Raw genomic sequence first — 56,255 nt, 5'->3', positions numbered from 1 at the left:
AAAGATTGCGATCCTATATGGTGCAGATGCAGTATATATTGGAGGAAAACAGTTTTCATTGCGTTCACGTGCATCTAATTTCTCTCTTGAGGAAATCAAAGAGTTAGTTGATTTTGCCAATGAACATGGTTCTCATGTGCATGTCACAGTCAATATGCTGCCACATGAAAACGATACAGATGGACTACGAGAATATTTATTAGATCTTGATCATGCGGGTGTTCATGCGATCATTGTGGCAAGTCCAGCTATCATGACTTTGGCAAAGGAATTAAACTGTTCTTTTGAGGTTCATGTGTCTACGCAACATTCTTCTACGAATTCCAGTGCTGTACGATTCTGGAAGTCTAAAGGAATGGATCGCGTTGTTTTAGCACGAGAATGTCAATTGGACGAGATACGACAGATTTGTAAACAAGATATATTACCAATCGAAGTTTTTATTCATGGAGGAATGTGTATTTCTTATTCAGGGCGTTGTGTCTTAAGCAATCATATGACTTTGCGTGATGCCAATCGAGGCGGATGTGCACAAAGCTGTCGTTGGAAATACCATTTAATGGATAAAAATGAAGAGATCTCAGATCCTTCCAATCTTTTCTCCATGTCATCAAAAGATCTACAGGCAGTTGATTATATTGAAGATTTCATCAACATGGGAGTAGCTTCCTTAAAAATAGAAGGACGCATGAAGAGTGCATATTATTTGGCAACTGTTGTTTCAAGTTATCGTTATTTGATCGATAAGATTTATGAGAATGGTCATGCGACACAAAATGATATTGATTATGTAAAAAAAGAGATTGCCAAAGCAGAGAATCGACCAACTGGTCCGGGGTTCTATCAAGGGCTTCCGAATTATAAAGTGCAATTATACCAAGATCATGATGAAACAGTTACACAGGAATATGTAGCAATTGTACTGGATTATGATGATAAGTCATCTATTGCGACATTACAGGTGAAAAACAATTTTATGCCGAATCAGATTATGGAAATTTTTGGGCCAACAATTCCTTCTACAAAAGTTATGATCAAGGATGTTTATGATGAAGATGAAAATCTTTGTGAAGTATGTAATAAACCAATGCAAATTGTTCATACAAAATGGACGGGTCCGATTGAAAAACACGCAATGATTCGCAAAATTCGTGTTGTATAAAAACACAGTATATGAGAGAATATACGAGTTGAAAAGAGGGACAATATGAAATTAAGTAAGAGTTTCTTTTATACATTAAGAGAAAATGCAAAAGATGAAGATAGTGTTTCCAGCAATTTACTAGTTCGTGCTGGAATGATCAAAAAAAGCTCAAATGGTATGTATATGATCATGCCTATGGGCAAAAAAGTATTAGCCAAGATTGAAAATATCGTTCGTGAAGAAATGGATGCAAAAGACGCTCAGGAATTATTGATGCCTGCTTTGATTCCGGAAGAAGTTTATATTAAATCTGGTAGACGTGAAGTGTTTGGTTCAAATATGTTTACAATGAATGATCGCTATATGAAACGTTATGTATTAGGACCTACACATGAGGAATTATTTGCTGTTGCGGCAAGTATGGATGGCAAGAGCTATAAAGATTTCCCTTATAACTTGTATCAGATCCAAACTAAATTTAGAGATGAAACACGACCACGTTATGGTTTGATTCGTGTACGCGAATTTATAATGAAAGATGCTTATACTTTTGATATCGATGAGGCTGGCTTGGATGAAGCCTACGCAAAGATGTATGATGCATATTGTCGTATTTTTGATCGAATGGAATTAGAATATAAGATCGTAAAAGCAGATACAGGGGCTATGGGTGGTCTTTTAAGTGAAGAATATCAGGCTATTTCAGGTATTGGAGAAGATATCGTTGTTGGATGTGAAGGTTGTGATTTCTCCAGCAATTTGGAAATTACAGAAGTTGTTGATACCTTACAGGATTCTCAGGAAGAAGAACTTGAGATTCAGTTAGTTGAAACACCAAATGCGAAGACTATTGAAGAAGTGGCTGCTTTCTTTGGCAAAGAGCCTAAGGATTTTGTTAAAACGCTTCTTTATAATGTAGATGGTAAAATTGTAGCTTTCTGTATTCCAGGAGATCGTGAACTAAATGAAACGAAAGCTTTAAAACTATTGAAAGCTAACGAGATGGAATTAGCATCTTTTGAAGATGTTGAAAAAATAACGCATGCGCGTGTTGGTTTCGCCGGGCCTGTTGGTTTGGATTGCCCAGTATATATGGATCGTATGATCAAACATATGAAGAATTTTATCATTGGGGCAAATAAAAGCGATCATCATTATGTAAACGTGAATCTATCTGATTTTACACCAGAACTTGTAGCTGATCTATGTCAAGTAAAAGAAGGGGATATTTGTCCTGTATGTGGTAAACCATTAACATTCCAGCATGGAATCGAAGTTGGTAACTTGTTTAAACTGGGTACAAAATATGCCCAATCAATGAATCTATACTACACAGATGCAAACAACCAGTTACAGCCAGTATGGATGGGAAGCTACGGTATTGGATTGGAAAGATGTATGGCGGCAATCGTTGAACAACACCATGATGATAAAGGTATTATCTGGCCAAAAGAAGTAGCGCCATTTATCTTATCAATTGTACCTATTTCTTTAAAAGATGAAAAACAGATGGAAATTGCCAATGATCTATATAACTATTGTACAAAGAATAAATACTCTGTATTACTAGACGATCGTAATGAAAGACCAGGAGTTAAATTCAAGGATATGGAACTTATTGGTATCCCATACCGCATAACAGTAGGACGTAAAGTACAAGAGGGCATTCTTGAATTCTCTAACCGTTATACAGGAGAAAAAGAAGAAGTTTCAATTGATTCAATCAAATCTATGATTGATGAATTATATAAGGCCTAAACGGCCTTTTCTTTTAAAAAAGTTGAAAACGCTTACTGTATCATTATTGTTTACATTTGTTCATAAATCGTGTATCATTCGCATATAAGGAGGAAATATATAAAATGGATAAAAAAATATATCTAACAAATAATCAAGTAGTATTGAATTACAATAAAGCATACCCTAAATCAAGAGAGGTATTGTTGAAATCGAATACATTCAGAGTGTATCTACAGCACTTTATCAAAACACAAGAAACTCTGTATCCTGAGTTATATAACTATTTAACACAGAATGGAAAATATGATTCAAAAGAAGCCGCAAATAAATTCAGCAAATGTTTGAGAATGCTGTCTATTTTTAATATGGATGAAATCGAATCTGAATATTTAGAAGATAAAAAGAGTCTATTAACTGTTGTACGTGAAATCTATAAAACATGGAGACATTTACAACGTTTTGCGTTTATCAAGAGCGATAGTTCAGATGACTTTGGAATCAATACTTTAGTACGTAGAGATTCTGAAATGAATGATTTGATCTTACGTACATATCGTTTATTTGAAGAAAGAATCATGGATCGTCCAAACTTGGTGTATCGTCAGATTCAGGCAGGTACAAATGCTTGTTTTTCTATTCATAACAGGGATAGTATCTGGTCAGAGCATTACAGTGCGTTAAAGGATATTCCAATTATTGACCATGTTATGTTGCGTACACCAATGATTCTTCACCCAAAATCAAGTAAACGTACAGGAACATTTACAGAAACAAAAGTTGATCCAATGACTTATTTTGAGGGTGATTCAGAGTCTTTCTTCTGTTTCCCATGTAAAGTCGGTAAATTACTGTGTTTTGTATATTTTAATTCTAAATATACTGCCAGTGCTTTAAGTATGGCTAACTTATTTGAGCTTGCGACAAAAGAAGAAGCGAATCAAAAACCAGATTTGATTTTATTATTTGGTAATCCAGATGGTAAAAATGCAACTGAATTCTATTATGATGAAACTGAAAACATTTGGCTTGGTTGTATTAGTGATGATCCAAGAATTGAATATTTTGGTTATTTAAAGAAAATGTGTTTAACATTGCACAATCTTGCCGCTATGCAACAAGGATGGTTGCCTATTCATGGAGCATTTGTTAATATTACATTAAATGATGGTCGTAAAAAAGGAATTATGTTGATGGGAGATTCAGGTGCTGGAAAATCTGAATCAATTGAAGCCTTGAAGAGTGTAGGAAAAGATGTTATTAAAGATATTGAAGTAGTATTTGACGATATGGGAACAATTCATATTGAAGATGGTATTCCTTATGGACAGGGGACAGAAATTGGTGCCTTTATTCGTCTAGATGACCTTGATCCAGGAACTCCTTATCGTGACATGGATCGTTCTGTGTTCATGGCTCCGGAAAATCCAAACTCTCGTATGGTTACACCTGCTGCATCTTATGATGTTATCACTACTAACCACAAAATTGATTTATTTGCTTATGCAAATAATTATACAAATGAATTTGGTCTTAAGAAGTTAACGGTAGAAGAAGTAAAAGATACTTGTGTCATGGGTAAACGTATGGCATTAGGTACTACACAAGAAGTTGGAATTAGTACTACTTACTTTGCAAATCCATTTGGTCCAATGCAGAAACAGGAACTTTGTGAACCATTGATTACTAAAGTATTCAGTTCATTAGAAGAAAATGGAACTTTTGTTGGAGAAATTTATACACATCTAGGATTTGATAAGACTAATCGTCACGGCCTTGATATTGCGGCACATCAATTATTAGAATTTATTACAAAATAGAAGGTGATATCATGTTTGAAAATACGTATTATCCACAAGAAACTTTGCGTAAAGCATTAACAACTTCGTTCGTGTGGATGGCTTTAGGTCTTTTAGTTACAGCTGCTACATCTTATCTATGTTATTCAACTGGCTGGTATTTATGGATGCTGACATCTATGCCTATGATTGGATTGCTGTTGTTTATTGTGCAGATTGGACTTGTATTTGCGTTTCAATCAGCTATGCAAAGATCTACAGCAACAGGAATTAAAGTATTGTTCATGGTGTATGCCGTAACATTTGGCATTTCTTTAACTAGTTTGTTTTATACGAATAGTCAAGCTCAATTAACTGCTGCATTCTTAATTAGTGCTGTATATTTTATCTGTCTTGCTTTTATTGGATTAACGACAAAGAAAAATCTGAACAGCATAGGAATGATATGTGTTATTGGTTTAACTGTTTTGATTATCTCACAAGCTGTAATGCTTTTATTTGGCGTTTCTTTTGATACACGAATGATTTCTATTGTTGGATTGTTATTGTTTACGGGAATTACAGCCTGGGATATACAACGTATGAACAAGATCTTGTATCTCAGCAATGGGGATGTAGTGAGTCAAGAAAAAATTGCTATTTACATGGCTTTGGAGTTATATCTTGATTTCTTAAATATTTTCTTATATATCTTGCGTTTATTGGGATATAACAGAGATTAAAAGATTTGAGGAGTGTTTACTCCTCTCTTTTCTTTCCAGGAGGTTTTATGAAATTTTGTTTTGATTGTGATGACACACTTTACGATTTATCATATCCATTTAAAAAAGCATGCAATGAACTCTTAAATATAGATGAAACACATGATTTAGAGTCCATGTATACAATATATCGCAGCTGTGGAGATGAAATCTTTGATAAGATTCAGGATGGATCTATTTCCATTGATGAATCAGGAATTTATCGAATTCGTCAAATGTGCAAAATCTACCATATTGATGTTGAAGAAGACTTATACCGTGAATTTCAAAGAGTGTATAAAACACTTCAAAAAGAAATATTTATGAGTAATGTTTTTCATGATTTTTTTAGATCGACTATATCAGAACTTGCGATACTGACAAATGGACAGGATGAACATCAAAGAATGAAACTTAAGGCATTAGATGTTTTTAAATATTTTAAAGAAGAAAATGTCTATACTAGTGGTCAATTAGGATTTGCCAAGCCTGATCCGAGGTCGTTTAAAACGATGTTTTCGAATATGAAAGAGAACATTTCAGATTGGTATTATATAGGGGATAATTATACAAACGATATGGAAGGAGCTAAAAAAGTTGGAATGAAAACCATACACTTTAATCGTCATCATGGCTTAGAGGGAACAAGCAGTGACCATGTTGTTTATAGTGAAAATGAATTGGTAAATCTGTTAAGAAAACTAGAAAAATAAAGATTTAGATTTTAATGAAATTATAAAATTTTTATTTGCAAGCTGTGTTATAATAGGAATAACTAAAAGGGGATCAGAATGGATAGAATTATTCTAGAATTAAAAAAGTATAAGAATATCATAATTGGTATCGTTGTTGTTTGTGTTGTTATTGTTACGCTTTTTTTGTTATGGCCAAAGCATTCAACAAATGGTGTAGATTACATTAAAGAGTCTGAATCTAAGGATCCTTCAGCACTTTCTGAACAGTTAAGCGAAAGAAGGCTTGAAGAAAGAAAACGGGCTATTCAAGATGGGAAACTGGATGTATTTGGCTTGTTTGATGATTATTTGATTTTAGGAGATTCAAGGGCAACAGGTTTTTACTTGTACGGGTATTTGTTGGAAAGTCGTGTTTATGCTTATAATGGAGCTACGATCTTAAATATTGATGAGTGGATCGATTCGATTCAACAGCTACAGCCACAGAATATCTATATTGCTTTTGGCATGAATGACATAAAGAATAATTTAAACAATACCTCAAATGGCAGTTATTCACAATTATTGTCCGAACAAATCAAAAAGATTTTAAATGTATGTCCACAGGCAAATATATATGTGAATTCGATTATCCCTGCCAGTCAAAGTGTTACACAATCAAATAGTGATCTTTGGTCTCAAATTGATGTCTATAATGCACAGATCCAACAAGCTTGTCAAGATAATGGATGGACTTATATTGATAATTCTTCGTTGGCACAAGATCAAAGTGAACCTATCTATGAATCAGATGGTATTCACTTTGTGTCCTCTTTCTACGAAAAATGGGCACGTAATATCATGGGGGTTCTAGAATGAAAAAAAAATTAAATGGAAAATTGGATATTCTTAATATCTTAAAAGGTTTGATCATTGGATTAATGTGTATATTTTTATATTTTACTTTTTCAACACCACAGGCATCGACAAAAGATTTTACAAGTGTTCAAAACGGAATGTTGAATAATATTGATCTTAGTACGATGGAATTAAAAGACAATATCTCAATCAAGAGATTTTTGGATTTGGAACCAGAGATGTTTGAAAATATTATTTATTATAAAAGTCAAGATGCATTAAATGCAGATGAAATTGTGCTGGTGCAATTCAAATCATCCAATGATGCTAAAACATTTGAAGATAAGATGAAGGCTAGGATTGATGAACAGACTAATATTTTTTCCGGATATGCACCTGAGCAGGCGGATAAATTAAACAATTCGGTCATTGATATTCAAGTTAATTATGCATGTATGATCGTAAGTCAAGATGCTAAGACGATCCACGATCAATTTTTACGAAGTTTATAAATAAGGGGGAAAGAGATATGATTTTTAATAGTTTAATTTTTATATTCTTTTTTTTTCCTGTTTCATTAATTCTTTATTATTTAACGCCTTCTACCTATTTTAAAAACATCGTTCTTTTGATAATCAGTTTGTTATTCTATTCATGGAATGATCCAGTCACATTGATCTTGTTGGTTTTATCAATCTTATGGAACTATATAAGCGGGATACAGATAGCAAAAGAAACTAAGCATAGAAAGTTAATCATTGTTACTTCTATTGCTTTCAATGTCCTGATTTTGTGTATATACAAATATATCGATATGGTCGTTCCTTTTGAAATTGATACTTCTCATGTACCAATTGGATTATCTTTTTTTACTTTTAGTGCAATTTCTTATTTAGGTGATGTTATCACTAAGAAAGTGGAACCACAAAGAGACATCGTTTTATTTTCCCTTTATATTTGTTTCTTTGGCAAAATATCTAGTGGTCCAATTGTAACTTATAGCCAGATGCAGTCTCAACTTAAGTCTCGTATAATGAATCGTGCAAAATTTAATGCAGGTATGGTTTTATTTATAAAAGGATTAATAAAGAAAATTATCTTTGCTGATCAGTTTGCTCTTGTTTTTCAAGCTTTATCTGATAATGATACTGTATTAGGCACCTGGTTATATGCGATTTCTTATGCTTTACAGCTTTATTTTGATTTTTCTGGCTATAGTGATATGGCTATTGGTATTTCAAAGATGTTTGGTTTTGATTTTGACATCAACTTTGATCATCCTTATATGTCCAAAACAATTCAAGAATTTTTTAGACGGTGGCATATTTCATTGGGTAATTGGTTCAAAAACTATGTTTATTTTCCATTAGGAGGAAGTCGTGTCAATAATACTTTATATGTACGTAATATTTTGATAGTTTGGTTTTTAACAGGTATTTGGCATGGGGCTAATATCACTTATATTATATGGGGTTTGTATTTAGGATTGTTTGTGTTGATGGAAAAGTTCTTTCTTAAAAAAGCATTAAAAAAGCTTCCAAAGTTTATCAGCCACATTTATACACTTCTCGTTGTATTGATTGGTTGGGTATTTTTCTTTAGTCCATCTTTACTAAGTGCATTTGATACACTTTTAAGAATGTTTGGTGTTGGGGCTTCATCTTTTATGAATTCAGACTTTTTGTTTGTATTTACTAGTTATTTAGTTTTGATTGTCTTTGGGATTTTCTTTACCACAACAATCTATGATAAGCTTCAGATTTTTTCTTACAATCATCTCAAAAATAAAGGTGTCATCATTACATCAGTTGTTTATGTTGTCTTTTTCGTCGTTTGTATTTCTATGATGGTTGGTAGTACATATCAATCATTCTTATATTCTGCATTTTAGGGAGGTGAGATCATGAAACAAAAACGTTCTGAGATTGCTGCTCGCTATATTGCACGAATTGTTTTTGGTCTGATGTGTGTTGTTCTTATGATTAATATACTAGCTCCTGATAAGGCTACTTCACAGGCGGAAAATCGAAGCTTACAGACTTTTCCAAAATTTGATTCTGAAGATGTATTGAGTGGTCAATTTTCTCAAGAATTAAACAATTATGTCTCGGATCAATTTGTTGGAAGAGATAGCTTGATTCACATACGTTATCTATTGAATAAATTGACCGGAGTCAAAAAAATTAATGATGTATATCTTGGAAATGGTACCTTGATTCAAGAAAATTCAGCAATCAATGAAGAACAAATGAATCGTAATATAAATGCAATCAATAATTTCTGTATCAATCATCAAGTTCGTTCAGGTTTTTTATTGGCACCAAATGCCGCAAATATTCAATCAGATAATCTTCCTGCTTATTCAAATACTATAGATCAGGATGCACAAATGGACCAAATCTTTAGTATGTTGGATACTTCTATCACACAAATTGATGTACGAGATACATTGGATAAACATAAAGATGAATATTTGTATTATCATACAGATCATCACTGGACTTCTTTAGCGACTTTTTATGCGTTTCAACAACTTGCTTCTAGTTTTGAACTGGGGGAAGTAAAAAAATCAGACTATACTGTATATCAAGTCAGTGATAATTTTAAAGGAACTTTGGCAAAAAAGGTAGGTAGTGTAGGAATCCATGATGATATTGAAATCTATGTTTCTGATAATATAAAGGACTATGTCATGATGGATGAAAGCAATGGAACAAGAACTTGTTCGATTTATAATTCAAAAGGCTTGGAATCATCTAATCCGTATGATGTTTTTTTAGGGGGGAATACAGGACTTGTGCAGATTGAAAATTTAAATGACTCGGATCGTCATTTATTATTGATCAAAGATTCTTATGCCAATAGCATGGTTCAATTTTTATTGCCGTATTATCGTACGATCACGATTGTTGACCCACGCTATTTCTACGAAGATATTGAACGAATTTTTAATCTAAACTTAATAACAGATGTTTTGTTTTTGTATAATACAAACACCTTTGTACAAGACACATCGATTACCGATGTTCTAGAATAAAAAAACCTCGAATTTTTCGAGGTTAGAAATTTTCGATTTCTTTGATTAATCTCTCAACGATTTTATCTTGAGGGATTTTTTCTATGATCTGACCTTTTTTGATTAATAATCCTTCATTGCGTCCTCCAGCAATGGCTATATCTGCATGTTTTGCTTCACCAGGGCCATTCACTGCACATCCCATGATAGCAACGGTGATATTTTTATTGACAGTTTGAAGATATTGTTCCATTTCATTAACAACTGGTTCCATGTTCCATTGAGTACGTCCACATGTTGGACAGGCAATTAAGTTTGGTACGTTGTTAATAAGTTTACATGATTTCAAGAGCTCTTTGACAATTGGGATCTCTTTTTCAGGACTTCCATTCACACTAATACGAATCGTATTTCCTATTCCTTCCAACAACAATGTTCCTAAGGCAAGGGAGCTTTTAATAGCACTGGTCATTGTCGTTCCAGCTTCAGTTACTCCTAGATGAAGAGGATAATCAAATGTTTTAGCGGCTAAACGATAAGCTTCGATGCATAATAAAGGATCACTGGATTTAAATGATAGAACAGTATCATAGAAATCAAGTTCTTCTAAGATTTCAATATGTCGTTTTGCACTTTCAATCATACCTTCTGCAGTGGGTTTACCATATTTTTCGTGAATGTCTTTTTCAAGTGAGCCACTATTGATTCCAATACGAATTGGAATATTGTGTTGTTTACACGCCTGGACAACAACTTTTACATTCTCTTTTGAACCGATATTTCCTGGGTTTAAACGAATCTTATCAGCACCGGCTTCAATGCAGGCAAGTGCCAATTTATAATCAAAATGAATGTCTGCAACTAGAGGTATATGAATATTTTTCTTGATTGTTTCAATCGCTTTAGCATCTTCCATATCCATACAGCTGACACGTATAATCTCACAGCCCATTTTTTCCAAATTTAAGATTTGTTCGATAACTTTCTGAGCTTGTTTTGTTGGAATATTGCACATAGATTGAATATAAACATGATTATTGTGACCAAGCACAAGATCTTTTATCTTTACTTCTCTAGTCTCTGTTCTTTTCATAAGAATACCTCGCTTCTAAAAAGAGTATACTATAAGTTTTTTTAAATTGCTCGTTTTTCGTGTATAATAAGTAGTAAATTCAAGGGGGATGACGAATGGCTTTATTTAAACGTAGGTCCATGCGTAAAGTTAAAAATAAATCAAAAAAACCAACTATAGTGCTTGATAAGACCATTGACCACCGAGTTATGTTACTGGCAGGAGCAATTGTTATTTGTTTTTTGATCTTGTTTATTCGTTTGTTGTATATACAAGTTTTCTCGTACGAAGACTATACGGCTAAAAAAGATGACTATACATCAATCAAACAATATGTTAGTGCACCACGTGGGGAAATATATGATTGTAAAGGGCGCGTTTTGGCTAAAACAGTCATTTCGCATAACATTGTATATACTTCACCTAATAACATGACTATCGATGATTATAAATTATATGCAGAACGTGTTGTATCTGTTTTTGATATCGATGTTGATTCATTTACAGAACGGGATAAAAAAGAAGCCTATATGACATATTTATCTTTAAATGACGATCCCAATGCATTATTGACAGATAAAGAACAGGAAGAATATGAATCTGGTGCCTGGGGAAGTGATAGCGAGAGTATTCGTTATGGCTTGATGTATGATCGTATTGGGGATGATGAGCTAGAAGAGATGGACGAAGATACATTAAAAATGTGTATTGTTTATCAACGAATGACTACAAATTATTCTACCGGACAGGAAAATGTTATTTTGGAAGATGTGAGCGATAGCGATGTAGCGTATTTAGTAGAACATAAGACAGAATTTCCTGGATTTGATGTAGATTTCGGTGGATGGAAAAGAGAATATCCATATGGTGAAACATTGTCTGATGTTTTAGGTACAGTTACAACAAGTACAGAAGGCCTTCCTGAGGAATATTCTGATTACTATCTTCAAAAAGGATATCAATATAATGCTCCTGTAGGGAGATCTGGTCTTGAATACCAATATAATGATGTTTTAGCAGGTATAGCCGAAGAATCAAGAATCACTTATGATTCCAACGGTTTGGCAAAAAAAGAAGTAATTCGCCAGGCTCGTAAAGGGAATGATATTTATTTATCGATTGATATAGATCTTCAACAATCTCTCGATACAACACTTAAAGCTGTTCTGCAGGAAAATGGGGGAACCGAAAGACGTGAAAATTTCTATAGCTTATTCATGTGTATGATGGATCCATATACAGGAGAAGTTATCGCTTTATCTAGTTATCAAATGGATCCAGATACTCGACAAATGACCTATTTTGCCAGTGGAAATTATATGAGTCTTGTCAATCCTGGTTCCAGCATCAAAGGAGCTACAGTTTATATGGGACTAAGTGAAGGAGTGATTCAGCCTGGGGAAGTAATCAATGATGAAGTCATGAATATTGCTGGGCAGGAATTTGGATCATATCAAGATCATGGTCCGGTCAATGATATCCAGGCACTATCCGTCTCAAGTAACGTCTATATGTTTAATATAGCGATTCGATTAGGGGGAGGAACTTATCAAGAAGGCGAACCTCTGAATATTAGCAATGTCTCAGGAACATTTGACAAGATGCGAAGTTATTATTCAATGTTTGGATTAGGAAATATAACAGGTCTTGATGTACCAGGAGAAGTCACTGGATATATGGGGGTTGGACGAGAGCCAGGTATGTTGTTGAACTACTCAATTGGTCAGTTCGATATGTATACACCAATTCAGTTATTGGAATATGTTTCAACGATTGCAACCAATGGTTTGATTTATCAGCCTAAATTGATGAGTTATGTGATGGAAGTAAATAGTGAAGAAATCGTTTCCGTAAATGAATCTGTATTAAAGAATACTTTACCAGAAGAAAATAGTGAGTATTTATCACGCGTTCAACAAGGTTTTAGAGCATGTGTTGCGGATGGAAATTGTGGTGTCTTACAGGATTTCTCAGTTCCAGTTGCAGGAAAGACAGGAACTGCGGAAGTTAATGAATGGACAACAGCGGCCTTTGTTGGCTGGGCTCCATATGAAGATGCTGACGTCAGTTTTGCATGTGTGGCTCCAACTTCAAGTATCAACGATCAAAGCGTAGCCCCTAATATTTGTACGACCGAAGTTGTACCACAGGTACTTCAAAGATATTTCGAATTATACCCACAATAAAACAAAAAACGAACTTGTCAATGAATAGCGGAATATGTTATACTCAATCAGTAAATGTGAGGAGGACAGACCATGAGAGATCGTATTACATTTAAATGTTCTGTTTGTGGAGAAGAAAATTACATTGGTACAAGAAATAAAAAGAAACATCCTGAACGTATGACTATAAAGAAATATTGTCCAAAATGTAATCAGAAAACGGATCATAAGGAGAAAAAATAAAAAAGACCGATTATGGTCTTTTTTATGTATTGTTTATGAAGATCATCACAAGAGCATTGGGACCGGTTCAAGCTAATTGTTACCTATTGATTCAGGATGGTCATGCGTTAGTCATCGATCCAGGTGCTGAGTTTAAAGATTTAGATCGTTTATTAGAAATAGAACATGCTAATTTAGATGCAATTCTATTGACGCATGCCCACTTTGACCATATTGGCGGAATTGATTCCATATTAAAAAATCATGATGTGGATGTCTATGTCAATCCACATGAAGTACAATTTTTAATCAATCCAGATCTAAATGGATCAAATACATTTTTTACCCATGTTGTCTGTCATGCAAAGCCTAGAACTTTCAAAGAAGGCTTGATGACAATTGGCGCTTTTGATGTAGAGGTGTTTTTCTTTCCGGGTCATTCTATTGGTTCAACTGTCTTTAAGATCGATGACAAACTATTTACTGGAGACTTTATTTTCCAAGGATCTATTGGAAGGATGGATCTGGAAACTGGTAGTGAGTATGCGATGTTTCAGTCTTTAAAGAAATTTATACAGTTTGATCAAAATTATCCTATCTACCCTGGACATGGCCCATCGACAACTTTGGATTTGGAAAGACGCTGGAATCCATATCTGCAAAATTAATCGACGAAAGTCGATTTTTTTTGTCTTTTTAGAAGTTTCGATTGTATTAGATAATAGGAGGAAGTGAAATGGAAGAACTCTTATACAGTTTGATACAGCTTGCTATTGAGCATAAAGCTAGTGATATCCACTTTATCGTCAAACAAGATCATATGGATATCCAGTTTCGAAATGATTTGGGCATGGAAAAGATCGAACAAGATATTTGGGATAAGGGTGTTTTTGAATATATGAAATTCATTGCCGGTTTTGATTTAACCAATCCTTTATGTCCTCAAAGTGGACAATTTTCTGTGCAGTTAGATGCAAAAGAAATCTTTTGTCGCTTTAGTGTTATTGTGAATCAATCGATTCAAACAGGAGTCTTGCGCTTATTGAGGACTAATCCATCAATGGCTATAGATCAGCTTACGCAAGATTCCAAAAGTATTTCGTTTTTAAAAAGTTTAACAAATTGCAGGCAAGGTCTGGTTATTTTTTCTGGCCCAACGAATTCAGGCAAGACGACCACGTTGCATGCAATATTACATGAAATTGCCTGCAAGGACCAATATAATGTCATAAGCCTTGAAGATCCAATTGAAATTGAGGATGAATTGTATTTGCAGCTGCAGATCAATGAAGCTATGGGTTTTACATACGAAAAAGGAATTGAGGAATTATTAAGACATGATCCGGATGTGATTTTGATTGGTGAAACAAGAAATGCCTATACTGCCAGGATGGTCATACGAGCCGCTTTAACAGGTCACATGGTCTTTACTACTTTACATGCCAAGAATGCTTTGGAAAGCCTTCACCGTTTATTGGATTTTGGTTTAAGTGAGTATGATCTAAAAAATACTTTAACAGCTGTGATTTCCCAACGTCTTTATAAGACAAAGGATATTTTTAGAAAGGAGTGTGTATATGAAATTCTCGATGCCCAAGCACTTGATCATGCGATCGAAAAACACGAATATCCAAAGGAACACAGAAAATTGGAGGATGAGATTCAAAACGCTGTTGAACAAGGATATATCTTTGATCCGCAAGCCCAGTTCGACATTAAAGATTTCCAAAGATGAACTCGTAAAGATGAAGCTTTTATTAGATCAAGGATTAGACACCAAGACTGTCATCCAGCTCTGTTTTAAAGAAAAGGATAAAATCATAACCAGATTAAAAAATGGAGAAGTTTTGATTGATATTTTATGTGATGGTCAAATTTTAAAACTCTTTAAGATCCTTCATGTTTTGGCTAAGCACATGTCTTTTAAACAGGCTTTAACGTGTGCAGAACGAATTGATAACAGTTCAAATACGATTTCTTATCATTTTTTCACAAAGATTGCCTATCCAATCTTCATCTTTTGTTTTGCCTATTTCATGATCCTATTCTTTTCTAGATCAATCATTCCTTCCATGATGGTGTATTCAAATGGTGAGAATAGTTTTCTACTATTGGATCTTTTGGAAATCTTGTTTACTTTGTTGCTTATCTGTATGGTCGTCTTGCTGGTATTGATGTTTATGTATGTAAAAGTTCCTGTTTTTAAAGAAAAAATCATTCCGTATCTATTAAAAAACAAGATATATCAACTGTATGTTACTATTCAATTTTCAATTGTGCTTGAGTCTTTATTGGCATCGAATCTTACATCAAAAGATTGTTTTCAAATATTATCGGAAATGAATTACTTTAAAGAAGTTCATTATTTTGGAAACCGAATCTATCTGGAACTTTTAGAAGGGAAGCGATTGGAAACGATCATAAACACAATTCCTTTTGATAAAACATTCCTTGTTTTCTTTAAGATTGGGATGAAGAGTGCAGATCTAGTTACAATTTTAAAAGTGTACTATGAACAGGCCATTGAATCTTTTAAAACGATCGTTAATAAGCTGATCGTTACGATGCAGGTGTTTTCGTATAGCTGTGTAGGTATTTTAGTATTAGTTGTATATCAGATCATGTTGTTGCCGCTGAATATGTTAAATACGATTTAGAAAGGAATAATAAAAATGCAGAATAAAAAGAATGGATTTACTGTCTTAGAAATGATGATCGTTATGTTAGTAATTGCCTTATTGTTATTGATCACATTACCCAATATTCAACAAAAAGAAACAATCATACGTGATAAAGGGTGTCAGGCTCTATTAGATATTGTTGATTCACAAATTATCTTATATGAAATAGAAAATCTAACGACACCTACAAGTGTACAGGAATTGATTAATGAAGGATATTTAAAAGAAGGACAAGATCGATGCCCAAATGGCGAAACGGTAGTGATTGTAGATGGACAGGCAAGTACACAGTAATGGTTTTACAATGATAGAAAGCTTGATCGTACTTTTGATCGTATGTGTATTATCCATAGGAATATCACAGAATCAAAATCAATCGAACTTAACTATCTTTATGGAAAAGTTAATGTCGTATTGTGTTTTGATGCAGGAGAAAGCATTCATAGAAAAAAGAGAGACCCGTGTTGAGATTTATGAAGATCATGCCTTATTTGATGGAGAATATTATGAATTTGATGAATCCATTGCGTGTGAAACTTTACGTTTTCACTATAATGCTAAAGGAAATATCTCAAAGGCAAATACTTTAGAGTGTCATGATCAAAAAGGTACAAAAAAATTGATCTTTCAATTAGGAAGTGGGCGAGTACGAATTGATTAAGAAAAATGGTTTTATTTTAACAGATGCGTTGTTTGGATTATTTGTTATGATCTTATGTGCAGGAGTATTATTCAGTGTTTTTAAGATCGTAGAAGATGATTTTGGTTATTATGTGGATAAAGAAATCAATACCCAATGGTTTTACCATGATTGAAGCTTTGATTGCGTTATTTATCAGTTTGATCGTATCTTTTTGTGCGGTAATCTATTTAAGAACATGTGTCCTTTTTATCAACTATCGTCCAAATCATCAAGATCAGTTTGCCATCTTGCAGTTACGTCAGATTGCAGCGGTATCCAAAGATAGAGAGGTAAAAGAAAGGACTTTATATATGATATATGAACATGAAGAGATACGAATCGAATTTGATCGCAATCGCCTAGTTAAACGAGATGGATATGAGATCTTGATGGAGAATATAGAATATGCAGAATTTTTTGAAGAAGATGAAAAAATTTATTTGCGATATCAAAAAGACAAGAAAACATTCTCGGTTCAAATCACATAATGGATATGCTTCCTGGTTAGCTTTAATTTGTTTTGCGCTATTGTTGCAGATCATATCATTAATGTCTATCTATGTTTTAAACTCAGCATACCTAATCCAGGCAAATCGTCAATCGATTGTTGATCTATCGTGTATTTCGCATGCAAAGATGATGATAGAAAACAACAACCTAGTTCGTCGATGTAATTATGCAGATGATCAATTGATCTTAAAGAAGATAGAAGAAATCAATGGACATACCGTGATTTTCATAGATGAAAATACGTATATTTCGTGTCAATATGAAGATTTGGAATTAAAGGTATTCTATGATGAAAAAGGAATCAGTGGCATTGACTATTTAACTAAAATCTGATAAATTCTTATCAGATGATTTTGAACCAGAGTAGTAAAAGATTCTTTGAATTTTAGAGAGCTGATGTTTGGTGGAAATCAGTATTCAATTCCTTTGAACTTGCTGGGGAGTCGATAAGTAATGTTATCCGTATTTCTTGCGTTAAAAGAAGAAAAGGGCATAGAGAAATCTATGAACTAAGGTGGTACCGCGTTAATAACGTCCTTAGATGAGGACGTTTTTTTATTTAGGAGGAAGAGAAAATGAGCTTTGACCACAAAGAAATCGAAAAGAAATGGCAAAATTACTGGGATGAAAATCAAACTTTCTATACAGATGTACATGATTTTTCTAAGCCAAAATACTATGCATTAGATATGTTCCCATATCCTTCTGGAGTGGGTCTTCATGCCGGACATCCTGAGGGTTATACTGCAACCGATATCGTATGTCGAATGAAAAGAATGCAAGGATATAATGTATTGCATCCAATGGGCTTTGATAGCTTTGGTTTGCCAGCTGAACAATATGCGATCCAGACAGGAAATCATCCAGATGGATTTACAAAACATAATATTGAAGTCTTTACTAAACAATTAAAAATGTTAGGTTTTAGCTATGACTGGACCAAAGAAGTATCTACTTGTGATCCGGATTTCTATAAATGGACTCAGTGGATCTTTAAACAGCTATTTGAAGATGGTTTAGCTAAATGTGTAGAAATGCCAGTTAACTGGTGTGAGGAACTTGGAACCGTATTAGCTAATGATGAAGTAGTTGATGGAAAAAGTGAGCGTGGAGGCTATCCTGTCGTTCGCAAAAACATGCGTCAATGGGTCATCGATATTGTAAAATATGCTGATCGTTTGTTGGAAGGCTTAGATGAGATTGACTGGCCTGAATCCACAAAGGAAATGCAGCGTAACTGGATTGGAAAATCAATTGGAGCTCATGTTGATTTCAAAGTTGCTGGTCATGAGGAAAGCTTTACTGTCTTTACGACACGTTGTGATACTTTGTTTGGCGCTACATATTGTGTTTTAGCACCAGAACATCGTTTGATCGATATGATAACAACAGAGGATAAAAAAGCAGAAGTAGAAGCGTATAAAGCAGCTTGTGCGACTAAATCTGAATTGGAAAGAACACAGTTAAATAAAGATAAAACGGGTGTATTCACTGGGGCTTATGCAATCAATCCTGTAAATGGAAAAGAAATTCCAATTTGGATTTCCGATTATGTATTGGCATCTTATGGTACAGGGGCTATCATGGCTGTTCCTGCACATGATACACGAGACTATGAATTTGCCAAGAAATTTGGTATTGAGATCATTCCTGTATTAGAAGGTGGAAATATTGAAGAAGAAGCATGGACACAGGATGGTGTTCATATCAATTCCGGATTCTTGGATGGATTAAATAAAGAAGATGCGATCAATGCGATGATCGATTGGTTAGAAGAACACAACTGTGGAAAGAAACATGTGAACTATCGTTTACGTGAATGGATCTTTGCCCGTCAGCGTTACTGGGGAGAACCAATTCCTATCGTACATATGGAAGATGGGGATATGATTGCCTTAAGTGATGATCAACTACCTTTGATCCTTCCTGAACTTGAAGATTATTCTCCTAGCAAAACAGGAGCTAGTCCACTTGAAAAAGCGGATTCCTGGGTCAATGTGGAAATTGATGGTAAAAAGGGAAAACGCGAAACAAGTACTATGCCAGGCAGTGCGGGAAGCAGCTGGTATTTCTTGCGATATATCGATCCACATAATGACAAAGAATTCGCCGATTATGAATTATTGAAACACTGGATGCCAGTCGATTTATATATTGGCGGTCCAGAACATGCGGTTGGTCACTTGTTGTATTCAAGAATGTGGACAAACTACTTATATGATAAAGGATTGGTACCTGTTAAAGAACCTTTTAAAAAGCTTGTTCATCAGGGATATATTTTGGGCGCAAACGGCATCAAAATGGGAAAACGTTTCCCTGAATTTGTCGTGAATCCAAATGATGTTGTTGAAAAATATGGTGCGGATACCCTTCGTTTATATGAGATGTTCATGGGACCATTGGAAGCCAGCAAACCTTGGAGCGAACAGGGTGTTGAAGGTTCACGTAAATGGTTGGAACGAGTATATCGCTTGATCGTTGAAAGTGGTAAAGTAACTGAAGAAAACGATCATGAATTGGATAAAGTGTATAATGCGACCGTTAAGAAAGTTTCGAATGATATTGAAACACTTAGTTTAAACACAGCCATTGCGCAGATGATGATCTTTATTAATGACGCTTATAAGGCAAAAACACTTTATAAAGGATATGCCGAAGGATTCGTTAAACTATTGTCTTGTTATGCACCGCATTTAGGTGAAGAAATGTGGCAAAAATTAGGACATGATCAATCTATTGCTTATGAACCATGGCCTACATATGATGAATCCGTTCTAGTGGAAGAAAATGTAACCATTGTGGTACAGGTAAACGGAAAAGTTCGTGGTAAATTTGATGTTCCAGTTGGAACACAGGAAGACGAATTAAAAGAAAAGGCATTGGAACTTGAAACAGTAAAACGTCAAATTGAAGGAAAAACAATTCGCAAAGTTATTGTTGTTAAAGGGAAGGTCATTAATATCGTCGCAAACTAGTATAAAATTAGAACCTCAATGTGAGGTTCTTTTTTATCTTATGATATTAAAATGATTCAATTTTCTATATTGCCTTTTAAAATTAATCATGTATAATAAGCATATCGCAACGAAGAGAAATAGTACATAGGAGTTCGTGTGTAGAGAAGGACTGGCTGGTGAAAAGTCTTGATTGAGCCTATGGAATACACCTTGGAGCTTCATTATATGACGTATACCTGCGTTAAAGGTTTGAGTGCATGTGAACATACATGAAGTAAGGTGGTACCGCGTTTATAACGTCCTTATTAAGGGCGTTTTTTTATTAGGAGGAATGAATATGAACCTGTTTGAAGAATTAGAATGGCGAGGCCTTGTAGATAATATTACAAGTCCAGAAGTAAAAGATGCGATCAATAATGAAAAACTGACATTTTATATTGGGACCGATCCAACAGCGGATAGTTTGCACATTGGACATTACTCTTCTTTGTTAATGGCAAAACGTCTTGAAAAACACGGACATCATCCAATTATGTTGGTTGGTGGAGCTACTGGATTTATTGGAGATCCAAAGGCAACTGGCGAAAGAAATATGTTGACCCAGGAAACCCTTAAGGCTAATTATGATGCCTTGCATGCACAAATTTCAAAGCTTTGGGGATTTGAGATGGTTAATAACCTGGACTGGACCAAAGATATTTCTGTGATTGATTTCTTAAGAGATTATGGAAAGTTTTTTAATGTTAATTACATGATCAATAAAGAAACTGTTAAAAAACGTCTTGATACAGGTATCAGTTATACAGAATTTTCTTATATGATCCTTCAGTCTTTAGACTTTTTACATTTATATCAGGAAAAGAATTGTACTTTGCAGATTGGTGGACAGGATCAATGGGGAAATATTACTTCAGGACTTGAATTGATTCGTAAAAAATGTGGAGCGGATGTTAAATGTTATGGTTTAACAATGCCTTTGATTACAAAAGCGGACGGAACGAAATTTGGTAAGAGTGAATCTGGAACAGTATGGTTGGATGCAAGTAAAACATCTCCTTATGAATTGTATCAATTCTTATTTAATACTGATGATCGTAAAGTCATCGAATACTTGAAGAAATTGACTTTCCTTACAAGAGAACAAATTGAAGAATTGGAAGTTTCTTTGCAGAATGAGCCACATAAACGCTTAGCACAGAAAACACTTGCCAGCGAAGTTGTACGAGATCTTCATGGTCAGGAAGGCTTGGATTGTGCATTAAAGATTACTGAAGCATTATTCAAAGGTAAGATTCAAGAGTTAACGGATGATCAAAAATTAGATGCGATCCGCAACATGGAAAAACTTCATTGTGAACAGGGAAAAACACTGTTAGAAACATTGGTGGAAAGTGGAATTGCGTCAAGTCGTCGTGAGGCAAGAGAATGGATCAAAGGAAATTCAATCATGGTTAATGGTACGAAGATCACAGATCCAGATTATATGATGACTTCAGATAATCATTGTGTATGTGTAAAAAATTACTCTATTATTCGTAGAGGAAAGAAAAACTATTATTGTCTTGAACTAAAATAGGATCGTCATTGCGATCCTATTTTTTGTAATATTTTCCCTGCCAGGTATTTCGTCTTACCATCTCTTTATCAATTTCATTTAATACGATGGTTTTTTTGATCGTCCATTGCGGTTCGATCAAATCATTTGCCATACCATCTCCGGTGAGCCTTTCAATGATCAGATCCGGTGGTAAAACTTCCAATTGTCGAATTACGATATCCACATAGTCTTCAATTGATAAAAGGGAAAATTTTTCATTAAAAAACTGTAATGCCATCTGTGTACCCTGTAGTATATGCAACATATGTATTTTGATCGCATCCGGCTTGCAGTTGGCAATCCAGCGTGCAGTTTCTAACATCATTTCTTTGGTTTCATATGGCAATGAATTCATGATATGAACACAGGATTTGATCGAGGTTTGTTTTAATTTATTAACAGTATCTTCAACGATTTGAGTAGAATGTTGCCGATTGCACATTTGCATCGTTTTTTCATGAATGCTTTGAAGACCCAGCTCAATCCAAACTTCTTTATGTTTGGCTAGAGAATCAAAATAAGCAAGCTTTTCATCATCAAGACAGTCAGCACGAGTCGCAATCGAAATACCGGTAACTGTAGGATCTTTTATAAAAGGATCATAGATTTCTTTTAAGGCGTCTAGATCTGCATAGGTGTTGGAATAAGCTTGAAAATAGGCAAATCCAAGACAATCAGGCCATTTAGACCGCATTCTTGTTAAGCCTTGCTGGTATTGTGTATTTAAATCTTGAAAGAAGGCAAGGATACTATCACCAGACCCTTTTGCGGAACAAAAAGTACAGCCATGATTGCCTTTGGTTCCATCGCGGTTTGGACATGTAAATCCAGCATTTAATGGTACTTTTGCGACCTTTTTGTGGTATTTTGTTTGAAAATAATAGTTCATCGTATAATAACGTTTGTTATCTGATGAATAAGGATATGGATTGTTATACATGTAAGATCACCTTTGTCATTCTATCATAAAACTTTTCATAATTTACATATATTAATTTACTTTTACATATGTTATATTATTAACACGCACGTTAAGGGGACAAATGGAGCAAAGGGAAGTAGGAGGCTCATCATATGTCAGACATTGCGAAGAAACAGAAGATAGACTCAATTGATTATGTAGTAAAAGTATCAAAACGAAAAGGTATTCGCATGAGCATAGCTCCAGGGGGTGAGTTGGTCGTACATGCAGATCCCTTTTGCAGCGATGATACAATCAAACAATTTGTGAAACAATATACCGATAAAATCAAAGTACAAAGTCATTCAGGGATGATACGATTGTTTGGAAAGAGCTTTAAAATAAAAAAGGCACAGGGGCAGACCAATCATATTACAACATGCGAGGATGAAATCATTATTCAAACAAAACCGAGTGCTGATGCAACATTGGTGTTTAAAGAATTTTTAAATCGATACGCAAAAGAAGTCTTTGAGGATATTATGGATATGACGTTATTACGCTTCAAAGAATATTCTTTAAATAAGCCAACTTTAAAGGTTCGTACGATGAAAAGAAGCTGGGGAATCTGTCATCCAGAATCTAATTATATTACTCTTAATTTTGAATTGGTTCATTATCCTGTTGAATTTGTCGAATATGTGATTTGTCATGAATTCGTTCATCTTTTAGAGCCAAATCATTCAAAGCAGTTTTATGAAATATTGTCCAAGGTCATGCCAGATTATAAACGAAGACTGGATTTAATTGAAGAAGGTAAAGAAAAACAGTATCTGATGTAAGTTTCAGATACTGTTTTTCTTTTATAATGTACGTCCGATCACTTTGGCAATCAATTTACCTTTTTCAACTAAGGCTGCATATTTTTCTGGTTTTAAGCTCTGAGATCCATCACTCCATGCATTAGCAGGATCATCATGTACTTCAATGATCAATCCGTCTGCCCCTGCAGCAATAGCAGCCAAAGATAAACTTTCAATCAGTTTCCAATCTCCAGCAGCATGGCTAGGGTCAATGATAATAGGCAGGTGTGTTCTTTCTTTAATAATTGGAACAACGCTAAGATCTAATGTATTACGGGTATATGGTTCAAATGTACGAATTCCTCTTTCGCAGAAGATAACATTTGGATTGCCTTCAGACATGATATATTCAGCAGCCATGATCCATTCCTGGATTGTATTGGCAAGTCCGCGTTTTAAAAGAATTGGTTTCTTTGTTCGTCCAACGGCTTTTAATAAATCAAAGTTTTGCATATTTCTGGCACCAATTTGGATCACGTCCACATGTTCTACGAATTCATCTAAATGCTCAACGGCCATTAATTCAGAAACAATTGGTAAACCAGTAAGTTTTCTTGCCTTGTCTAAAGCTAAGATTCCTTTGGTTCCCATTCCCTGGAAAGCATATGGGCTTGTTCTAGGCTTGTAAGCTCCACCGCGCAACATACATGCACCTGCATCTTTAACTTGTTGAGCGATACGACAGATTTGATTTTCGCCTTCAACGCTGCATGGTCCGGCAATCATAACGATCTTATTTCCACCAACTTTGATTCCGTTGACATCAACAACAGTATCTTCAGGATGGAACATACGGTTGGCAAGTTTGTATGGCTCGGCAACTCGCTGTACATTAAATACGATAGGGTTGGCTAGTACACTTTTTTCATCCACCTTGCTAGTGTCTCCAACTAAACCAAAGACATTATAATTGGCTCCTTGAATCAAGGTTACCTGTAGATCCATATTCTCGAATTTCTTTAATAATTTATCAACTTCCTGTTTTGGTGCTTCTTTCTTTAATGTAATAATCATATTCATTCACTCCTTTATTTAAATTTTTTATATAAGTTCTTATTCTTTAAACTTTCTATGCATATCTGCATCGTTTTTTGAATCGTTTTATCGTTTTTTATTTTGATATCGCAGGCTTTTTCATAAAGATCTTTTCTTTCTTTATACAGTGTATGGATTCCTTCTTTTAGCTTAGGTCTAGATGGATCATGTCTAATGAGGTTGTCTAAAGGTCTATCTAGATAGATAATGATACCATTTTGAGATAAGGCTTCAATATTTTCTTTTCTAAGTATGATTCCACCTCCACAGGCAATGACAACATTGTTTTTGATACAGTTTTTAAATGTTACCTGTGTTTCAAAGTTGCGAAATCTATCTTCACCATATCTTTCAAATATTTCGGCAATCTTCATTCCCGTTTCTTTTTCAATCTCTTCATCAAGATCGATCCACTCTTTGTGCAGGTTATTGGCTAGCTGTCTAGATATCGTTGATTTACCGCAGCTAGGCATTCCAATAAAAACTAAGTTGCATGTTTGTAAGATGATCGTGTCAACCAGCGAATCTAGATCCATATCTATTTTTTGATTGAGAAAATATTCGGCTGCATATTTGGCTTGTGCCACTAACATGAGCAATCCGTTGGTACAGCGAATGTTTAATTTTTTTGCCTGTTGGATCAATTTTGTATTCAGTGGATTGTATATCGCATCGAAGACAAATTCAAGATTTGTAAAAGGCGAAAGATCTATAGGGGATGCATTGGAATGCATGGCCATCCCAACTGGAGTGGCATTGATCAAGATATCAGCATCTAAATAAGATCTTTGTACATCTTCATATGTGATACATCCTGGATATGGTTTGTAATAGACGATTTGCACTATAGCAGCCTGATGGTCTTTACAAACAGCTTCAAAAGCTTTGCTGGCGCCGCCTTTTCCTAAAATAAGGACTTTTTTATCTTTTAGATCGATATCAAAGTGTTTAAATGTTTCAACGATGCCATCATAATCTGTATTGTGTCCATAGAGTTTTCCATCTTTGTTTACGATACAGTTACAGGCCTGAATGGATTTGGCTTGTTCATCAAGGTGATCGCAGGCTTTAAAGGCAATTTCTTTATAGGGAATCGTCACATTGATTCCTTTAAAAGGATGTTCTTTAAAGTACTCTACGATATGATCCTTTGAGATCTCTTTTAAATCGTAATGATAGTAGCCAAACTTTTCATGAATCATTTTTGAGAAGCTATGTCCTAGATGTTCTCCAATTAATCCATATTGCATAAAACTCTCCTTCTTGAAAAAATAAAGAGCATCTCATGCATGAAATGCTCTTGTATAAGCCTCAAAAAAAGAATCAACACATCGTTTGATTTTTCTTAAGGAATTAGATTGTAAATCGAAAACTTATATATTTTTTCATGAGTGCATTGTAACCTATTTACATGTTATTTTCAAGGTGTTTTCATAATTTTTTTCAAAATTGTGTTAAAATGATTTTGGTGAAGATTTATGAAAATAATATGTCCTTTTTTCTATTTAAATTTAAATGATGCTCTTGAAGAGTTAAAAGCGATGAATGAAAGTGCGTGTGATTTGATTGAGATTCGTCTTGATCGTGCCAAGGCATATAAGATCGAAGATCTAATTCAACTTGTAGCTCACGCCAAGAAAAAATGCATTCTTACACTTCGTAGTAAACAGGATGGTGGAGAAGCCGATATGGATCATGCGGTTTATGAAAAAAAGATCATTGAGCTTTTTCAAGTTCCGGATGTGATCGTTGATTTGGAGCTTTTACATTTACAACATTTTCAAGATACAAGGTTTAAGCAGTATCTGGATCGCTGTATCATCAGTTACCATAACTTTAACAAGACACCAGATAATCTAAATGAAATTTGGAAACAGATGGATATCTATCAGCCATATATTGAAAAAGTTGCCTGCATGCCACAAAGCAAAGAAGATGTTTTAACATTGTTGTTGTCTTGTTATGAGCATAAGACAATTTCAAAAAAATGTGCGATTTCCATGTCTGATATGGGTATGATTTCTCGCATCATAGGTGAAATGTTTGACAGCGAATATACTTTCTGCAGCCTTACCACATCCAGTGCGCCTGGTCAATTACCTTTGGAAAAGATGGTTGAATATTTGAACATTTTGGATTGATAAGGCACGAAATTGTGAATTCAAGAATATTGGTGTTATAATCTAATCAGAAGAACAATATAGCTAAGGAGGTATTCTTATGAAAGTTAATATTGTCGGAAAAAACATTACAGTTACACCAGGAATCTCTGAAAAGATTCAAAAGAAATTAAATACTTTAGCGAAGTATTTTATCATTGGAGAAGATGATACAGCCAATGTATTGGTTCGTACGTATCCAACAAAACAAAAAATAGAAGTTACAATTCCAACTAAGCATGCGATCCTGCGTGCTGAAGTTATAGATGATGATCTATATAGCGCTATTGATAAAGTTGTTGATAAACTTGAAGACCAGATTCGTCGTCAGAAGACTCGTTTAACAAGAAAGAATAAAGAATCTTTGGCAGCAGCTTTTATCGATCATGAAATCTTCAATGAATATAATGAGGAAGAAGATGAATTAGTTAAGACAAAATCGATTGTTCCTGTTGAAATGAGCCTTGATGAAGCAATCATGAAAATGGAATTGTTAGGACATGATTTCTTCATTTATACAGATGATGAAACTGAGAAGATCGCAGTTGTATATAGACGCCACAATGGTGGATATGGATTGATTGAAACAGAGTAGTTTTTCATTGATTCTACTTGAATATTCATAGAGGTTGTGTTAAATTAATATCGATAGAAACAAAAGGAGTGGGTAAAACCACTCCTTAATTTTGGAAAGGAAGAACGAATGAATCTAGATATTCTTAAAGAATGGATCGAGCCAGTATTAAATGAAAAAGATTGTGTGCTATATGATATAGAATGGCTGACAAATCAAAATCCACCTATCTTGCAGATTTCAGTTGAAAAACAAGATGGAACAATGGATCTTGATACATGTGCTATGTGTAGTGATGTAATTGGAACTCTATTAGATAATAAAGATTGGTATACGAAAGAATATATGTTGGAAGTGTGTTCTCCAGGTGCAGAAAGAGAATTGAAGACGGACCAGCAGCTTCGCGATGCGATTGGTAAATATGTATACGTTAAGCTTATTGATCCAAAACAAGGTCTTGACCAAGTATTGGGTGATCTTAAAGAAGTAAATGACGATTCGATCATAGTTGCGTATAAAGAGAAGACAAGAAATAAGACAATAGAGATCGATCGTAACAATATTAATGTGATTATGACAGCGGTAAAATTGTAAGGGAGATAAGTATGAAATTAAAAGTAGACACATTACAGAAAGCTTTGCAGGGAATTGAAAATGATCGTCAATTATCAAGTGAGATCGTAGAGGATGCTTTACGAGAAGCATTAACCAAAGCCTACAGAAAACACATTGAAATTCCAGATGCTTATGTAGAGGTTGTTATTGAAGACGGTATCATTCACATTTATCATCAGCGTAAGGTCGTTGAAGATGTGGAAGACGATGAATTGGAAATTTCTTTGGAAGATGCAAGAAAAGTAAACAAGAACATCCAGCTGGATGATTTTGTCAATGAAGAAGTAGACTTTACGACATTTGATCGCGCAGCTGTTGTTTTGGCAAAAAATGTCATGAAACAAAAGATTCGTGAAGCTGAAAAGGCACAAGTGTATGAAGAATATTGCGATAAGCTTGATGAAATGGTATTGGGTGTCGTTGAAACTGTTGAAGAAAAGTTTGTAATCGTCAACATCGGGAAAACATTGGCAATGTTAAAAAAATCACAACAAATCCCAACTGAAAAATACTATGAAGGACAGAAATTGTTGGTTGTCATTACAGAAGTCAACAAAGAAACAAAAGGAGCACAAGTTTTAGTATCTCGTGCAACACCAGTGTTTGTACGTCGCTTATTTGAAAGAGAAGTTCCAGAGATCTATAATGGAATTATAGAAATCAAAGCAATTGCCAGAGATCCTGGTGAAAGATGTAAGATTGCCGTGTATTCTCACAATGAGAACATCGACCCTATTGGAGCTTGTATTGGGCCTCGTGGATCACGTGTCCAAACGATCATCAACGAGTTAAACGGAGAAAAGATCGATATCTTTGAATGGAGCGATAATATCTCTGAGTTGATTGAAAATGCATTAAGTCCAAGTGAAGCTGTTGCGGTCATTCCAAATGAAAATGTAAAAGATGGTTTGATCGTTGTTGTACCAGATTCTCAATTATCCTTAGCAATTGGTAAACGTGGTAAAAATGCTCGCCTTGCGGTTAAATTATCAAATCGCAAGATCGATATCAAATCAGAAAGTGAAATGCAGGAATTAGGTATTGATTACATGACCATTGCTAAAGAACTTCAAGAAGAATATGAAGCGAAAAAGGCAAAAGAACGTGCGTATAAACAGCAGCAGAAGATTGAGGAACTTAAACATTCTGAGATCGAAATTGAAAATGTGGATGTAGCTGATTTTGACTACGATGATGATATCGACACAACAACTTATGAAGAAGTTGAAGGTCCAATCCATCAGAATACAACAACTCTATTTGAAAAAGAAAGAGAAACAGAATTAGATGAGATGGAAGAAGCAGCTCGTATTGCCAAAGAAAAGCGCAAAGAAAAAACAGCTGCCGACATCAAAGAATATACTTCTAAATTTGAAAACTTTGCCGATGCCAGCAATAAGAGCGAGCAGGTAGTTTCTAAACCTAAGAAGAAAGTCGAAGAAACACATGCAGAAACAAAAGACGAACAAAAAGAAGAAGAGCTTCAGAAGAAAAAAGCTATGTTTGAACAGATGAAGCCAATCTATTCAGAAGAAGAGTTAGCAGAAATCGAAGAGGCAGAATATGAAGAAGAAAATGCCTGGGATGATGATGTTGACTATGAAGAATATGATGAGTACTACGATTAGAGGTAAATATGAGAAAAATACCAATGAGAAAATGTGTTGTTACACAGGAGCGTTTTCCTAAAAAGGAATTAATCCGAGTTGTAAGAACACCAGAATCAGAAGTTGTCGTGGATCTAACTGGGAAAAAGAATGGGCATGGTGCTTATGTTCAAAAAAGTGAGGAAACGATCTTGAAAGCGAAAAAGAATAAAGCATTAGCCAAGGCTTTAGAGACTGAAATTCCCGAATCGGTTTATGACGAGCTATTGGAGTTAGTTCGTGAAAAATAAGGCTGTATCTTTGATTCAATTTGCCTTTAAAGCAAGAAAAGTTGTTTTGGGAGATGCTTTAATTCCAAGCATCCAAAAAACAACGGCAAAGCTGGTTTTGATTAGTACAAAATGTGGTCAAAATCGCAAAAAAAAGTTAAAAGACAAATGTACATTTTACAATGTCCCATGGCTTGAAGTTGAACCAGAATTATTTGATCAGATTAGTCATCGTTCATTTAATTCTTTGGCGATATGTGAAGATGGCTTTGCTAAAGCCATTATGGAAGAGATGAAAGGGTAGGTGACTTTACATGCCAAATAACAATAGACCAAGAAGAAAACCTAGTAAAAAAGGACCTAATAAACACAAGAACACAAACAGTGCTCCTCGTAAAGTTGAAGCTGTAAAAGAAATTACATATAGTGATTCTTTAACAGTTGGTCAGTTGGCAAATTTACTCCATAAAAACAGTTCCGAAATAATTAAATTCTTGTTCATGATGGGAAATATGTCTACGATCAATACCGTATTGAGCGATGATGACATTGAATTGATTTGCATGGAGTTTGGTGTTGAAGTTCATAAAGAAGTGATCATCGACGAAGATGATATCGAAGAACAAATTGGCAATATCGAAGAAGATGATTCGAAAATGGTTCCAAGACCTCCAGTTGTGACGATCATGGGACATGTTGACCATGGCAAAACAACATTATTGGATACGATTCGTAAAACCAATGTTACAAGTGGAGAATTTGGTGGGATCACACAGCACATTGGTGCATATCAGGTTTCTTTAAAAGGACGTAAAGTTACTTTCCTTGATACACCAGGACATGAAGCATTTACGGCTATGCGTGCTCGTGGTGCTCAAGTAACTGATATCGTTATTATTGTTGTTGCTGCAGATGATGGTGTCATGCCACAGACAAAAGAAGCTGTTGACCATGCTAAAGCTGCAGGTGTTCCTATTGTTGTAGCAGTTAACAAAATTGATAAACCAGGTGCTAATCCAGATCGTATTATGTCAGAAATGGCAGAACTTGGTATCATGCCTGAAGAATGGGGTGGAGATACGATCTTCATGAATGTTTCCGCAAAGCAGGGAACAGGAGTTTCAGATTTGTTAGAAACAGTGCTATTAGTTGCGGATATGGCAGAATTAAAAGCAAATCCCGATCAGCTCGCCAGTGGTACGGTCATCGAGGCAAAATTGGATAAAGGTAGAGGTCCTGTTGCAACTTTATTAGTACAAAGGGGTACATTACATTCTGGTGATAGCATTGTTGTAGGTACTTCTTATGGACGTGTTCGTAAGATGACAAATGACAAGGGAATGGAAATTAAAAAGGCTGAACCGAGCTGTCCAGTAGAAATTATAGGTTTAAATGATGTTCCTAGAGCTGGTGATGTGTTCATGGCTTACGATAACTATAAAAAGGCACAGGAAATTGCTTCTCATCGTCTTGAAAAACAAATCGAAAAAGAGCGCAATGCAACAAGCGCTATGTCTTTGGAAGATCTTGCCAAGAAGATTGATGAAGGTGACGTAAAAGAAATTAATGTATTGATCAAAGCAGATGTTCAAGGTAGTGCAGAGGCTTTAAAAGCAAGTATGGAACGATTAGAAGTTGATACAGTACGTGTGAATGTCATTCGTTCCACTGTTGGTACGATCACTGAATCTGATATCTTATTAGCGAGTGCTTCAAATGCGATTATTTATGGTTTCAACATTCGTCCAAGTGCAGCAATCCGTAAAAAAGCGGAAGAAGAAGGTATCGAAATTCGTCTTCATAACATCATCTATAAAGCTTTGGAAGAATTAGAATCTGCTATGAAAGGTATGCTTGCTCCAGTTTATGAAGAAGTTGTTATTGGGCAGGCTGAAGTTCGTCAGATTTATAAAGTTTCAAAAGTTGGTACAATTGCCGGCTGTAAAGTTGTAGATGGGCACATTAAACGTGACTGTAAGGTACGCTTGATTCGTGAAGGTATCGTCATTTATGATGGTAAACTTGGATCCTTAAGACGCTTTGAAAACGATGTTAAAGAAGTTCAAAATGGCTTTGAATGTGGTATGACAATTGAAAATTATAATGATATTAAAGTTGATGATATCATTGAGGCTTATGAAGATCAGGAAGTGTAATCATGACAGTTAAAAATGAAAGACTTGATATGATTCTTCAAAGAGAGATTTCTAATATTCTTCAGTTTGATTTAAAAAATCCAAAATTAGGGTTTGTAACTGTGACAGATGTACAATGTACTAGAGATCTTTCTCAAGCTAAAGTTTATGTAACATTCTTAGGAAAACAAGAACGTAATGATGCCGGAATGAAGATTTTAAAACAGTCAAAAGGTTTTATTCGCTCAACTTTAGCAAAACGAATGACAATCCGGAAAATGCCAGATCTTATTTTTATTCAGGACACAAGTCTTGAACAAGGAAATCGCATTGAAAGAATATTAAAAGATATACAGTAATATGAAATACCATGTCTTTGTATTCATTACAAATGACATGGTTTTTAATATCTTTAATATTTTGACACATATATTAATACATACTTGAATGAAATCAGGACAGGAAATGATTTGGTTAAAGCGTCATTATGATAATAGATTTAGATTCATCTGAGTACATTACTATCATAGAAGAATGAATTGAATCATCTTTTCGAATGATTCAAAGAGGGGGTATGAGGTGAAAATAATAAAATTTCTTATTAATTATGTAGCAACTTTGAGCTGTATGTTTTTTCGGTAATACCGGTTTTTGTGGAATCTACTTTGAAGTTTGTACTTAACAACAATGCTGGAATAGGCACTGGTAACTATGATATTTAAAATAATGGTGGAGAAGGAATTTATCTAGGAGGTACCATTAATATGAGTACTGTTAATTCTGGATTTATTGTCAGAGGTATTTTTAATAGTAAAATAAATTCGATCACAACAGGTGATTTTGGATTGAAAATGAATATCCAGGGTTTAACTTTTAGTAATTTAAGCTATACCAGTTAGGAATTATATAATCAACCAAATCAAATAATTATGCGTATTATTCAGATGATGTGTTTACTTATAATCAATCTGATATTTCTTCTTTAGCGCAATATAATGGTACATATTTAGTTATGCCTTGTAATACAGTTTATCATTTTACTTTGACACCTGAAGACGGATTATATCTTCCTTCCATAATCACAATTACTAAGGTAGGACAAGAACTGATTGAAGGTGCAGATTATACATATAATTTTTCAACAGGATATGTTTAAATTGATGATTCTGTGATCAATTATCCATTAGTTTTGGATGCCAATGCTCCGCAAGAAATTCCTCCAACAGAGGTTAATGATCTTCCAACGATTGAAGCAGATGATAAAGTGTTAGCTGTTGATGCTCCTTCGAATCCTTTAGAAGATGTAATAGCTTACGATACTGAAGATGGAACTTTGATTGAACAAATTATTGTTACTAATAATACAGCAGATAAAAGTCAACCTGGCAAATATGAAGTAACTTATCAAGTAACGGATGTAAAAGGTGCTTTCACTGCAAAGACAAAAATGGATAGTGGTACAACAACGATTGAAAAGGATAGGACAGATACTAAGAAATATGATGTGAAAACAAATAAACAGAAGAATATGGTAATGTGGATCATTATATTAGCAGCAGTTATCACAACTGTTTTCCTAGTTTTAGAAAGAAGAAATCAAAATAACAAAATAGCTCGTACGATTACATGTACGAGCTTTGTCTATATTTCTAGATGTTTTGATTTTAAACGTAAGTTAGAATATTCACGAAGAGCAGAATAAAATAAGGCAAATACTGGAACACCCAAGAACATACCTAAAACACCGAATAATCCGCCACCAATTGTAACAGAAAACAAGATCCAGAATCCAGACATACCTAATTTATCGCCTAATACAATTGGTTTAATAACATTACCATCAATTTGTTGAAGGATTAGGATAAATATAGCGAAGATAAGTGCAGATATTGGATTGATCAACAACAATATGACAATTACAGGAATAGCACCTAGGAACGGTCCAAAGACTGGGATCAAGTTGGTTACTCCAACAATAAGTCCAATCATTGGTGCATATGGAATTTGAAGGATCAAGGTTCCTATATAGCATGTAATACCAATGATTGTAGAATCAATGATATTACCAACAATGTATTGTTCAAAAACTGTTTTAACATCAATGATCCAAAAATTTAATCCTTTTGCAGTATCTAGATTAAATATAGAATAGTTCAATTTTTTGATTACTCGGATGAGTTTTTCACGATCTAAAAGAATGTAGAAACCACTCACAACAGCTAGAATGAAATTAATAATTCCGCGAACAAAACCATAAGAGTAAGTAGCTAGTTTTGGTAATGTAGATGTAACTGTATCAGTTAAAGTTTCAACAATACGTAAATTTTCTGTCCATAGTTGGATATCTTGAGTTGAAATATTCAAAGAATTAGCAATAGTGTATGCATAGTGTGTAAAATTCTCTGTATAATCGCTGATATTTTGAGCAAATGTCAAGATGGAATCAATAATACTAGGTATGATTGTTGCACATAGTAAGGCAAGAATAACGAGAACAATCAAGAATGTCAATAATGTTGACAACAAGCGCTTTTTACTTGCGGAAAACTTTGAGTTCTCGAATAATTTTTTCTCCAGCCAATTTTGTGGATTATATAGTAAGAACGCTATCGCTACACCAAAAACAAAGGGAAAGCAGATCACAAGAATTGTATTCACAAAGTCTTTGATTTGTTCGAATTGGTTGAAAAACATAAATAGTAATAAAGGAATGATCAATGAACAAGAGTTCACAAAGATCCTTTTTTTCATTTCTTCTGTAATTTGAAATCGCATAAAACACCTCGGGGTAATTCTATCATATATGGAAAAAAATGTCTTTAAATACTATAATAAGTTTATGTTAAAAATAATTGAAGGAAACATCTCCTGTAAGGCTGTATTAGAGGAACAAAAACGCAGATGTGAGATTCTTTATGTGGATAAGAAAAAAAGGACAAAAGATTTTGCGTATATTATCTCTTTAGCGAAAAGACAAGGTGTTAAAGTACAGACTTGTACAAGAGAAGTGATTGATGAAATTGCCACCGGAAAAACGCATGGTGGGATGATTTTAAAAGCCGACAAACGTGAAGATTCTTTTTTACAGGAAAAGATCGAGGGCTTTTTGTGTTATGTAAATGGAGTGGAAGATCCTTATAATCTAGGTAGCTTGATTCGTTCTCTATATGCTTCTGGATGTAACGCATTGATCTTACCATATCGTGATTGGTCAATGAGTGAGAACATCATCTTGAGAGCCAGTGCTGGCGCATATGAAAGGTTACCGATATATTTTATCCATTCGGATGAAGAATTGGTCGAGTATGTTCATAAATACGAAATTCCACTTTATTGCGCATATCGCAATCAGGCAAAAGCACATTATGAGATAAAGTATCCGAATACTTGTTGTGTGGCAATTGGCGGAGCCTTGCGTGGATTAAGTGCAAAGATCGTTCAGGCCTCCAATCAAAATATTGTGATTGAATATGGACGAGATTTTAAAAACGCACTAGATACGCCAAGCGCTACAGCCGTGATTGCCTTTGAAATCATGAGACAAAAGAAAGGAGCTAACAATGTTAAAGTACAATAAAGAGGAGCTGGTAAAAATAGCGGTAACTGGATGTGTCGATCATCCAAGAGTTAAAGGGTATTATGTAGGATATGATGGAAAAGGTCGCATGCCAATTGGAACCGGAGGTATCGTCTATTCGCATGCAATCGGTGATTGCTGTATGAATATTGCTGGTGATCATATTGAACCGGGAATTTCTCTTGCCAATCCATCCGACAAAGAAAATCATGCTTTAGAAACATTTGCCTGTGTAGGAAATGAGGCAAAGATCATCAATGGACCAATGAAATCAAAAACAGGATATGTAACTGGAACACATGGTGGTGTTGATCATACAATGGTTTATATGGACAAAGAAGTTTTGGAAGAAATGGATTCTAATGAAACGATTCTTGTAAAAGCATATGGGCAAGGGCTAAAGCTATTAGATTATCCAGAAATCCATATGATGAATATTGATCCAGATTTATTAATGGCCATGCCAATCCTTGAAGAAGAGGGAAAAGTATCGTTTCCAGTTGTGACAAGTGTTCCTAGTTATTTGATGGGTTCTGGTTTAGGTTCCTCTACCTTGATGGAAGGGGATTATGATATCATGACACAGGATGAAAGAGCCGATGAGATCCATGGACTCAATGATCTTCGTTTTGGAGACTTTGTTGCGATAATTGATCATGATTGTCATTATGGACCGCATTATTATAAAGGAGCCGTTTCTATTGGTGTCGTTGTACACAGTGATTCTTTTACAAGCGGACATGGTCCAGGGGTATGTGTAGTTGCTACATCTAAGCTGGGAAATATTACCTACAGGATTGAAGAAGATGCCAATCTAAAAACATATATGAAGCATATCAAAAGAAGTGTTTAAGGATATGCTTCTTTTTTATGAATTCAAAGGTATTTATGTTAGAATATTTTTATGAAATTGATCAATGTATATATAGAACATTTAACCTTACAATTGAACCAACTGTTTACATATGCATGTGATGAACCAGTCCAAAAAGGATGTCGTGTCAAAGTGGATTTTGCCCATAGAGAATGTATTGGATTTGTTCAGGAAACAGATGTAAAAAGTGATTTAAAAAATATTAAACCTGTTCTAGAAGTCATAGATAAAGAGCCTTTGTTAAATGAGGAATTGTTAGATTTGGCGCAATATATATCTAAACGATATGTATGCAGTGTCATTAGTGCTTATAAGACAATGTTGCCACCAGCCTTAAGACCTAGCAGCACGTATAAAAAGATTATCTATGAAGATCATGTTTATTTATCTAGTTCTACTTTACCTTTAACGAGTAAACAGGCCAACGTGTATGAAGAAATAAAAGATAAACTGCCAATGAAGGCCAGTGAATTTAGAAAACTGACAAAGAGCTTGGCAAAACCATTGATTGAAAAAGGATATGTTGAACTAAGAAAACTGCCTAAATCCAATGATGTCTTGCCGTCCTATATAGAGGATTCAATTCATGAACTAACTTTTGAACAAAAAAATGCAATTGAAGAAATCGAGAACTTAAACGATTCGTGCTTTTTATTACATGGAGTGACTGGTTCTGGAAAAACAGAAGTTTTTTTACATTTAGCGCAAACTGTCTTGAAACAAAACAAACAAGTTCTTTTTTTAGTGCCTGAAATTGGATTAACACCTATGATGATCGAGCGTGTCATGGCACGATTTCAACGTAAAGTTGCCATTTACCATTCTCAGTTAAATGATCAGGAAAAATACGAGCAATATTGTTTGGTTAAAGATAAGAAAGTTGATATTGTGATTGGTACACGATCTGCTGTTTTCATGCCTTTTGATGATCTAGGTTTGATCTTAATGGATGAAGAACACGATATAAGTTATAAACAAGATTCCATGCCTCGCTATCATACACGCGATATTGCTTTATGGCGAGCTAAATATCATGGTTGTAAAGTAGTTTTATCCAGTGCTACCCCAAGTCTTGAATCATATTCACGAGCTTATAAAAATGTATATCATTTGGTATCTTTGACAAAACGCATCTATGATCAAATGCCAGAAATTCACTTAGTGGATATGAAAGAAGAAAGAAATCAGTTTGGTTTGTCTCAAAGATTGATCGATGCAATCCAAAAAACATTGGATGAAAACGATCAAGTGATTTTGTTGTTGAACCGAAGAGGCTATTTGCCTGTTGTTCGATGCAGCAACTGCAATGAGGTCATGATGTGTCCAGATTGCGGGATTGCCTTGACATATCATAAATCTAATGATTCTTTAATGTGTCATTGTTGTGGTAATGTATATCGCTTTGATCATACCTGCCCTAAATGTCATTCCCATCATTTTTTTCAAGTCGGTATGGGTACGGAAAGACTTGAAGAAAATATTCAAATGTTATTTCCAAATGCCAATATTGTACGAATGGATGCAGATAGTACAAAACGAAAAAATGCTCATGCCAAGCTTCTAAAAGAGTTTGAACAGAGTGGTGATATTCTACTTGGCACGCAAATGGTTGCTAAAGGTCTTGATTTTGAAAGAGTGACTTTAGTTGGCATCTTACAGGCAGACAATGCTTTGATTCACAGTGATTATCGTTCCTGCGAAATAGCTTATCAGATGTTAGAACAGGCAAGTGGACGAAGTGGACGCGGTGTAAAAAAAGGGGATGTATATATTCAGACGTATGATCCCGGTCATTATGTAATGCAGTCCGTATTAAAACATGATTATCTTGGTTTTTTTAGAAAAGAAATGAGTTATCGTCATTTGGGTGTTTATCCACCATATGTTTTTTTATGCTGCATCATTTATTCGCATGAAAGTTTAGAGAAAGCTATGGATGTAGCTTTGTTGGGAAAACAGTTTTTATCCCAGTTTAAAGTATTGGGACCTTTAGAAATAAATATGCGTCAAAGACAAAAACGTGTTCGCTTGATCGTAAAATCAAAAGATGAAACACAGTTGAATCAAACGATCTGGAAATTAGTCGAGTATCATCGATCTTTAAAAACAAATGTTAAACAGGATATTAATATGTATCCTTTGATCTTGGAGGAATAATATGCGATCTTGGGTGTTTAAGGCATTATGTAGCGTTGTGCTGGAAGGAACATATTCAAATTTATATTTAAAAAATCATTTAAAAGAAGTGCCAAAGAAAGATCAGGCATTGTGCACAAGGATCTTTTATGGAACGATTCAAAACTATGATTATTGTCAATATATCTATCGACAGTTTACAAATAGAAAGAAAATTGAATCAAAAATTGATGTTTTATTGGTCATGAGCGTATATCAAATCAAGTTTTTAGATAAAGTTCCTGACTATGCGATCTGTAATGAAGCTGTCAATCTTGCCAAAAAGGTAAATTCAAAAAGTGCTGGTTTTGTTAATGCTATCTTGCATAAGGTGATTCAAAATGAAGTGAAACTTCCTGAGGATGAAGTTGAAAGGATTGCAATTATGAATTCAATCAAACCTTGGTTAATCAGAATGTGGTGCTCACAATATGGTCTGGATACAGCCAAAAAAATTGCGATGCATTCAAATACGACCTTGCCAATTGTGGTTCGAAGAAACTCGCTTTTGATTAATGAAGAAAACTTTTTAAAGGATCCTTATATTGAAAAGATCAAAGATAGTGAGTTATATGTATATATAGGTGAACAGATCTCAAGTCATCCTTATTATGTTAAAGGTTACATGTCTGCGCAGGATCCTGGTTCTTATCAAATTGCCAGAACCTTAGACGTAAAGTGTGAAGAAAAGGTATTGGATGTCTGCAGCGCACCTGGAACCAAGGCTATGGCATTGGCGCAATTTATGAATAATAGAGGAACAATCGATTGTTTAGATATTCATGAACATCGTGTGCAGTTGATCAAGAAAGATGCTAAAAGATTACATGTTGATATCATTCATGCGTATTGTAAAGATGCTACAAAGATCTTAGATTTAGGACTTTATGATCGCGTGCTTTGTGATGTTCCTTGTTCCGGGTATGGTGTTTTAGCTAGAAAACCAGATATCAAATTACGTATGAAATCAGAAGACATGGATTCACTTATCAAGATTCAAAGAGAAATCTTAGCTTCAGCCGCCAGTCATGTTAAAGAAAATGGCTGCTTGGTGTATTCAACTTGTACTTTAAATAAGAAGGAAAATGAAAAACAAATCGAGTATTTTATCAAGAATCATCCAGGATTTGCTTTGGAAAAAGAAGAGACGTTATTTCCTAATGAATATAGTGGAGGATTCTTTATTGCGAAACTAGTGCGAAATACGCACTAGAGTATGCTATAATGCATAAGTGATTGGAGTGTTATAGAACATGCAAAGCTTGTATGATTTTAATTATGAACAAATGCAGCAGTTTGCACTCGATTGTGGATGGAAAACATTTAGAGGTCATCAGATCTTTCAATGGTTATATCGCAATCGAGTTGACGAAATAGATGAAATGACAAATTTAAGTTTGGAGACTCGTGAACTTTTAAAGTCGCGTTTTATTATCAATCCTTTGAAATTGATTCGAAAACAAGTTTCCCACGATGGGACTACAAAGTTTTTGTTCCAGCTTGAAGATGGAGCTCTATTAGAGAGTGTTATGATGATTTTTGATTATGGAAAGAGCATCTGTGTATCCAGTCAGGTTGGCTGTAACATGGGATGTGCTTTTTGTGCGAGTGGATTGACCAAGAAAAAACGTAATCTAACAAGCGGTGAAATGGTAGCGCAGGTAATGTATGTCCAAAAAGAGTTGGATAAGACACAAGATCGTCTTTCCCATATTGTGGTCATGGGCACAGGGGAGCCATTTGATAATTATGAAAATGTCATGAATTTTTTATCCTGTGTAAATCATGATCGTGGTCTAGGTATTGGAAGCCGTCATATTACGATTTCAACATGTGGAATCGTTCCAAGAATCTATGATTTTGCCAATGAACATACCCAATATAATCTTGCGGTTTCCTTACATGCTCCTAATAATGAACTTCGTAATCAGCTGATGCCTGTTAATAAGGCATATCCAATTGAAGAACTAATGAAGGCATTGACGTATTATTCAACGGAGAATAATCGACGCCTTACATTTGAATATATTTTATTAAAAGGAGTCAATGATAAACCAAGTCATGCTAAAGAGTTAGCTAAGCTTTTAAAAGGATTAAATGCATATGTAAACTTGATTCCGTATAATTCTGTGGATGAAAAACATTTTAAGAGCGTTACTCATGATGAGGCAATGATCTTTTACGATATGTTGATGAAAAACCATGTGCGGTGCACGATTCGAAAAGAACATGGAAATGATATCGATGCAGCATGTGGTCAATTACGAATTAAAGAAATTAAGAAAGGAAACGGCGAATGAGAGCTTTTGGAAATACCGATATAGGTTGTACAAGAAAAGTGAATGAAGATGATTATTGCATCCTTCAAAATGAAAATGGTGACTGGCTTGCGGCTGTTTGTGATGGCATTGGTGGAAGTGCTGCCGGTGAAGTTGCCAGCCATTTAGCTGTTTCCAAATTAAGAGAAGCATTTTTAAAAGCACCTGTTTTCAAAAAAGATTCACAGGTGAATGATTGGATCCACGACACATTGAATAAGGCTAATGATGCAATCTATCTTGAAAGCATGCGTAATCGCAAGGAACGTGGAATGGGCACGACTTGTGTAGGTATGATCTATGCAAATAATGCTACGTATATCTTTAATGTAGGAGATTCACGTCTATATGCATATTACTCAGATGGTTTGATCCAAATGAGTGAAGATCACAGCGTGATTGCGAAATTGATCAAAGAAGGAAAAATCAAGCCTGAAGAGGCAAAGAGTCATGCGCAAAGAAACACTTTGACCAATGCTTTAGGAGTATGGCGGGTATTCCGCATTGATACTAATAAAATTGATTCGAATTACCGATATATCTTGATCTGCAGTGATGGTCTGCATGGTTATGTAAGCTATGAAGAAATTCAGGCAATTATCGATTCTTCAGCGTATAATTTGACAGATAAAGTCAATGCCTTGATCTCTAGAGCAAACCAGTCTGGCGGCTATGATAATTGTACAGTGATCTTAATGGAAAATGAGAGGTACCAAGATGGCTCAAACGATTAATCAAATAGCAAACCGTTACGAGATCATCTCTTTAGTTGGTCAAGGTGGTATGGCAGATGTTTATAAGGCACAAGATACGATCTTAAATCGAATCGTTGCCATTAAGATCCTTCGCCAAAAACTAAGTGAAGATCCAATGACGTTAGTACGTTTTCAACGAGAAGCCAGCGCTGCAAGCCGTCTTTCACATCCGAATGTTGTAGATATTTATGATGTAGGCGAATACAATGGCATGCATTATATCGTTATGGAATTTATTCGTGGACGTACACTAAAAGAATTGATTGGTTTACGAGGACCATTAAGTGTTGATGAAGCTGTTCATATCATGCGTCAATTGACTAGTGCCATAGCACATGCACATGAACACAATATTATTCATCGTGATATCAAACCTCAGAACATTTTGGTCAAGGATGATGGAACGATCAAGATCACGGATTTTGGGATCGCCGTGGCAAATGATGCAGTTCAATTAACATTAAATAATGCGGTCATGGGTAGTGCTCATTATCTTGCACCAGAAACAGCACAGGGTAAAGATCCAGATCCTAAGATCGATATTTATTCTATGGGAATCGTGTTCTATGAATTGTTGACAGGAAGTGTTCCTTTTCAAGGCAAGACTCCAACGGAGATTGCGATCAAACATTTGCGTGAACCAATTCCATTTGTCCGTGATTTTAATCCAGGCATTCCTCAATCAATTGAAAATATCGTATTAAAAGCTACGGCAAAAAATCCAGTAGAACGATATGATAGTGCTTCTGATATGTTGTATGAACTAATGCACTATAATGATATTTCGAATCGAAATGTTCAAAGAGTAACTTTTAAATCACAACCGGTATCCAATGTTGAAATAGATGATGACGGGTATGTGAAAGTGGAATATGAAAAGCCAAAAAAGGCCACAAAGAAGCCTAAAAGAAGTTTTGTTCCATATGTTTTAGGTGCTTTAGGTACGATCATCGCAATTGTATTGATGTTTATGATTGCATCTTTGACCGGGCTTATTCGATTCAGCGGCTTCTTGGGATATCAGACAATGCCGGAAGTTGTCAGTCTAACACAGGAAGAAGCATTGAATGTATTAGAAGATGCTAATTTTGATACATCTAATGTGGAAATCAAAGAAGATGTGAGTGATAAATTTGATGAAGGGCTGGTCATTTCAGCAAATTATGATGAAGGTGAAATTATTCCCGGTGATGCTGATATTGTCTTAACAATAAGTAAAGGTCCAAGCTTTTTAGTGGAAGATTATACTTCAAGATCTTTAAGTGAAGTACAGGCGGAATTACAGGCAAAAGGTGTCACTTTGAATATAGAAGTCGAGTATCAAGGTGCAAAGGATATGGATCCAGGGATTATTTTGGAACAAAGTGGTTTAAATCCTGGTGACAGGATCGACCCGGATGCTAATGAAACAATTAAATTTGTGGTTAGTGAATATCCTACAATTACGATTCCTTATGATTTAATTGGCAAGGACGTTAATGAAGCACAAGCTGAATTAAATGCTTTAGGAATAGCTGTTTTACCAATTCAGCAGGAGGGAGGTTCAGGTTCCAATATTGTTGTAGCCGTATCTCCGGATGTTGGAAGCGAGTATACACAGGAAGGAACGGACAGTGTGGTAACACTGTATTATGATTAGTATGCTGCAGGGAAGAATTATTAAGATTATTTCAAATCAGTCTACAATTGAATTTGAAGGAAAACAAGTGATTGCCAGACCAAGAGGAAAGATGAAATTAGAAAAAAGTCCTCTTGTAGGTGATTTAGTTGAGTTTGAGCAAATTGATGATACCTATCGTATTCATCGAATTTTAGATCGAAAAAATCAGTTGTTACGTCCAGCCATTGCCAATGTGGATCAGGCTTTGATCGTTACAAGTCTTAAAGACCCAGATTATTCGTGTCATTTATTGAATCGATTGATTTTCCTTGTTGCGATTGCTGGTGTAGAACCTGTGATCTGTATCACAAAATCGGATTTATTAAATAAAGATAATGATATCTTTGAGGATTTAAAACATTATAAAGATGCCGGCTATAAAATGGTATTTACACATCCAGGAAGTGATGATAATGAACTAAAGGAAGTATTAGATGGTAAGGTAAGCGTATTATGTGGTCAATCGGGTGCTGGAAAAAGTTCCTTGTTGAATCGCCTTGATCCTAGTTTTAAATTAAATACACAGGAAATCTCAAAGGCATTAGGGCGTGGAAAGCACACGACCAGGTATTGTGAATTGCATCATGTTGCCAATGGTCTAGTAGCCGATACACCAGGTTTCTCAAGCTTAGATTTTACACGTTTAGATACATCACATCTTGATCGTTTGATCTTGGATTTTAAGCCGTATTTGGATACATGCCGATTCAAAGACTGTTTGCATATCAATGAACCGGATTGTGGTATCAAACAAGCACTTGAAGATGGTAAGATCAATCCGAGCATATATGAAGATTATAAACAAATTATGTCAGAAAAAAGGAGATAAGTATGGAAAGAATCATAGCCCCTTCGGTTTTATCGTTGGATTATTCTAAGATGACTGAACAAATTGAACAATTAAATCAATCAAAAGCGAAATGGTTGCATTTTGATGTAATGGATGGCCATTTTGTTCCGAATATCACATTTGGTCCAGATATCTTAAAAGGGTTTCGAAAGGCAAGTCCTTTATTCATGGATGTTCATTTAATGATCAGTGATCCTGAATATTATGCACCAATTTTTGTAAAAGCTGGAGCAGATATGATCACTTTTCATGTGGAATCCTTTGATAATGACACTGATAAATGTATTGCATTCATGCAGAAGATGCAAGATTTACATGTTCAAGTTGGATTTACATTACGTCCGGCTACACCAATTGAACCTTTTGAAGCTTTGTTGGAACAGGCGGATATGGTTCTTGTTATGAGTGTCAATCCAGGCTTTGGGGGACAGTCTTTTATGGACGATCAATTAGATAAGGTACGTTGGTTATATAAAAAAAGAGAAGAAAAACAATTGAATTATCGCATAGAAATTGATGGTGGAATCAATCATGAAACATATAAAAAAGCTTGTGATGCCGGTTGTGATACTTTAGTTGCAGGTTCTTATGTCTTTAAAAATGATATTGTTTCTACGATCGAAGGGCTTTTAAAATGAAAAAGGCCCTTTTGATTACTCCTATGTCAAAAAATATCATCCAAGATGATTCGTATGATTATATAGGGGTTGATTCAGGTGCGCTGTTATTGATGGAAGCAAAGATACCGATGCGCTTTGCGGTTGGAGATTTTGACTCTATGACCGAAGATGAATTTCAAAGGTTACAAGGGGCGTGTCAAATCATTCGCCATCCTGTACAAAAGAATGAAACAGATAGTGAATTGGCTGTTTCTCTATGCAAGAAAAAAGGATATGATGAGATAGTTTTATATGGAGCTTTATCTGGAAGAATTGATCATACATTTGCCAATATTCGTTTATTGATGTATCGTTATCCTCATTTGGTGCTTTTAGATGATCATCAAAAGATCACTTTATTATCTAAAGGAGAGCATGTGATCAAAAAAGCATATACACATGTATCTTTCTTTGCACTTGAAGATACAATCATAACCTTAGAAGGATTTACATATCCGCTATACAAAGAACCTATTACTGTAAAAGATATATTCTGCGTGTCGAATTCAATCGTACATGAAGAGGCAAAAGTCACACTTGATATAGGAAAAGTGCTTTGCATTCAATCAAATGTTAAGTAGAAAGGGGTCAAGCAGATGTTTAATAAAGATGTAGCTTCAAACTTTATAGTTGGTCTATGTTTTATTGCAGCAGGCTTGGTAATGTTTTTTATACCAAATCGTGTTTTTTCGCTCATCTTAAATACATCTATCATCCTTCTTTTGATCAATGGAGTTTATCTACTGATTCGATTTCTCCAGCACAAGAAGAAAAGCGATTTATTATTTTTGATCTTGTCTATTTTATTCGCATTATTTTTAGTTGATCATGAAACTATTCCGCAATGGATCATCCGAGTTGCTTTTGGCTTGTATTGCTACATCAGTACACTGGCTAGTTTGATTCAGCTGGTCATCAATTATATAAATGATATTCCGGATAAGTTCTATCATTTTTTAATGATAGTAGCTTATGGAATCTTGGGCTTTAATTTATTGTTTGTAGATGAATTTGAAACGGATTTATTACTTCGTTTGTTCGGAATTTATTTTATCTTATTAGGATCTCGATATTTTAATGATGCCAGTGTAGGGGTAAATCCTTTATTAAAATATGAATGGAAGCGTAAGATTCGCATTACATTACCAGCCATAATGTGTGCCTTTATTCCAGATTGGACATTAACATCTATTAACCGATATTTATCTTCTGGTAAACCATTTGCTTTAGAAAAAAAAGACTATGGAGATGATCAAATTTTAAAGGTCATGGTTCATGTTGGACCTAATGGAATTCAAAAAGTTGGTCATATTACATTTTCTTATAAAGGAATTGTTTACAGTTATGGAAATTATGATGAAGAATCGTTTCGTTTAAATCAAACGATTGGAGATGGCGTATTCTTTACAGTTCCATTTGAATATTATATTCCTAATATGATGAGTGCAGAAAACAATTCTATTTTTGAATATGGTATTCAAATCAAGAAAGAACAGGAAGCTTTGATCGAACAAGAGCTTGAAGCTTTCAAAAATAACAGTTATCGCTGGTACTGTAAAATTGAACGTGAATATGGATACGATCGATTTAATGAGTATAAAGAGAATTATCCTTCAAGGCTGCATTATAAGACTGGGGCGAAGTTTTATAAATTTAAATCGGGTCGGTTTAAGACATATTGGGCTTTAGGTGATAATTGTGCTTTGTTTACCGACTGTATCCTAGGAAAACTAGGCTGTGATGTATTAAGTATGCGGGGAATCATTTCGCCTGGTACATATCTTGAATATCTTCAGGGGGAATATATCAAAAAGAACAGCCCAGTTGTTTCTTTAAAGATTCATTCGATTGAGGCAAAATCAATACACTAAAAAAAGAGCTGAAATCAGCTCTTTCTTTATGATCCTTAATAATTAAATTAAATAGCGTTTTGTTTCTTTAATGTTCTTAGCGCACGAGCACTCACACGGATTGTTTGAGGTTTACCGTCAACAATAACTCTCACTTTTTGTAAGTTTACATTCCATTTACGACGAGTGGCACGCATAGAGTGAGAACGTTTATTTCCAGATAAAGGACCTCTACCAGACACTGCACATACTTTTGACATCTCGACCTGTCCTCCTTTTTCTTAATTTCATTTACGCAATCGCTTTAATATAATATCATTTGGTTTCTTATATTTCAAGCACTAATTTAAATTTGTTCAACAGGATGTTTGATGTTACAATATATCTAAATGAATGGAGAGATATTATGGAATTTAGTAATGGTTTTTATATGATTATTGGATTCATTCTATGTTTGGTTTTGATGTTTGTGATCATGCCACCAATGATCAATTACCTACATAAAATAAAGTTTGGCCAGACCGAAAGGGAAGAAGGCTTGGAATCGCATAAGAAGAAAAACGGTACACCGACCATGGGTGGAATCGCATTTATTCTTGTACCAGTTGTTGTGTACTTTTTGATGAGCTTATTTACACCTTTTAAATTAGATATGAATACAGGAATTATCCTTCTAGCCTTTGTGGGTTATGGACTGATTGGATTTATTGATGATTACATTATTGTTGTTAAGAAGGATAACGAAGGGTTAAAACCGGCTTATAAATTTGCTTTACAGTCTATTCTTGCGGTTATTTTCTTCTTTATTTATCAGACATCCTCTTCTACGGAAATTTGGATTCCGATCATAGATGTTACTTTTGACTTGGGATATTTTTATTTTATCTTGGTTTTTATCATGTTTACAGCCGAAACGAATGCAGTTAACTTTACAGATGGATTGGATGGTTTATGTTCGGGTCAGATGATCATTGCCTTGATTCCTTTTTTGTGTTTTGCCTTGATTCAAGGTGTGGACAATGTTGCGTTTTTGATTGTTTTGGTTATTGCGAGTTTACTTGGATATCTTAAATTCAATAAACATCCTGCCAAGATCTTTATGGGTGATACTGGATCTTTAGCTCTAGGTGGCTTGATAGCTGCTATTGCTATGGTGCTAAAACAGGAAATCTTATTGGTAATCATTGGATTTGTGTTTGTAGCAGAAGTCTTAAGTGTCATTATTCAGGTTACTTATTATAAGAAAACACATAAACGTATTTTTAAGATGGCACCTTTACACCATCATTTTGAAAAATGTGGTTGGTCTGAAACTAAGGTAGTTACTCGTTTTTGGCTTGTTGGTGTAGTTTTAGCGGTTATCGGCTTGATATTGGGGGTCATGTAATATGGAAACAGTTTTGGTCATAGGAGCTGCACGAAGTGGTATTGCGGTTAGTAAACTTCTTCAAAAGAATGGATATCATGTCATTTTGACAGATTCCAATGAAGTTAAAGAAAAAATGGATTTAGAAGCACTAGGCATTGAAGTCGTGGATAATGGTCATCCTGACTGGTTGCTAGAAAAAGACTATCCATTTGTGGTAAAAAATCCAGGAATTCCATATCGAGTTCCTATTGTTAAGCATTTTCAAAAAGCTGGTGTACCAATTTATACGGAAATAGAAATAGCTTATCGATTTGCGCCTGGATTTAAATATGCTGCCGTTACTGGAACAGATGGAAAAACAACGGTCACGACACTTTTGTATGAGATGTTAAACGCAAAAGAAAAAGCTTTAGTGGCCGGGAACATCGGAACACCATTAAGCGAACTTGCTTTAATACATCAAGAAGAAACCTTTAATGTAGCATTGGAATTAAGTAACTTCCAACTTTTAGGTATTGATACTTTTCAGCCAAAGATTTCTGTTGTAACAAACTTGGCACCAGATCATTTGGATTATATGGATTCTTTAGAAGAATATTATCAATCAAAGATGTTGATCTATAAAAACTGTAATTCTCAAGATTGGTTTATCCGTAATATAGATGATGAAAATATTGTAAAATATGCACAAAATATCCCGTGTCAGGTAATTGATTTTTCTTTAACGCAAGAAGCAGATTTATATAAAGATGACACATTTGCTTATCTAAAGGATGAGATTTTGTTTAAGCTAAGTGATTTAAAAATAGTAGGCGATTTTAATTGTGGAAATGCAATGATGGCAGCCTGCATGGCATATAAGATGGGAATTGATCTAGAAACGATCCAATCCGTGATTCGTAGCTTTAAAGGCGTAGAACATCGTATCGAATATGTTAATACGATCAGTGGGGTTCGTTTCTATAATGATTCGAAAGCTACAAACACACATGCAGCTTGTGCAGCTTTATCTGCTTTTGATAAGAATGTGATCTTGTTATGTGGTGGTAAGGATAAGCATATATCTTTTGATGATCTAAAACAGTATGACCATAAGATCAAACATTGTTTCTCTTTTGGTCAGACCAAAGATCATTTTAAATCAATCTTTACAAATCAAACTTCTTGTCAAACGATGAAAGATGCACTAAATCATGCGATTGAGATCATGGAAGAAGGGGATGTGATCTTATTAAGTCCAGCATGTTCAAGTTTTGATCAGTTTAAAAACTATGAAATTCGAGGGGAGATATTCAAAGATCTTGTTGAAGAGATCGCTAAGAGAGGATAAAGACAATGGATTTCATATTTAATTTGATAAAAGCCTTCTTTTTAGGGATTATACAAGGTATTACGGAATGGCTGCCTATCAGCAGTACGGGTCATTTGATCATATTTGATACCATATGGCCATTAACGCCAGCAGCTTTCTTTGAAGTATTCAAAGTTGTGATTCAGTTTGGAAGTATATTGGCTGTTTTATTCTTATATTTTCGTAAATTAAATCCTTTTGACCCTGAAAAATCATCAAAAAAGAAAAGAGAAACATTTCATCTTTGGAAACTTGTTATTATAGGGTGTATTCCCGCGGCTGTCATAGGCTTTTTTCTAGATGATATCATTGAGCAGTTCTTATCTGCCAATTTTGTAATTGCGGTTGCTTTGATAACATATGGTATCATTTTTATCATTACAGCTAAGCATCCAAAAAAAGTAACGATAGAATCGCTGAACGAATTAGATGTTCTCACTTCTTTAAAGATAGGCTTTTTTCAATGTCTGGCCTTAATTCCAGGAACTTCTAGATCTGGAGCTACGATCTTAGGAGGTCTATATTGTGGATGCTCAAGATATGTCGCAAGCGAGTTTTCGTTTTTTATCGCAATTCCTGTAATGGCAGGTGCAAGCTTGTTGAAAATTGTTAAGTATTTCATGGAAACAGGCATGTTTACTCTTGATCAATGGGCCCTTTTATTTGTAGGTACATTTGTAAGTTTTGTCGTGAGTGTCTTTGCGATACAAGGACTATTGAATTATGTTAAAAAACATGACTTTACTAGTTTTGGATGGTATCGTATCGCACTTGGTATCTTTGTATTATTGTTCTTTTATATCTTATAATAAGAGTCAAAAATTATTAACGTACGACTAAATGTTTTAGAGTGTACATCTAAAATAAAATTCAGGAACTGTTTATGTTGCAGTTCCTGTTTTCTTTTTATTTTTTAAACTATGTTGTTTAAGCATGAATAATGAGAATTTTATTCATTTTAGAAGAATTAATCTCATTTATAATATTAATAAAAAACGGATAAGATTTTCGAGGTAGATAAACAGACGGATTTAAGAATACATACGGAAAAGGAATCTTAATATTTTTGAATATAGATAGCAAGTATGAATAGTTCACCATGTTCCTGATTTCAAAAGGAATGGAACTTAAATCATAATCATCTGTTGAATCAAGAAAGAAAATGTTTAAATTCTTTTTATTTCCATACTTTTCTTGGTGAAGTGTTAAAAATATCATTAAAGCCTCTAAACGAATTACTCTATATCTTATTTTATTCTTTACAAACTGTTTGAAGAATATGAACTGTTTATACGGGTTTAAACTGGAAATGTCTATATTGATAAAATTAAATATATTTTCAGTATACAGTTTATCATGAATCGTTTTTTCTAATAAATTCATTAAAACTTCAATACATTTGCCTTTTGTTAAATAAGAGGAATATTCAAAAGATTCCTCAATAGATAGATCATTTGATTCTCTTTTTAATTCGATGATTTCTTTTAAAGTGTTTAAATAATTGGATCTGGAGTCATATTCTACAAACAGTTTTTTTAAGTCAAATAAGACAATTATTAAATTATGATCTTCTGCATAAAGGACAGGATCCTCAATCACTTTTATAAACGTTTCTTTACCTTTCATAAACATATCCTCCTGGATACATTTTATAGATATCCATGAACCAAAAAGAGTACATCAAAGAAAAGCCTATATGGTATACTAGAGATGAGGACAATATCATGAAACAGTCAAAGAAACTGATAATAATGAATATTTTAAAAATATTAAAAGAGCATTCAGATGTAGAGCATCCTTTAACACAGAAAGAAATTCAGAATATTCTTGAGTTCGAGTATGATATGAAGGTTGATCGAAAAGCAATCAAAAGAAATCTAATGAATCTGATTGATTTTGGCTATGATATAAATTACACTGAGAAAACCCGACAAAAGAAAAATGGAGATCATGAAATTGTTTATACAGACTGGTATTTAGAAAGAGAGTTTGAAGATTCTGAACTTAGATATATTATTGATGGATTATTATTCTCGAAACACATTCCAACATCACAGTGCAAACAACTCATTGATAAGATTTCTAGATTATCTTCCAACGAAGATAAAATTAAGATCAAACATATGAACAACCTTCCTGAAAATACGATTCAGAACAAAGAACTGTTCTATACAATCGAAGTTTTAGATGAAGCTATAGAGAAGCAAAGACAAGTTCAATTTACATATAATGTTTATGGGATCGATAAAAAAATGCATCCTAAAAGAGAAGAAAAATATATTGTTAATCCATATCAGATGGCTGCGACAAACGGCCGGTATTATTTAATTTGCAATTATGATAAATATGACAATATATCCCATTATAGAATCGATAGGATTACAGATATTGAAATACTGCCTACTTCATGTAAGCCAAAAGAAGAAGTAAAAGACATCAAATATGGCTTAGATTTGCCAAAACATATGGCTGAACATATCTATATGTTTGCGGGAAAAAGTGTTCGAGTAGTTTTCGAAGCAAAAGCATATTTGGTTACTGAAATATTAGATTGGTTTGGAAAGGAGACTGAGTTTGAAAGAATAGACGAAGACACATTGAGAGTAAGCGTATATGTCAATTTAAACGCTATGAAGTATTGGGCTTTACAGTATGTAAGACATGTTAAAGTATTAAGCCCAAAAGAATTAGTTGAAACGATCAAAGAAGAAATAGAAATAGGAGCTAAGAATTATGAGTGAAGAACAATTATACGAAACATACGAACAAAAAGTTAATCTGGTTAAAGAAATGTCTTCTTATTATTCCTCAAATGAGGAGATTGACGCAGAAATTTGTAATACTGAAGAAATGAAGAATATAATGGATCAAAAATTGGATATAACTTCAGATTTAGTTAAAGGTATATTCGGTTCAAATTTTGTAAAAACTAAAGTAGAGGATAAAGAAGTGAAATGTATCTTTAATGATTTCTATAACAAACATCCGTTTTTAACTCCATTTGTCGGTAAGCATTATTCTGAACAAAATAAGAAATTTCTGCTAGTTTTAGAAAGTCATTATTTACCATCTCTATCAAGATTTTATGAAAAATTGTATGAAACAGATGAAGATAAAAATAAATGGTTAAAAGAACAATGGTATGATTTTGATTTTAGTTGGGAAAAATTACAATCATCTTCAAAAAGTGAAATCTCTCTATATAGAGAAGATATTGAGTACATATGGACTGAAAATGTTGTAAAAAATAATATAAAAAACAATAAAAGATTTAGAGCATTATTTGGAAAAATATTAAAACCTATATTCAATATTGAAAATGAACAAATTGAGGATACTATACAATCCATTGCATTCATGAATTACTTTTTAAGACCATCGGAATATACCGGCGCTTCTATAAAGCATGAATATATCGATTCACTTTTTAGTTATTTAAACTTGATTAGAGTTTGGAAAGCTTTAGACGAACCAAATATTATCATTTGTTCTGCAAAAGCTAGAAAATCTTTCGAATTTTACTGGGGCTTACATAAAAATTATGGTAAAACTTATCTTATACCTGAAAATAAATTTTGTTTATGCAATCATCCAAGTAATAGAAGCTGGAATAAAAGTATGGAAAATAATGAGACCAGCGAAGAAAGATTATTAAAATTCATAAAGAACGTCTATCAATAAAAATGACTGAGAAAATAAAAAAGAACTGGATTTCTTTTAAATATTCCAGTTCTTTATATATTTTGTGTTGGTATTAACTTTATTTTGTGATAGTAAAGCCGATTTTTTTATAGACTTTACGAATCTTTTTGTTGGCAACATAGCTTGCTTTTTTAGCTCCTTCTTCAAGGATCTGGTCAATAACGTTGCTTTCAATGATTTTTTTATATTTTGCTTGTAAATCTGTTAAAAAATCAAATACAGTTTGTCCAATTTCCTTTTTCAATTCTCCATAACCTTTACCTTCGTAGCGTTTTACGATATCTTCAATTGGTTCATTGGCTAAAACTGATTGTATCGTTAATAAATTTGCAAGACCTGGTTGACTTTCTGGGTCATATTGAATAATACCTACTGAATCTGTTACGGCAGACATGATTTTCTTTCTTGCCACAGCTGGATCATCTAACAAGTCAATCGTACCTTTTGTGTCTGTTTCGCTTTTTGACATTTTCTTGGTTGGATCTTGTAAAGAGAAGATTTTTTTACCAACTTTTGTTTCAAGTGGTTGTGGAACGACAAAAGTTTCACTGTATCGATTGTTAAAACGCTCTGCTAGATGTCTTGTTAATTCAACGTGTTGTTTTTGATCTTGTCCAACAGGAACATAGTCGGCATCGTATAGAAGAATATCGGCAGCCATTAAACATGGGTAAGTAAATAGACCATCTGTGATACCTGTTTCACCTTTGGCTGTTTTATCTTTATACTGTGTCATACGTTGCAATTCACCCATATATGTAAGGCAGGTGAACACCCATCCTAATTTAACGTGGGCATCCACATCACTCTGTAAAAATAATGTACATTTTTCAGGATCTAAACCAGCTGCCAAATAAAGGGCAATCAAATCTTTTGTGTTTTGACGTAATGCCTTTGGATCGGTTGGAACCGTAATAGCGTGTTGATTCGCAATGAAAATATACATTTCATATTCATCCTGGTATTTCACAAATTGCGAAATAGCTCCAATATAATTTCCTAAATGCAATCTACCAGTTGGCTTGATTCCACTTAACATTCTTTCCATATAAATCACCTCAGTGAATATATTTTACTTCTTTTATAAGTGACATACAAGCTAGAATTTTTAAGTAAAATTAACTAATTTAATACATTGTTTGAAAAGTGGGCATATTCATTGCGAAAGGGGAGCAATCCATATATAATTATAGAAAGGAGGATGACTATGGTAATAATTTATACATCACCAGGTTGTGCAAGTTGTCGAAAAGCGAAACAGTGGCTAAAAGACAACAATATAGAATTTGTCGAGAAGAACATATTTACCTCTCTTTTAAATGAAAAAGAGATCAAATATATTTTATCAAGATGTGAAAATGGAACAGAAGATATTATTTCAGTACGATCTAAAGCTTTCCAGTCACTTAAAAAGGGAATTGATGATCTTTCTACAAAAGAACTTGTGGAATTGATTCAAAAGAATCCATCGATATTAAAAAGACCAATCATGTTGTCAAAAAAGAGTTTGGTGGTTGGTTATGATGATGATGAGATCACTATGATGATGCCAAGTGATCTTCGTAAGGTTTGCGAAGAAACTTGTAATGATTCCTGTCCAAATTATGAGGTTTGTGGCAAGCTTCGAGTCGAAGAAGTGCAACCTACAATGAATGTAAATCTGCAACAGTAGAAATATCTACTGTTTTTTTCTATCTTTTATTGTAAATATGTGATATATTATTTAAGTAATGAAAACGTTTACAAAAATGTAATCAAAGGAGGTTTACTTAATGGCTAAAAAATATGTTTACAATTTCCATGAAGGAAATGGTAGCATGCGTGAATTGCTAGGTGGTAAAGGAGCCAACCTGGCTGAAATGATGAACCTTGGAATGCCAGTTCCATATGGTTTTACAGTAACGACAGAAGCATGTAATCAATACTATGCAGATGATGAAAAAATAAGTGTGGGTATCATTGCAGAAATCATGAATCATTTAAGAGATCTAGAAGAAGAATCTGGAAAAGAATTTGGTTCTCCAGAAAACCCACTTTTGGTTTCTGTTCGCTCCGGAGCTCGCGCCAGCATGCCTGGTATGATGGATACTATCTTAAATTTAGGTTTAAATGATGAAGTTGTTGAAGGACTAGCTACATTAACAAATAATCCACGCTTTGCTTATGACAGCTATCGCCGTTTTATCCAAATGTTTGCCGATGTTGTAATGGGACTTTCAAAAGCTAAATTTGAAACTGTTATTGACGAAATCAAAGAAGCTAAACATGTTAAATTGGATACTGAACTTGATACAGATGACTTAAAATTGATGGTTAAAAAATTTAAAGAATTCTATTGTGAACAATTACATGATGATTTCCCAACAGATCCAAAAGAACAGTTGATCCTGGCTGTAGAGGCAGTATTTAAATCTTGGGAAAATCCTCGTGCTCAATACTATCGTAAGATGAATGATATCCCATCTAGTTGGGGAACAGCTGTTAACGTTCAAATGATGGTATTTGGTAACATGGGTGAAACTTCTGGTACAGGTGTTGCCTTTACTCGTAACCCAGCAACTGGTGAAAACAAACTATACGGTGAATTCTTGATGAATGCACAGGGCGAAGATGTTGTTGCAGGTATTCGTACACCACAAACAATTGATCATTTAAAAGACATCATGCCTAAGGCTTATGAACAATTTGTAGACATCACAAAGAAACTTGAAAATCATTATAAAGATATGCAGGATATGGAGTTTACTATTGAAAATGAAAAACTGTTTATGTTGCAGACTCGTAATGGTAAACGTACTGCTTCTGCTGCTTTAAAGATTGCATGTGATATGGTAGCCGAAGGTCTTTTGACAAAAGAAGAAGCTATCCTAAATGTTGATCCAAGTCAGTTGGATGCATTGTTACATCCAACATTCGATGGGGCCGCATTAAAAGATGCACAGGTAATTACTCGTGGTCTTCCTGCAAGTCCAGGTGCAGCGACTGGTAAGGTCGTATTTAATGCCGAAGATGCAAAACGTGCAGCAAATGCTGGACATCGTGTTGTCTTGGTTCGTCTAGAAACATCTCCAGAAGATATCGAAGATCAATTGATCAGTGCGGG

Annotated in this window: 59 protein-coding genes and 2 other annotated features; of the genes, 51 read left to right on the top strand and 8 right to left on the bottom strand. The window is 34.4% G+C overall.

The window, feature by feature from the left end; all coding sequences use genetic code 11:
• From HMPREF0367_RS03270 to HMPREF0367_RS03230, 9 genes are all read left to right on the top strand, one after another.
• The coding region (locus HMPREF0367_RS03270) for a peptidase U32 family protein (RefSeq protein ID WP_035401142.1) at positions 1–1,162 on the top strand (1,162 nt) is incomplete at its 5' end.
• 45 nt (positions 1,163–1,207) lie between these two features.
• Complete coding sequence (locus tag HMPREF0367_RS03265; RefSeq protein ID WP_035401141.1) at positions 1,208–2,902, top strand: proline--tRNA ligase; 1,695 nt, start codon at positions 1,208–1,210, stop codon at positions 2,900–2,902.
• A 104-nt stretch (positions 2,903–3,006) separates the two neighbouring features.
• Positions 3,007–4,701 (top strand): hypothetical protein, encoded by a 1,695-nt coding sequence (locus HMPREF0367_RS03260; protein ID WP_022355266.1) that lies wholly within the window; start codon positions 3,007–3,009, stop codon positions 4,699–4,701.
• Positions 4,702–4,712: 11 nt separating this feature from the next.
• Positions 4,713–5,402 (top strand): Bax inhibitor-1/YccA family protein, encoded by a 690-nt coding sequence (locus tag HMPREF0367_RS03255; RefSeq protein WP_022355267.1) that lies wholly within the window; start codon positions 4,713–4,715, stop codon positions 5,400–5,402.
• A gap of 47 nt (positions 5,403–5,449) precedes the next feature.
• Positions 5,450–6,133, top strand: a complete 684-nt coding sequence (locus HMPREF0367_RS03250) for an HAD family hydrolase (RefSeq protein WP_035401139.1) — start codon at positions 5,450–5,452, stop codon at positions 6,131–6,133.
• Positions 6,134–6,211: 78 nt separating this feature from the next.
• A complete protein-coding gene (locus HMPREF0367_RS03245; RefSeq protein ID WP_035401138.1) occupies positions 6,212–6,973 on the top strand; it encodes an SGNH/GDSL hydrolase family protein in 762 nt (253 codons plus the stop codon).
• Positions 6,970–7,464, top strand: coding sequence for a DUF4358 domain-containing protein (locus HMPREF0367_RS03240; RefSeq protein WP_022355270.1), 495 nt, complete (start codon positions 6,970–6,972; stop codon positions 7,462–7,464). Before HMPREF0367_RS03245 ends, HMPREF0367_RS03240 begins: the two co-directional genes overlap by 4 nt.
• A 17-nt stretch (positions 7,465–7,481) precedes the next feature.
• Positions 7,482–8,843 (top strand): MBOAT family O-acyltransferase, encoded by a 1,362-nt coding sequence (locus HMPREF0367_RS03235; RefSeq protein ID WP_035401135.1) that lies wholly within the window; start codon positions 7,482–7,484, stop codon positions 8,841–8,843.
• A gap of 12 nt (positions 8,844–8,855) precedes the next feature.
• Positions 8,856–9,989, top strand: a complete 1,134-nt coding sequence (locus HMPREF0367_RS03230; protein ID WP_035401133.1) for a DHHW family protein — start codon at positions 8,856–8,858, stop codon at positions 9,987–9,989.
• A gap of 22 nt (positions 9,990–10,011) precedes the next feature.
• On the opposite strand, the gene ispG is transcribed toward HMPREF0367_RS03230, so the two are convergent.
• Positions 10,012–11,061 (bottom strand): flavodoxin-dependent (E)-4-hydroxy-3-methylbut-2-enyl-diphosphate synthase, encoded by a 1,050-nt coding sequence (gene ispG, locus HMPREF0367_RS03225; protein ID WP_035401130.1) that lies wholly within the window; start codon positions 11,059–11,061, stop codon positions 10,012–10,014.
• A gap of 95 nt (positions 11,062–11,156) precedes the next feature.
• On the opposite strand from ispG, the gene HMPREF0367_RS03220 reads away from it, so the two are divergent.
• From HMPREF0367_RS03220 to tyrS, 12 genes are all read left to right on the top strand, one after another.
• Positions 11,157–13,226: a peptidoglycan D,D-transpeptidase FtsI family protein gene (locus HMPREF0367_RS03220; RefSeq protein ID WP_051335148.1), complete on the top strand. Its 2,070-nt coding sequence runs from the start codon at positions 11,157–11,159 to the stop codon at positions 13,224–13,226.
• A gap of 72 nt (positions 13,227–13,298) precedes the next feature.
• The gene (gene rpmG / locus HMPREF0367_RS03215; RefSeq protein ID WP_022355275.1) at positions 13,299–13,448 is read left to right on the top strand and encodes a 50S ribosomal protein L33; all 150 of its coding nucleotides are present in this window, start codon (positions 13,299–13,301) and stop codon (positions 13,446–13,448) included.
• A 35-nt stretch (positions 13,449–13,483) separates the two neighbouring features.
• Complete coding sequence (locus HMPREF0367_RS03210) at positions 13,484–14,095, top strand: MBL fold metallo-hydrolase (RefSeq protein ID WP_035401127.1); 612 nt, start codon at positions 13,484–13,486, stop codon at positions 14,093–14,095.
• A 68-nt stretch (positions 14,096–14,163) separates the two neighbouring features.
• Entirely contained in the window at positions 14,164–15,162 is a 999-nt protein-coding gene (locus tag HMPREF0367_RS03205) for an ATPase, T2SS/T4P/T4SS family (protein WP_035401124.1), read from the top strand.
• Positions 15,083–16,084: a type II secretion system F family protein gene (locus HMPREF0367_RS03200; RefSeq protein WP_169815932.1), complete on the top strand. Its 1,002-nt coding sequence runs from the start codon at positions 15,083–15,085 to the stop codon at positions 16,082–16,084. Before HMPREF0367_RS03205 ends, HMPREF0367_RS03200 begins: the two co-directional genes overlap by 80 nt.
• 15 nt (positions 16,085–16,099) lie before the next feature.
• Positions 16,100–16,402, top strand: a complete 303-nt coding sequence (comGC, locus tag HMPREF0367_RS03195) for a competence type IV pilus major pilin ComGC (RefSeq protein ID WP_035401118.1) — start codon at positions 16,100–16,102, stop codon at positions 16,400–16,402.
• On the top strand, positions 16,380–16,769 hold the full coding sequence (gene comGD / locus HMPREF0367_RS03190; RefSeq protein WP_081683618.1) for a competence type IV pilus minor pilin ComGD: 390 nt from the start codon (positions 16,380–16,382) through the stop codon (positions 16,767–16,769). The genes comGC and comGD overlap by 23 nt, the downstream gene beginning before the upstream one ends.
• Entirely contained in the window at positions 16,762–16,923 is a 162-nt protein-coding gene (locus HMPREF0367_RS10530; protein WP_162606955.1) for a hypothetical protein, read from the top strand. The genes comGD and HMPREF0367_RS10530 overlap by 8 nt, the downstream gene beginning before the upstream one ends.
• Positions 16,880–17,278 (top strand): prepilin-type N-terminal cleavage/methylation domain-containing protein, encoded by a 399-nt coding sequence (locus HMPREF0367_RS03185; RefSeq protein WP_162606956.1) that lies wholly within the window; start codon positions 16,880–16,882, stop codon positions 17,276–17,278. Before HMPREF0367_RS10530 ends, HMPREF0367_RS03185 begins: the two co-directional genes overlap by 44 nt.
• Entirely contained in the window at positions 17,196–17,633 is a 438-nt protein-coding gene (locus HMPREF0367_RS03180) for a hypothetical protein (RefSeq protein ID WP_169815931.1), read from the top strand. Before HMPREF0367_RS03185 ends, HMPREF0367_RS03180 begins: the two co-directional genes overlap by 83 nt.
• Before the next feature lie 11 nt (positions 17,634–17,644).
• Positions 17,645–17,842, top strand: a binding site (T-box leader).
• A 33-nt stretch (positions 17,843–17,875) separates the two neighbouring features.
• Positions 17,876–20,275, top strand: coding sequence for a leucine--tRNA ligase (leuS, locus tag HMPREF0367_RS03175; protein ID WP_035401107.1), 2,400 nt, complete (start codon positions 17,876–17,878; stop codon positions 20,273–20,275).
• A gap of 100 nt (positions 20,276–20,375) precedes the next feature.
• Positions 20,376–20,564: a binding site (T-box leader), on the top strand.
• Positions 20,565–20,594: 30 nt separating this feature from the next.
• Positions 20,595–21,833 carry a tyrosine--tRNA ligase gene (gene tyrS, locus HMPREF0367_RS03170; RefSeq protein ID WP_022355284.1) on the top strand — a complete coding sequence of 413 codons (1,239 nt, stop codon included), beginning with the start codon at positions 20,595–20,597 and terminating at the stop codon, positions 21,831–21,833.
• Positions 21,834–21,849: 16 nt separating this feature from the next.
• Here the strand turns inward: tyrS and mnmL are convergent, their stop codons facing one another.
• Positions 21,850–22,794 carry a tRNA modification radical SAM protein MnmL/YtqA gene (mnmL, locus tag HMPREF0367_RS03165; protein WP_035401104.1) on the bottom strand — a complete coding sequence of 315 codons (945 nt, stop codon included), beginning with the start codon at positions 22,792–22,794 and terminating at the stop codon, positions 21,850–21,852.
• 134 nt (positions 22,795–22,928) lie between these two features.
• On the opposite strand from mnmL, the gene HMPREF0367_RS03160 reads away from it, so the two are divergent.
• Positions 22,929–23,597, top strand: a complete 669-nt coding sequence (locus HMPREF0367_RS03160) for a M48 family metallopeptidase (protein ID WP_022355286.1) — start codon at positions 22,929–22,931, stop codon at positions 23,595–23,597.
• A gap of 21 nt (positions 23,598–23,618) precedes the next feature.
• On the opposite strand, the gene aroF is transcribed toward HMPREF0367_RS03160, so the two are convergent.
• Complete coding sequence (aroF, locus tag HMPREF0367_RS03155) at positions 23,619–24,632, bottom strand: 3-deoxy-7-phosphoheptulonate synthase (RefSeq protein ID WP_035401102.1); 1,014 nt, start codon at positions 24,630–24,632, stop codon at positions 23,619–23,621.
• A gap of 14 nt (positions 24,633–24,646) precedes the next feature.
• Positions 24,647–25,903, bottom strand: a complete 1,257-nt coding sequence (locus HMPREF0367_RS03150) for a shikimate kinase (protein ID WP_035401100.1) — start codon at positions 25,901–25,903, stop codon at positions 24,647–24,649.
• Positions 25,904–26,131: 228 nt separating this feature from the next.
• Between HMPREF0367_RS03150 and aroD the strand changes: the two genes are divergently transcribed.
• The 11 genes from aroD to HMPREF0367_RS09975 all read left to right on the top strand — a co-directional run bounded on the left by aroD (position 26,132) and on the right by HMPREF0367_RS09975 (position 33,714).
• On the top strand, positions 26,132–26,794 hold the full coding sequence (gene aroD / locus HMPREF0367_RS03145; protein WP_035401098.1) for a type I 3-dehydroquinate dehydratase: 663 nt from the start codon (positions 26,132–26,134) through the stop codon (positions 26,792–26,794).
• A gap of 79 nt (positions 26,795–26,873) precedes the next feature.
• Positions 26,874–27,407: a ribosome hibernation-promoting factor, HPF/YfiA family gene (hpf, locus tag HMPREF0367_RS03140; protein WP_022355290.1), complete on the top strand. Its 534-nt coding sequence runs from the start codon at positions 26,874–26,876 to the stop codon at positions 27,405–27,407.
• Between the two features lie 108 nt (positions 27,408–27,515).
• On the top strand, positions 27,516–27,980 hold the full coding sequence (locus HMPREF0367_RS03135; protein WP_015535264.1) for a ribosome maturation factor RimP: 465 nt from the start codon (positions 27,516–27,518) through the stop codon (positions 27,978–27,980).
• Positions 27,981–27,991: 11 nt separating this feature from the next.
• Positions 27,992–29,629, top strand: a complete 1,638-nt coding sequence (gene nusA, locus HMPREF0367_RS03130) for a transcription termination factor NusA (RefSeq protein ID WP_035401095.1) — start codon at positions 27,992–27,994, stop codon at positions 29,627–29,629.
• Between the two features lie 8 nt (positions 29,630–29,637).
• Positions 29,638–29,898: an RNase P modulator RnpM gene (gene rnpM, locus HMPREF0367_RS03125; protein ID WP_022355291.1), complete on the top strand. Its 261-nt coding sequence runs from the start codon at positions 29,638–29,640 to the stop codon at positions 29,896–29,898.
• The gene (locus tag HMPREF0367_RS03120; protein ID WP_022355292.1) at positions 29,888–30,181 is read left to right on the top strand and encodes a L7Ae/L30e/S12e/Gadd45 family ribosomal protein; all 294 of its coding nucleotides are present in this window, start codon (positions 29,888–29,890) and stop codon (positions 30,179–30,181) included. Before rnpM ends, HMPREF0367_RS03120 begins: the two co-directional genes overlap by 11 nt.
• A 10-nt stretch (positions 30,182–30,191) precedes the next feature.
• The gene (gene infB / locus HMPREF0367_RS03115; RefSeq protein WP_035401092.1) at positions 30,192–32,033 is read left to right on the top strand and encodes a translation initiation factor IF-2; all 1,842 of its coding nucleotides are present in this window, start codon (positions 30,192–30,194) and stop codon (positions 32,031–32,033) included.
• 2 nt (positions 32,034–32,035) lie between these two features.
• Entirely contained in the window at positions 32,036–32,371 is a 336-nt protein-coding gene (rbfA, locus tag HMPREF0367_RS03110) for a 30S ribosome-binding factor RbfA (protein WP_015535259.1), read from the top strand.
• 405 nt (positions 32,372–32,776) lie between these two features.
• Positions 32,777–32,911: a hypothetical protein gene (locus HMPREF0367_RS10800; RefSeq protein ID WP_262359505.1), complete on the top strand. Its 135-nt coding sequence runs from the start codon at positions 32,777–32,779 to the stop codon at positions 32,909–32,911.
• 50 nt (positions 32,912–32,961) lie between these two features.
• A complete protein-coding gene (locus HMPREF0367_RS03105; protein ID WP_035401090.1) occupies positions 32,962–33,168 on the top strand; it encodes a hypothetical protein in 207 nt (68 codons plus the stop codon).
• Between the two features lie 12 nt (positions 33,169–33,180).
• A complete protein-coding gene (locus HMPREF0367_RS09975; RefSeq protein WP_051335147.1) occupies positions 33,181–33,714 on the top strand; it encodes an immunoglobulin-like domain-containing protein in 534 nt (177 codons plus the stop codon).
• On the opposite strand, the gene HMPREF0367_RS03095 is transcribed toward HMPREF0367_RS09975, so the two are convergent.
• Positions 33,654–34,787, bottom strand: coding sequence for an AI-2E family transporter (locus tag HMPREF0367_RS03095; protein ID WP_035401148.1), 1,134 nt, complete (start codon positions 34,785–34,787; stop codon positions 33,654–33,656). The genes HMPREF0367_RS09975 and HMPREF0367_RS03095 overlap by 61 nt on opposite strands.
• 64 nt (positions 34,788–34,851) lie before the next feature.
• Here HMPREF0367_RS03095 and HMPREF0367_RS03090 point away from each other — a divergent pair, with 64 nt between their 5' ends.
• Genes HMPREF0367_RS03090 through HMPREF0367_RS03040 form a run of 11 tightly spaced genes read left to right on the top strand, consistent with a single transcriptional unit; the run spans position 34,852 to position 46,751 of the window.
• Entirely contained in the window at positions 34,852–35,589 is a 738-nt protein-coding gene (locus HMPREF0367_RS03090; protein WP_035401146.1) for a TrmH family RNA methyltransferase, read from the top strand.
• Positions 35,573–36,442: a DUF4438 domain-containing protein gene (locus tag HMPREF0367_RS03085; protein ID WP_035401089.1), complete on the top strand. Its 870-nt coding sequence runs from the start codon at positions 35,573–35,575 to the stop codon at positions 36,440–36,442. Before HMPREF0367_RS03090 ends, HMPREF0367_RS03085 begins: the two co-directional genes overlap by 17 nt.
• Before the next feature lie 51 nt (positions 36,443–36,493).
• Positions 36,494–38,620, top strand: a complete 2,127-nt coding sequence (gene priA / locus HMPREF0367_RS03080) for a replication restart helicase PriA (protein ID WP_035401088.1) — start codon at positions 36,494–36,496, stop codon at positions 38,618–38,620.
• Between the two features lies 1 nt (position 38,621).
• Positions 38,622–39,851: a 16S rRNA (cytosine(967)-C(5))-methyltransferase RsmB gene (rsmB, locus tag HMPREF0367_RS03075; RefSeq protein WP_035401087.1), complete on the top strand. Its 1,230-nt coding sequence runs from the start codon at positions 38,622–38,624 to the stop codon at positions 39,849–39,851.
• Between the two features lie 40 nt (positions 39,852–39,891).
• Complete coding sequence (gene rlmN, locus HMPREF0367_RS03070) at positions 39,892–40,938, top strand: dual-specificity RNA methyltransferase RlmN (protein ID WP_022355301.1); 1,047 nt, start codon at positions 39,892–39,894, stop codon at positions 40,936–40,938.
• Positions 40,935–41,690 carry a Stp1/IreP family PP2C-type Ser/Thr phosphatase gene (locus tag HMPREF0367_RS03065; protein ID WP_015535256.1) on the top strand — a complete coding sequence of 252 codons (756 nt, stop codon included), beginning with the start codon at positions 40,935–40,937 and terminating at the stop codon, positions 41,688–41,690. Before rlmN ends, HMPREF0367_RS03065 begins: the two co-directional genes overlap by 4 nt.
• Complete coding sequence (pknB, locus tag HMPREF0367_RS03060; protein WP_035401086.1) at positions 41,674–43,350, top strand: Stk1 family PASTA domain-containing Ser/Thr kinase; 1,677 nt, start codon at positions 41,674–41,676, stop codon at positions 43,348–43,350. The genes HMPREF0367_RS03065 and pknB overlap by 17 nt, the downstream gene beginning before the upstream one ends.
• Complete coding sequence (gene rsgA / locus HMPREF0367_RS03055) at positions 43,343–44,200, top strand: ribosome small subunit-dependent GTPase A (protein ID WP_087158861.1); 858 nt, start codon at positions 43,343–43,345, stop codon at positions 44,198–44,200. The genes pknB and rsgA overlap by 8 nt, the downstream gene beginning before the upstream one ends.
• A 2-nt stretch (positions 44,201–44,202) precedes the next feature.
• The gene (gene rpe / locus HMPREF0367_RS03050; RefSeq protein WP_035401085.1) at positions 44,203–44,859 is read left to right on the top strand and encodes a ribulose-phosphate 3-epimerase; all 657 of its coding nucleotides are present in this window, start codon (positions 44,203–44,205) and stop codon (positions 44,857–44,859) included.
• Positions 44,856–45,461 (top strand): thiamine diphosphokinase, encoded by a 606-nt coding sequence (locus HMPREF0367_RS03045; RefSeq protein WP_035401083.1) that lies wholly within the window; start codon positions 44,856–44,858, stop codon positions 45,459–45,461. Before rpe ends, HMPREF0367_RS03045 begins: the two co-directional genes overlap by 4 nt.
• Before the next feature lie 15 nt (positions 45,462–45,476).
• Positions 45,477–46,751: a hypothetical protein gene (locus HMPREF0367_RS03040; protein WP_035401080.1), complete on the top strand. Its 1,275-nt coding sequence runs from the start codon at positions 45,477–45,479 to the stop codon at positions 46,749–46,751.
• Between the two features lie 47 nt (positions 46,752–46,798).
• Here the strand turns inward: HMPREF0367_RS03040 and rpmB are convergent, their stop codons facing one another.
• The gene (rpmB, locus tag HMPREF0367_RS03035; protein ID WP_022355307.1) at positions 46,799–46,990 is read right to left on the bottom strand and encodes a 50S ribosomal protein L28; all 192 of its coding nucleotides are present in this window, start codon (positions 46,988–46,990) and stop codon (positions 46,799–46,801) included.
• 146 nt (positions 46,991–47,136) lie between these two features.
• On the opposite strand from rpmB, the gene mraY reads away from it, so the two are divergent.
• The 3 genes from mraY to HMPREF0367_RS03020 are packed head-to-tail and all read left to right on the top strand — an operon-like array spanning position 47,137 to position 50,259.
• On the top strand, positions 47,137–48,117 hold the full coding sequence (mraY, locus tag HMPREF0367_RS03030) for a phospho-N-acetylmuramoyl-pentapeptide-transferase (protein ID WP_022355308.1): 981 nt from the start codon (positions 47,137–47,139) through the stop codon (positions 48,115–48,117).
• A gap of 1 nt (position 48,118) precedes the next feature.
• Positions 48,119–49,429 carry a UDP-N-acetylmuramoyl-L-alanine--D-glutamate ligase gene (gene murD / locus HMPREF0367_RS03025; RefSeq protein ID WP_035401076.1) on the top strand — a complete coding sequence of 437 codons (1,311 nt, stop codon included), beginning with the start codon at positions 48,119–48,121 and terminating at the stop codon, positions 49,427–49,429.
• Positions 49,430–49,434: 5 nt separating this feature from the next.
• Positions 49,435–50,259 (top strand): undecaprenyl-diphosphate phosphatase, encoded by an 825-nt coding sequence (locus HMPREF0367_RS03020; RefSeq protein WP_022355310.1) that lies wholly within the window; start codon positions 49,435–49,437, stop codon positions 50,257–50,259.
• A 118-nt stretch (positions 50,260–50,377) separates the two neighbouring features.
• Here the strand turns inward: HMPREF0367_RS03020 and HMPREF0367_RS03015 are convergent, their stop codons facing one another.
• A complete protein-coding gene (locus HMPREF0367_RS03015; RefSeq protein WP_035401073.1) occupies positions 50,378–51,076 on the bottom strand; it encodes a hypothetical protein in 699 nt (232 codons plus the stop codon).
• A gap of 98 nt (positions 51,077–51,174) precedes the next feature.
• Here HMPREF0367_RS03015 and HMPREF0367_RS03010 point away from each other — a divergent pair, with 98 nt between their 5' ends.
• The gene (locus HMPREF0367_RS03010; protein WP_035401070.1) at positions 51,175–52,191 is read left to right on the top strand and encodes a helix-turn-helix transcriptional regulator; all 1,017 of its coding nucleotides are present in this window, start codon (positions 51,175–51,177) and stop codon (positions 52,189–52,191) included.
• Positions 52,184–53,131, top strand: a complete 948-nt coding sequence (locus tag HMPREF0367_RS03005) for a hypothetical protein (protein WP_035401068.1) — start codon at positions 52,184–52,186, stop codon at positions 53,129–53,131. The genes HMPREF0367_RS03010 and HMPREF0367_RS03005 overlap by 8 nt, the downstream gene beginning before the upstream one ends.
• A gap of 79 nt (positions 53,132–53,210) precedes the next feature.
• On the opposite strand, the gene trpS is transcribed toward HMPREF0367_RS03005, so the two are convergent.
• Positions 53,211–54,200, bottom strand: coding sequence for a tryptophan--tRNA ligase (gene trpS / locus HMPREF0367_RS03000; RefSeq protein ID WP_015535248.1), 990 nt, complete (start codon positions 54,198–54,200; stop codon positions 53,211–53,213).
• A gap of 159 nt (positions 54,201–54,359) precedes the next feature.
• On the opposite strand from trpS, the gene HMPREF0367_RS02995 reads away from it, so the two are divergent.
• Both HMPREF0367_RS02995 and HMPREF0367_RS02990 read left to right on the top strand, forming a co-directional pair.
• The gene (locus tag HMPREF0367_RS02995) at positions 54,360–54,824 is read left to right on the top strand and encodes a Spx/MgsR family RNA polymerase-binding regulatory protein (RefSeq protein WP_015535247.1); all 465 of its coding nucleotides are present in this window, start codon (positions 54,360–54,362) and stop codon (positions 54,822–54,824) included.
• Positions 54,825–54,924: 100 nt separating this feature from the next.
• A partial coding sequence (locus tag HMPREF0367_RS02990) for a pyruvate, phosphate dikinase (RefSeq protein ID WP_035401064.1) occupies positions 54,925–56,255 on the top strand: 1,331 nt, incomplete at its 3' end.

Source organism: Faecalitalea cylindroides ATCC 27803 (assembly GCF_000469305.1).
GTDB classification, from domain to species: Bacteria; Bacillota_I; Bacilli_A; order Erysipelotrichales; family Erysipelotrichaceae; genus Faecalitalea; species Faecalitalea cylindroides.
This window is presented reverse-complemented; position numbering and strand designations above follow the sequence as displayed.

What these genes read in the sequence shown, in the direction of transcription:
- HMPREF0367_RS03265 (WP_035401141.1), top strand. Translation starts at nt 1,208, where the DNA reads ATGAAATTAAGTAAGAGTTTCTTTTATACATTAAGAGAAAATGCAAAA.
- HMPREF0367_RS03260 (WP_022355266.1), top strand. Translation starts at nt 3,007, where the DNA reads ATGGATAAAAAAATATATCTAACAAATAATCAAGTAGTATTGAATTAC.
- HMPREF0367_RS03255 (WP_022355267.1), top strand. Translation starts at nt 4,713, where the DNA reads ATGTTTGAAAATACGTATTATCCACAAGAAACTTTGCGTAAAGCATTA.
- HMPREF0367_RS03250 (WP_035401139.1), top strand. Translation starts at nt 5,450, where the DNA reads ATGAAATTTTGTTTTGATTGTGATGACACACTTTACGATTTATCATAT.
- HMPREF0367_RS03245 (WP_035401138.1), top strand. Translation starts at nt 6,212, where the DNA reads ATGGATAGAATTATTCTAGAATTAAAAAAGTATAAGAATATCATAATT.
- HMPREF0367_RS03240 (WP_022355270.1), top strand. Translation starts at nt 6,970, where the DNA reads ATGAAAAAAAAATTAAATGGAAAATTGGATATTCTTAATATCTTAAAA.
- HMPREF0367_RS03235 (WP_035401135.1), top strand. Translation starts at nt 7,482, where the DNA reads ATGATTTTTAATAGTTTAATTTTTATATTCTTTTTTTTTCCTGTTTCA.
- HMPREF0367_RS03230 (WP_035401133.1), top strand. Translation starts at nt 8,856, where the DNA reads ATGAAACAAAAACGTTCTGAGATTGCTGCTCGCTATATTGCACGAATT.
- ispG (WP_035401130.1), bottom strand. Translation starts at nt 11,061, where the DNA reads ATGAAAAGAACAGAGACTAGAGAAGTAAAGATAAAAGATCTTGTGCTT.
- HMPREF0367_RS03220 (WP_051335148.1), top strand. Translation starts at nt 11,157, where the DNA reads ATGGCTTTATTTAAACGTAGGTCCATGCGTAAAGTTAAAAATAAATCA.
- rpmG (WP_022355275.1), top strand. Translation starts at nt 13,299, where the DNA reads ATGAGAGATCGTATTACATTTAAATGTTCTGTTTGTGGAGAAGAAAAT.
- HMPREF0367_RS03210 (WP_035401127.1), top strand. Translation starts at nt 13,484, where the DNA reads ATGAAGATCATCACAAGAGCATTGGGACCGGTTCAAGCTAATTGTTAC.
- HMPREF0367_RS03205 (WP_035401124.1), top strand. Translation starts at nt 14,164, where the DNA reads ATGGAAGAACTCTTATACAGTTTGATACAGCTTGCTATTGAGCATAAA.
- HMPREF0367_RS03200 (WP_169815932.1), top strand. Translation starts at nt 15,083, where the DNA reads ATGAGATTCAAAACGCTGTTGAACAAGGATATATCTTTGATCCGCAAG.
- comGC (WP_035401118.1), top strand. Translation starts at nt 16,100, where the DNA reads ATGCAGAATAAAAAGAATGGATTTACTGTCTTAGAAATGATGATCGTT.
- comGD (WP_081683618.1), top strand. Translation starts at nt 16,380, where the DNA reads ATGGACAGGCAAGTACACAGTAATGGTTTTACAATGATAGAAAGCTTG.
- HMPREF0367_RS03185 (WP_162606956.1), top strand. Translation starts at nt 16,880, where the DNA reads ATGTGGATAAAGAAATCAATACCCAATGGTTTTACCATGATTGAAGCT.
- HMPREF0367_RS03180 (WP_169815931.1), top strand. Translation starts at nt 17,196, where the DNA reads ATGCAGAATTTTTTGAAGAAGATGAAAAAATTTATTTGCGATATCAAA.
- leuS (WP_035401107.1), top strand. Translation starts at nt 17,876, where the DNA reads ATGAGCTTTGACCACAAAGAAATCGAAAAGAAATGGCAAAATTACTGG.
- tyrS (WP_022355284.1), top strand. Translation starts at nt 20,595, where the DNA reads ATGAACCTGTTTGAAGAATTAGAATGGCGAGGCCTTGTAGATAATATT.
- mnmL (WP_035401104.1), bottom strand. Translation starts at nt 22,794, where the DNA reads ATGTATAACAATCCATATCCTTATTCATCAGATAACAAACGTTATTAT.
- HMPREF0367_RS03160 (WP_022355286.1), top strand. Translation starts at nt 22,929, where the DNA reads ATGTCAGACATTGCGAAGAAACAGAAGATAGACTCAATTGATTATGTA.
- aroF (WP_035401102.1), bottom strand. Translation starts at nt 24,632, where the DNA reads ATGATTATTACATTAAAGAAAGAAGCACCAAAACAGGAAGTTGATAAA.
- HMPREF0367_RS03150 (WP_035401100.1), bottom strand. Translation starts at nt 25,903, where the DNA reads ATGCAATATGGATTAATTGGAGAACATCTAGGACATAGCTTCTCAAAA.
- aroD (WP_035401098.1), top strand. Translation starts at nt 26,132, where the DNA reads ATGAAAATAATATGTCCTTTTTTCTATTTAAATTTAAATGATGCTCTT.
- hpf (WP_022355290.1), top strand. Translation starts at nt 26,874, where the DNA reads ATGAAAGTTAATATTGTCGGAAAAAACATTACAGTTACACCAGGAATC.
- HMPREF0367_RS03135 (WP_015535264.1), top strand. Translation starts at nt 27,516, where the DNA reads ATGAATCTAGATATTCTTAAAGAATGGATCGAGCCAGTATTAAATGAA.
- nusA (WP_035401095.1), top strand. Translation starts at nt 27,992, where the DNA reads ATGAAATTAAAAGTAGACACATTACAGAAAGCTTTGCAGGGAATTGAA.
- rnpM (WP_022355291.1), top strand. Translation starts at nt 29,638, where the DNA reads ATGAGAAAAATACCAATGAGAAAATGTGTTGTTACACAGGAGCGTTTT.
- infB (WP_035401092.1), top strand. Translation starts at nt 30,192, where the DNA reads ATGCCAAATAACAATAGACCAAGAAGAAAACCTAGTAAAAAAGGACCT.
- rbfA (WP_015535259.1), top strand. Translation starts at nt 32,036, where the DNA reads ATGACAGTTAAAAATGAAAGACTTGATATGATTCTTCAAAGAGAGATT.
- HMPREF0367_RS10800 (WP_262359505.1), top strand. Translation starts at nt 32,777, where the DNA reads ATGAGTACTGTTAATTCTGGATTTATTGTCAGAGGTATTTTTAATAGT.
- HMPREF0367_RS03095 (WP_035401148.1), bottom strand. Translation starts at nt 34,787, where the DNA reads ATGCGATTTCAAATTACAGAAGAAATGAAAAAAAGGATCTTTGTGAAC.
- HMPREF0367_RS03090 (WP_035401146.1), top strand. Translation starts at nt 34,852, where the DNA reads ATGTTAAAAATAATTGAAGGAAACATCTCCTGTAAGGCTGTATTAGAG.
- HMPREF0367_RS03085 (WP_035401089.1), top strand. Translation starts at nt 35,573, where the DNA reads ATGTTAAAGTACAATAAAGAGGAGCTGGTAAAAATAGCGGTAACTGGA.
- priA (WP_035401088.1), top strand. Translation starts at nt 36,494, where the DNA reads ATGAAATTGATCAATGTATATATAGAACATTTAACCTTACAATTGAAC.
- rsmB (WP_035401087.1), top strand. Translation starts at nt 38,622, where the DNA reads ATGCGATCTTGGGTGTTTAAGGCATTATGTAGCGTTGTGCTGGAAGGA.
- rlmN (WP_022355301.1), top strand. Translation starts at nt 39,892, where the DNA reads ATGCAAAGCTTGTATGATTTTAATTATGAACAAATGCAGCAGTTTGCA.
- HMPREF0367_RS03065 (WP_015535256.1), top strand. Translation starts at nt 40,935, where the DNA reads ATGAGAGCTTTTGGAAATACCGATATAGGTTGTACAAGAAAAGTGAAT.
- pknB (WP_035401086.1), top strand. Translation starts at nt 41,674, where the DNA reads ATGGCTCAAACGATTAATCAAATAGCAAACCGTTACGAGATCATCTCT.
- rsgA (WP_087158861.1), top strand. Translation starts at nt 43,343, where the DNA reads ATGATTAGTATGCTGCAGGGAAGAATTATTAAGATTATTTCAAATCAG.
- rpe (WP_035401085.1), top strand. Translation starts at nt 44,203, where the DNA reads ATGGAAAGAATCATAGCCCCTTCGGTTTTATCGTTGGATTATTCTAAG.
- HMPREF0367_RS03045 (WP_035401083.1), top strand. Translation starts at nt 44,856, where the DNA reads ATGAAAAAGGCCCTTTTGATTACTCCTATGTCAAAAAATATCATCCAA.
- HMPREF0367_RS03040 (WP_035401080.1), top strand. Translation starts at nt 45,477, where the DNA reads ATGTTTAATAAAGATGTAGCTTCAAACTTTATAGTTGGTCTATGTTTT.
- rpmB (WP_022355307.1), bottom strand. Translation starts at nt 46,990, where the DNA reads ATGTCAAAAGTATGTGCAGTGTCTGGTAGAGGTCCTTTATCTGGAAAT.
- mraY (WP_022355308.1), top strand. Translation starts at nt 47,137, where the DNA reads ATGGAATTTAGTAATGGTTTTTATATGATTATTGGATTCATTCTATGT.
- murD (WP_035401076.1), top strand. Translation starts at nt 48,119, where the DNA reads ATGGAAACAGTTTTGGTCATAGGAGCTGCACGAAGTGGTATTGCGGTT.
- HMPREF0367_RS03020 (WP_022355310.1), top strand. Translation starts at nt 49,435, where the DNA reads ATGGATTTCATATTTAATTTGATAAAAGCCTTCTTTTTAGGGATTATA.
- HMPREF0367_RS03015 (WP_035401073.1), bottom strand. Translation starts at nt 51,076, where the DNA reads ATGAAAGGTAAAGAAACGTTTATAAAAGTGATTGAGGATCCTGTCCTT.
- HMPREF0367_RS03010 (WP_035401070.1), top strand. Translation starts at nt 51,175, where the DNA reads ATGAAACAGTCAAAGAAACTGATAATAATGAATATTTTAAAAATATTA.
- HMPREF0367_RS03005 (WP_035401068.1), top strand. Translation starts at nt 52,184, where the DNA reads ATGAGTGAAGAACAATTATACGAAACATACGAACAAAAAGTTAATCTG.
- trpS (WP_015535248.1), bottom strand. Translation starts at nt 54,200, where the DNA reads ATGGAAAGAATGTTAAGTGGAATCAAGCCAACTGGTAGATTGCATTTA.
- HMPREF0367_RS02995 (WP_015535247.1), top strand. Translation starts at nt 54,360, where the DNA reads ATGGTAATAATTTATACATCACCAGGTTGTGCAAGTTGTCGAAAAGCG.